Origin of the sequence: Pseudomonas delhiensis (assembly GCF_900187975.1) — a bacterium.
GTDB classification, from domain to species: domain Bacteria; phylum Pseudomonadota; class Gammaproteobacteria; order Pseudomonadales; family Pseudomonadaceae; genus Pseudomonas; species Pseudomonas delhiensis.
The window spans coordinates 230,483-280,131 of the sequence record NZ_FZPC01000002.1 but is presented as its reverse complement, the minus strand read 5'-3'; the positions used below and the strand labels follow the sequence as shown (position 1 = coordinate 280,131).

The following is a 49,649-nucleotide window of genomic DNA, read 5'->3' as shown; positions in this document are numbered from 1 at the left end:
TGGGTGCTGGCGGTCTTGCCGGTGGCGTTGTTGAGGATCAGGCCCTGCTGGCCCACCGAGTAGTCGCTGAATTTGTTGTGCGACAACCCCGCGCCATTGGGCGTGGCGATGTTGACGATGGGCACGCCGTTGCCTGCCGCGCCGAGCTGTGTGTTGCTGCCGGCGGCCGCATCCACCGCCAGCTGGGCCGCGGCCGCGACTATGGGGTTGAGGAACAGGAGGCCGGCCAGGGCGCTGGCGATGGCCTGGTGGAGGGGGCGGCGGATGTCCATATCTCGGTCTCCGTGGCGCGGGGCGCAATATCAGAAGAACAGGTCGACGCGGAAGTACACCGGGTGTTCGCGCTTGTCGATCACGCCGGGCCGCTCCAGGGAGCGGGCGAAGCTCAGGGTCGCGGCCAGGTACTGGCCGCGGGCGTTGAACTCCAGCGCGTGGCCGCTCAGGCGGCCGTGCAGTTCGGGGTTGTGGCGGCCGTGCTCGATGGCGCCGAAGTCGTAGCCGTAGCCCAGGCCGTACTCCTGCAGCCACGGCTGCAGCGCCGCCCAGGTCACCGGGCGGCGCCAGCGCAGCTGGTTGCGCCAGTAGTAGCCGCTGTCGCCGGACAGGCTCTGGTCCTTGAAGCCGCGCACCGAGTTGAGCCCACCCAGGCTGATGCGCTGCGGGCTGTAGAGCACGTCCTCGCTCTGCTGCGCGGTGGCCAGGGCGTCGAAGCTGAAGTGCTCGCCCCACAGCTGGAAGGGCTGCAGGTAGCTGAGGGTGAGGGTGTACTTGTCGTAGCGGGCGTGGGGCTGGCCCGGCCGCGGCTCGTGCTCGCCCTGGGCGCCGAGCGCGCCTATGCCCTGTTGCCAGCCGGCGTCGAGGTTGACGAAGGCGCTGCCGATGCGCCGGCCATGGTTGAAGCCCAGTTGGCTCTCGGTGATCTGGCTGCTGGAGACGCCGATCTTCTCGTCGTCGATGTAGTTGTTCGAGCGCACGTGGGCCAGGCCGAAGTTGACCGCGGTCTTGCTCAGGCTGTCGCGGTGCAGCACGCGCTCGGCGCCGAACTGGTGGGAGCGGCTGTCGCCGTCGAGCTTGAAGGCGAAGCCGCTGCCTTCGTTGCGGGTGCGGTAGTAGCTCTGGTTGTAGCTGTAGCGGAAGGTCCACCAGCCGTAGGGCAGGCTGTAGAACAGGCCCTGGTTGTCGGAGTGCTTCCAGTGGTCGCTGACCACGTCCTCGGCCACCCGCAGGCCGAGCTGGTCGGCCAGGCCCAGCGGGCTGTCCCAGTCCAGGCCCAGGCCGGCCTGCTGCTCGCCGCTGCTGCGGTCGCCGTTGTTGTCGCGGAAGGCCGAGACGCGCCAGGGTTTGCCGCGCTCGCCGGCCAGCTGCACGCGGCTGCCGCCGACCTGCTCGCCGGGCACCAGCTCCAGCTGCGCCTGGCGCGAGGGCAGGCGGTTGACCTGGTCCACCAGCTGTTCCAGCTCGCGCAGGTCGAGCAGTTCGCCGGCCTTGCCGGGGAAGCCCATGGCCAGTTCCCGCGGGCTGGCCACGGCGGAGTCGTCGAAGCCTTCCAGGCGGCCTTCGACCACGATGATCTTCAGCGTGCCGCCGGAGAGGTCCTGCTGCGGCAGGTAGGCGCGGGTGGTGACGAAGCCGCGGGCCAGGTAGTGATCGGTGATCGTCCGGAGCAGCTCGTTGAGCTGGGCCACGCCCAGGCACTGGCCGCGGTAGGGCGCCAGCAGGCGCTCGCGGGTGGCGGCGGCGAGGTGCCCGGCGCCTTCCAGGGTGATCTCGCGGATGTCGAAGCAGCGCGTGTCGGCCGGCTGCGCCGCGGGGGCCTGCGGCGCGGCCTTGCCGGGCAGCTGCTGCAGCTCTTCCAGGCGCTTCCGTTGTTCGCGCAGCAACTGCTCCTGGCGGTCGCGCTGCAGGTCGCGGTCGCCCGGGGTGGTGGGCAGGGGCGCGGCGGAAACATCAAGAACGACGGCCAGGGCGAGGCCTGGCATCCAGTAACGGGAAATGGACTGCATCCCTTCGATCCCTCGAGTACGACATCCGATTACAAAACCGGGGCAGATTAAAACATGGCCACTTGATGCCAAGGGAGTGTCATTCGGCGACTGACGTCACTTTTAGGACTATTCCTACAAACCGGATTTTGCCTCAGACCGCGGAGGGCAAGCGGTGGACCCAGATCCGCCGCAGTACCGTGGCGAATTGCCGCGACAGGCGCCCGCTGTTGTAGGTCTGCCCGTAGCGCGCGGCGATCCGGCGCACCTCGCGGGCCAGTTCGGCGTAGCGGCGCGCCGGCAGGTCGGGGAACAGGTGGTGCTCGATCTGGTGGCTGAGGTTGCCGGTGAGCAGGTGCAGCAGCGGCCCGCCCTCCAGGTTGCTGGAGCCGCGCAGCTGGCGCAGGTACCAGTGGCCGCGGCTCTCGCCCTGCAGCACGCTGGCCGGGAACACCACGGCCTTCTCGGTGAAGTGGCCGCAGAAGATCACCGTGAAGGTCCACAGGTTGCGCAGCAGGTTGGCCAGGGCGTTGCCGCAGAACACTGCCCAGAAGCCACCGCCGAGCAGCCCCAGCAGGGGAAAGGCCAGGTAGTCCCTGGCCCACTGGCGGCCGAGCTTGGCATTGAACTGGCGCAGCAGCGGGCGCAGTTCGTCCTTGCCCAGGCGGCCCTTGAAGTACTTGTCCAGGCGCAGGTGCTGGATGGCCACGGCGTACTGGAACAGCACGGCCTGCAGCGTCACCCACAGCGGCTGCCAGCGGTAGAAGGGCTTCCACTTCTGCTCGGGGAACAGGCGCACCACGCCGTAGCCGACGTCGTCATCCTTGCCTAGGACGTTGGTGTAGGTGTGGTGGATGTGGTTGTGGGTGTGCCGCCAGAAATCGGCCGGGCCGGCGATGTCCCATTCGTACTGGCGGCCGGCGAATTCCGGGTCGTTCATCCAGTCGTACTGGCCGTGCATGACGTTGTGGCCCAGCTCCATGTTCTCGAGGACCTTGCCCAGGCCCAGGAGCAGGCTGCCGAGCAGCCAGGTAGGCGCGGACCAGCCGAGCAGCAGCAAGGCGCGGCCGCCCCAGCAGCAGGCACGCACGGCGCTGCGCACGCGGCGGATGTAGCGGGCGTCGGCCGCGCCGAGGTCGTCCAGGGTGCGTTGGCGCAGGGCGTCCAGTTCGGCGCCGAAGGCGGCCAGCTCGGCCGGGGTGAGGTCGCGGTCTTCGCGCATGCTGGGGTTCCGAAAGAGGCTAGAGGTCGAGGCTGACGTCGCCCTGCGGGGCGCTGACGCAAAGGCGGATGGGCTGTTGCGGCTCGCTGTGCAGCGCGCCGCTGCGCAGGTCGCGCACGCTGCCGGCGAGCAGGGTGCAGGTGCAGCTGGCGCAGATGCCCTGGCGGCAGCCGTGGGCCGGGCGCAGGCCGGCGGCCTCGGCCTGCGCCAGCAGGCTGCGCTGGTTGTCGCCGGCAGCCTGGCGGCCGCTGCGGGCGAAGTGCAGGCGGACCTCGCGGCGGGCCTCGTCGGTAGACCACGCCGGCGCGCTGAAGGCTTCCCACTGCAGGCTGGCGGCGCGGGGTGCGAGGGTGCTGCGCACGGCGCCAACGAAGCCGGCCGGGCCGCAGGCCAGCACGTGCTCGCCGGCCAGGCCGTCGAGGTGCTCGGCGCGGAAGCGGCCCCGCAGTTCGCCGGCCGCCGCCGCGCCGCCGCTGATGGCCCAGCGCGGGCTGAAGTTGGGGTACTCGCGGGCCAGAGCCTGCAGGGCGTCGACGAAGGCGCGCTGGCTGCGTTCGCGCACGTAGTGCAGCAGCGTCACCGGGCCGCGGTAACCGTCGGCCAGGGCCTGGCGCAGCAGGCCGAGCAAGGGCGTCAGGCCGCTGCCGGCGGCCAGCAGCAGCACGCCGCGCTCGTCCTGCGGCCAGTGCAGCTCGCCGCCCGGCGCGCCCAGCTCCAGCACGTCGCCCACGCACAGCCGGCCCAGCAGCAGCGGCGAGACGCGCCCACCGGGCTGCAGCTTCACCGCGATCTCCAGGCAGCCGTCCACCTCGGCGATCAGGCTGTAGCAGCGCCCCAGGCGCACGCCGTCGTGCTCGACGAACAGCTGCAGGTGCTGGCCCGGCCGCGCGCCGCGCCAGTTGGCGTTGGGCCGCAGGCGCAGGGCGAGCATGTCGTCGGCCACCCACTGGCGGCCTTCGACGCGGGCGAACACCCGGTTCAGCGCCCAGGCCGGGTTGAACGCGGCCAGCACGGCATCGACGTCGGCCTCGCGCAGCCAATGCCGGCGCACCAGCGCGCGCAGGGGGCCGAGCAGCGGGCGCAAGGCGCGCAGCCAGGCCAGGGGAAGCAGGGACATGGACGGCATCCAGACAGTAAACACTTGTTCACTAAACTGGCATGCCGCCACTTTTCAGTCAACAGTCGTTCACTGAGGTCGCAGGCACAGTCGCCGATTTCCCCGGCCATTTGCTAGAGTGCCGGTGCCCCACGCCATGGAAGCCCCGATGTCCTCTCCCCGCGCCGAACAGAAGCAGCAGACCCGCCAGGCCCTGATGGATGCCGCGCGCGATCTGATGGACAGCGGCCGCGGCTTCGGCAGCCTGAGCCTGCGCGAGGTGGCGCGCGCCGCCGGCATCGTCCCGGCCGGCTTCTACCGGCACTTCGCCGACATGGACGCCCTCGGCCTGGCCCTGGTGGCCGACGTCGACGAGACCTTCCGCCAGACCCTGCGCGTGGTGCGGCGCAACGAGTTCGAGCTGGGCGGGGTGATCGAGGCCTCGGTGCGCATCTTCCTCGACGCGGTCAGCGCCAACCGCACCCAGTTCCTGTTCCTGGCCCGCGAGCAGTACGGCGGCTCGCTGCCCATCCGCCAGGCCATCGGCACCCTGCGCCAGCGCATCACCGACGACCTGGCGGCGGACCTGGCGCTGCTCAACAAGCTGCCGCACCTGCAGCCCCGGGACCTCGACGTGATCGCCGACCTGGTGGTGAAGACGGTGTTCGCCACCCTGCCCGAGCTGATCGACGCGCCGGCCGAGGCGCTGCCGGCGCACCTGACGCCCGAGGCCAAGGTCACCCAGCAGCTGCGCTTCATCATGATCGGCGCCAAGCACTGGCACGGCATCGAGCCGCGCGGCTGAGGCTGGGGCTTCCTTGTAGGAGCGAGCTTGCTCGCGAACCAGCCGGTGATGCCTGAGTTCTGGTTCAACTCCGCCCCTCTCCCCAACCCTCTCCCTGAAGGGAGAGGGGGCTAGTCCGTGCCGGCTGACAGCAAGGCTTCAGCCGGGTATCACAGCATCCGGCGAACTCCAGAGCATCCAGGCACACCGAACGGTCCCCTCTCCCTTCAGGGAGAGGGTTAGGGAGAGGGAATGGAGCCAACCCCGAACACCAACGTCACCGGCCAGCCCCCTTCGCGAGCAAGAGCTAGGCGCCCCCCTCGATCCTACGAAAAGCCCATTCCGCCCCGCATTGGTGCGCACCATTTGCGTGCGCACCAGCAACGCGCACGCGCACCATTCCTGATCACTCGGACAGCCCGCCCAGGCCCCGCCGTTGCTAGCCGCGCCCGCCCCTGGCAAGGCCCTTGCTGTAGCTCGGCCATTGCCTACTGCCGGACACCGCCATGCTGGTCATCCACCAACGCATCGAGCCCCGCGACCGCTGGGACGCCGAACTGCACCTGAACTACGAGGCGCGCAGCAAGAGCCGCCTGCGCTGCTACGCCCGCGACGGCGAGGACGTCGGCCTGTTCCTCGAACGCGGCCAGCCGCCGCTGGCCGATGGCGACTGCCTGCTGGCCAACGACGGCCGCGTGGTGCGCGTGTGCGCCGCGCCCGAGCAACTGCTGCACGTGACCTGCGCCAGCCCGCGCGAGCTGAACCGCGCCGCCTACCACCTGGGCAACCGCCACGTGGCGCTGCAGGTTGGGGAGGGCTGGCTACGCCTGCTGGACGACTACGTGCTCAAGGCCATGCTCGACCAGTTGGGCGCCACGGTGGAAAGCATCGAGGCGCCGTTCCAGCCCGAGCATGGCGCCTACGGCGGCGGGCACCACCATTCGCACCAGGGCGATGCGGAGTTCAACTACGCGCCGAAGCTGCACCAGTTCGGGGTACGCAAGTGACCGGCCCGGGCCTCTGGCCCCTGCTGCGCCTCGCCAGCCCGCAGCTGCCCATCGGCGGCTACAGCTATTCCCAGGGCCTGGAAGCGGCGCTGGAACACGGCCTGGTGACGGACGCCGAAAGCGCCTTCGCCTGGCTGGCCGACCAGTTGCAGCTGAACCTGGCGCGCTTCGAAGGCCCGCTGCTGGCCGAGCTGCTGCGCGCCGCGCTGGCCGCCGACTGGCTGGCCCTGGGCGACGCCGCCGAGCGCCACCGCGCCAGCCGCGAGACCCGCGAGCTGGCCCTGGAAAGCCGGCAGATGGGCTTCTCCCTCGCCCAGTTGCTGGCGGCCCTGCCCGAACTGGACGAAGCGGCCCGCGCCTGGCTCGCCGCGCAGCCGGAGCCCTCCCTGGCCGCCACCTGGGCCCTGGCCGCGCGGGCCTGGGGCCTGGATGCGGAGCAGGCCCTGGGCGCCTGGCTGTGGAGTTGGGCGGAGAACCAGCTCGCGGTGCTTATGAAGGCCCTGCCCCTGGGCCAGTTGGCCGCGCAGAAGCTCACCTCGCGCCTGCTCCCCGAACTCGAGCGGGCCTGCGCCGCCGCGCTGGCGGAGGACGCGCCCGGTGGCGCGCCCTTCGGCCTGGCCCTGGCGAGCATGGCCCATGAATCGCAATACAGCCGTCTGTTCCGTTCCTAGGAGAACCCTGCATGAACTCCCAACCCCTGCGCGTCGGCATCGGCGGCCCGGTGGGCTCCGGCAAGACCGCCCTGACCCTGGCCCTGTGCCGCGCCCTGCGCGAGCGCTACGACCTGGCCGTGGTGACCAACGACATCTACACCCAGGAGGACGCGCAGTTCCTGGTGCGCAACGAGGCGCTGGAGCCGCAGCGGATCATCGGCGTGGAAACCGGCGGCTGCCCGCACACGGCGATCCGCGAGGACGCCTCGATCAACCTGGAGGCGGTGGACCAGCTCAACCGCCGCTTCCCCGGGCTGCAGCTGATCCTGGTGGAGTCCGGCGGCGACAACCTCTCGGCCACCTTCAGCCCGGAGCTGTCGGACCTGACGCTATACGTGATCGACGTTTCCGCCGGCGACAAGATCCCGCGCAAGGGCGGCCCGGGCATCTGCAAGTCCGACCTGCTGGTGATCAACAAGATCGACCTGGCGCCGATGGTCGGCGCCTCGCTGGAGGTGATGGAGCGCGACGCGAAGAAGATGCGCGGCGAGCGGCCCTTCGTGTTCAGCAACCAGAAGACCGGCCAGGGGCTGGACGAGATCATCGCCTTCATCGAACGCCAGGGGCTGCTGAGCTCGGCCTGAAGCGGTTTCCCAGACAATCCCACCCAGGAGTTCCCATGTCCCTGCGCAAAAGCCTTTTCGCCCTGGCGCTGTGCCTCGCCCCAGCCCTCGCCTTCGCCCACCCCGGCCACGGCGACCACGGCCTGGCCGCCGGCGTGCTGCACCCGCTGACCGGCCTCGACCACCTGCTGGCGATGTTCGCCGTCGGCCTCTGGGCCGCCCAGCAGCAGGGCGCGGCGCGCCTGGCGCTGCCCTGCACCTTCGTCGGCGCCATGTTGCTCGGCGGCCTGCTCGGCTTCGACGGCGTGCAACTGCCCTTCGTCGAGACCGGCATCGCCGCCTCGGTGCTCGCCCTGGGCCTGTGCGTGGCCCTGGCGGTGCGCCCGCCGCTGCCGCTGGCCATGGCGGTGACCGCCCTGTTCGCCCTGGCCCACGGCATCGCCCACGGCCTGGAGCTGCCGGAACTGTCCAGCCCCTGGGCCTACGCCGCCGGCTTCGTCGGCGCCACCGCCGCGCTGCACGCCGCAGGCTACGCGCTGGTGCGCTTCCTGCCGCAGGCCGCGGCGCCGTTGGTGCGCGTGGCGGGCCTGGCTTCGGCCGGTGCCGGAGCGTGGTTGCTGGCGGGTTGATGGGTATCGCTTCGCTCCTCCGTAGGGCGCATAACGCCTACGGCGTTATCCGCCGATTGGCCCGGCCGTGGAGGTCGCCAGGGTCGGCCGCGGAACCGGGCCGAGCCGAGGTGTAGCGGCGGATAACCGCGAACGGTTATTCGCCCTACGCACCTGCACCGTAGGAGCAACTGTCTTCTGGACTCCCTCGTTCGCGGGGGTGACTGGATCAAAATTCGCGTCTCCCATGTCGCCCCATTGTAGGAGCGGGCCCTGCCCGCGAATCGCGCGCAGGGCGCGCTCCTACAGGGGAATGGCATGGCTCGGACGTAGGAGGACTCTGTCCGCGATGGGTCGCCCCACGCACCGACCCGCGAATGCCCCTCGTCGTCAGAGCGAAATCGGGTAGTTGAAGATCACCCGCGTCTGGTCGAAATCGCTGTTGAAGCTGCGCCGGTTGCTGGCGTGGTTGACGCGCACGTTGAGCTTCTTCAGCGGCCCGCTCTGCACCGTGTAGCCCAGCTCCACATCGCGCTCCCATTCCTTGCCGCCGCTGCCGGCCCTGGTGGTGGCGTTGTCGCCCTTGCCGTAGCGCACCATGCTCACCAGGCCGGGCATGCCCAGGGCGGCGAAGTCGTAGTCGTAGCGCAGCTGCCAGGAGCGTTCGTCCTCGTTGGTGAAGTTGCCGTTGAACATGTCGTTGCCCATGGTCCTGCCGCTGCTGCCGTAGACCGACTGCCACATGCCCGTGCCGCCGACCTTCTGCAGGCCGACGTAGAAGGTGTGCCCGCCATGGTTGGCCGAGAGCAGCGCGTAGGCGGTGTGGCTGTCGATGTCGCCGGCCAGGGCGCGGCCGTCGTCGCGGTCGAAGAACAGGCCGAGGTTGGCGCCAAGCAGCCAGTCGCCCACCGGCTGCTTGTGCAGCAGGTTGAAGTAGCGCTGGGTGTAGATGTCCTCCAGTTGCGCGTACCAGGCGCCGACCAGGGTGCGCTGGTCGTTGAAGCGGTACTCCGCGCCGGCGTAGTTGAAGGCATCGGACTTGGCCGTGGGCGCCGACCAGGACGACAGGTCCTGCATGTCCGCCGAGTTGCGCAGGCTGACCTGGTCGTAGCGCCCGCCGTACAGGCTCGCCCCGTCCCACTCGCGGGACACCAGCGCCGCGCCGCGGAAGGTCTGCGGCAACAGGCGGCCGTCGTCGTAGCGCAGCACCGGCACGTCCGGGAGCATCTCGCCCAGTTTCAGCTCGCTGGCCGACAGCCGCAGCTTGGCCGCCACCGCCACGCGCCCGTACTCGTCGGCGGCCTTGCCGTCGTCGTGCACCGGCAGCAGCTCGGAGCCACTCTGGTCGCGGCTGCTGTTCAGCTTCACGCCGTACAGGCCCAGGGCATCCACGCCGAAGCCCAGCGGGCCGCGGGTATAGCCGGAGGTGAATTTGAGGATGAAGCCCTGGGCCCATTCGTTGACCAGGCTCTTGCCGGCGCTGTGGTCGCGGAAGTCGCGGTTGAACGCGTAGTTGCGCAGTACCAGGTCGGTGCGCGCGTCCTCCAGGAAGCCACCCTCCTCGGCCTGCGCGGGCAGGCAGGCGAACAGCGGCAGCGCTGCGCAGGCGAGGGACGGCAATACGGCGGTGTGACGGCTTTGCATTGTTATTGTTCTCCGTTTTTCAGGGTGCAGCGGCCCACGGCGCGTCCGTGTGAGCGCACCGTGGGTGGGGTTGGTGGCAGAACCGGCTAGAGCATCAGAACGGGTAGTGGCGCGCCTCCCGTTGCACGCTCACCCAGTGGTCGCGGGTGAATTCGTCTATCGCCCAGTCGCCGTTGAAGCGGCCAAGGCCCGAGTTCTTCTCGCCGCCGAAGGGCGCGTTGGCCTCGTCGTTGACCGGGATGTCGTTCACGTGGGTCATGCCCGCGCGCACCTGGCGGGCGAAGGCCACGCCACGCTCCAGGTCGCGGCTGAACACGGCGCTGGAAAGGCCGTACTCGCTGGCGTTGGCCAGTTCCAGGGCATGGGCCTCGTCGCGGGCGCGCAGCAGGCCTATCAGCGGGCCGAAGATTTCGTCGCGGGCGATCTCCATCTCCGGGCCGACCTCGCCGTAGACGTGGGGCGCCAGCAACTGGCCCTGCACGCCGCCCTCGTACAGCGGCCTGGCGCCTTCGCGGCGGGCCAGGGCGATCTTCTCCAGCAGGCCTTCGAGCTGGCGGGCGTTGATGATCGGGCCGATGGCGGTCTCCATCGACTGCGGGTCGCCGACCTTCACCTGCTTCACGCGCTCGACGAAGCGCGCGGCGAAGGCGTCGTACAGCGCATCGACCACGATGATGCGGTTGATCGCCATGCAGATCTGCCCCTGGTGCAGGAACTTGCCGAACACAGCGGCGTTCACCGCCTGCTCCAGGTCGGCGTCCTCCAGCACCACGAAGGGGCTGTTGCCGCCCAGCTCCAGGGCCACGTGCTTGAGGTGCGCGCCGCCGCTGGCGATGCGCCCGATGTTGCGCCCCACCGGGGTGGAGCCGGTGAAGGTCACCAGGCCGGGCACCGGGTGCTCGACGAAGGCGTCGCCGATCTCGCTGCCGGCGCCGACCACCACGCCGAGCACCCCGGCCGGCAGCCCGGCCTCCTCGAAGATGCGCGCCAGCAGCAGGCCGCCGGTCACCGGGGTGTCGCTGGCCGGCTTGACCACCACCGCGTTGCCCAGCGCCAGGGCCGGGGCCAGCGAGCGCTGGGTCAGGTGCAGGGGGAAGTTCCACGGGCTGATGACGCCGACCACGCCGATGGCGCTGCGGTACACGCGGCTTTCCTTGCCGGGGATGTTGGAGTCGAGGATGCGCCCGTGCACGCGGCTGGGGAAGGACGCCGACTCCAGGGTGATGCCCCGCGCCGCGCCCCATTCCAGGGTGGCCTTCAGGCGGGTGCTGCCGGACTCGCGGATGATCCAGTCGATGATTTCCTCGCGGCGCCGGTCGAACACTTCCACCACCCGGTAGAGCAACGCGGCGCGTTCCGCCGGCGGCAGCGCGGCCCAGGCCGGCTGCACCTCGGCGGCCTTGCGGTAGGCGGCGTCCAGGTCCTCGCGGCTGGCCTGGGGGATTTCCACCAGCAGGCCGCCGTCGTAGGGGTTGCTGTCGCGCAGCGGCTTGCCGGTGCTGCCGGTGCGCCATTGGCCGGCGAGGGGTTGCAGGTGGAAGTCGGTGTATGGGGTATTGGCATCGCTCATGACAAGGCTCCTTCAAAAACGGGGTTCATACCGAGGGTTCCTCTTCGCGGGCGCGCGCCTCCATCAGGCGCAGCAGCCCGAGCAGCATTTCCGTGCGCGGCACGGCGATGCCCGCACGCCGTGCGCGGGCCGCCACCTCGCCGTTGATCGAACCGATTTCCGTGGGCCGCCCGGCCAGCACGTCCTGCAGCATCGATGGCTTGTGCGTGCGGTGATGGGCAATGGCGTCGGCCACGCTCGCCAGGCAATGCTGGTCGTCCACCGCGATGCCCTCGTCGCGGGCCACGGCCAGTACTTCCTGCACGACCGCACGGGCCAGCTCCGGGCCCTGGGGTACCGCCGCCAGTTGCCCCACCGCACAACCGGTGACGGCGCACAGGCTGTTCAGCGCGGCGTTGAACGCCACTTTCTCCCAGATCGCCGCCCACACGTCCGCGTCCACCGTGCAGCGCAGGCCCGCCGCATCCAGCAGTGCCGCCACCTCGGCGCAGGCCGGGCGCTCGACGCCATCCGCCGAATAGGCCCGCACCACGCCGCTGCCGTGGGATTCCACATGCCCGGGGCCGTGCAGGTCGGCGGGCCAGGTGGTCATGCCGATCAGCACCTGCTCCGGCGCTACATGGCGGCACACCGCCTCGGCGTTGCCCAGGCCGTTCTGCAGCGACAGCACCTGGGTGTGCCCGCCCAGATGCCGGGCGACACTCGCCAGCGCCTGTTCGGTGTGCAGGGTCTTGGTGAACACCAGCAGCAGGTCCGCCTGCCCGCTGGCCTGCTCCGGGCGGCAGGCCGTCAGCCCGTGGACGCGCCGGTCGCCGCTGTCGGTGACCAGGCGCAGGCCCCGCTCGCGGATGGCCGCCAGGTGCGCGTCGTTAACGTCCAACAGCGTCACCCGCTGGCCGCTTTCGGCCAGCAGGCCGCCGAACAGCGAGCCCATGGCGCCGGCACCGAGGATGCTGATGTTGGTGATGCTCCGTTCGCTCATTGGATCGACCTCCCGTTCGCAGACATTTCAAGACAGCCCCGGCGCGCGCCGGGGAATGTGCCGGCGCACCAGCATCAGGGCGATCATCGCCGCCACCATCACCACCCCCAGCAGGGTCAGGTAGCCCTGCGCGCCGCCCAGGGTGATGACGCTGGCGCCGGCGAAGGCGCTGAGGATCGCGCCCAGGCGGCCGAAGGCCAGCGCCGAGGCGGTGCCGGTCGCGCGCACGCCGGTGGGGTAGATGAAGGCGCACAGGGCGTAGAGCGTGGACTGCACGGCGTTGACGAACAGCCCGTGCACGCCGAAGCCGAAGATCAGCAGGCCGGCGTGCTGGTTCACGTCCAGCACCTGCATGGCGAAGGCGCTGGCGGCGCCACCCAGGCAGCACAGCAGCAACGGCCAGTAGGAGCCCCAGCGGGTCATGGCCACGGCACAGACCAGTGCGCCTATCACGCCGCCCAGGTTGTAGGCGGTCAGGCCGGAACCGGCCACGGCCAGCGACAGGCCTTCGGCCTGCAGCATGGTAGGCAGCCAACTGAAGGCGCTGTAGACGGCGGTCAGGCACATGAAGAAGGCCACCCAGACGGCGACGGTGTCGCGCCCGTAGCCAAGGTCGAACAGGGCGCCGAAGCCGGCGCGTTTCTCCCGCGCCTGCTCCAGCGAATCGGTGTAGCGCACGCCCTCGGCCATGGGCCGTCCCAGGCGCCCGAGCAGGCGGCCCAGCTCGTCCCAGCGCTGCGGCCGGCGCGCCAGGAAGCGCGGCGACTCCGGCAGCGTCGCCAGCAACAGGAAGCCCAGCACCAGCGGCAGCGCGCCGCCGGCGAAGAACAGCGTGCGCCAGCCGTACAACGGCAGGATGTGCGAGGCGAAGAAGCCCGCCAGCATGCCGCCCAGGGGCACGCAGACAATGGTCGCGGTCACCGCCAGGGTGCGCCGCCGCGCCGGGGTGAACTCGGCGGTCATGGTGGTGGCGCTGGGCAGCGCGCCACCGATGCCCAGCCCGGCGACGAAGCGCAGCAGCGCCACGGTCAGAGCATCCGGCGCCAGGCCGATGGCACAGGTCGCCGAGCCGAACACGAAGACGCTGGCGATGACCGCCATGCGCCGCCCGAAGCGATCGGCGAAGAGGCCGGCGCAGGCGCTGCCGATGCCCATGCCGATCAGCCCGGCGGCCACCGCCGGGGCGAAGGCCTCGCGGCTGATGCCCCACTCGGCGATCATCATCGGGATGGCGAAGCCGATGAGCTGGCCATCGAAGCCGTCCAGCACGATGGAGAGCGCGGCCAGCAGCACCACGACTTTCTGCATCCGGGTGAAGGGTCCTTCGTCCAGCAGGGTACCGATATCGGCGCTGGCCGAAGAGCGGTTCGAGTGCTGGCCGGTAGACTCCAGCGTCTCACTGACAGTAATCGTACTCATATCCACCTCGTTCTTATTGTTGTGGCGTGGCCGCATGCCGCGGTCGGTAAGCCGGGCCCTCAGGGCTCGATGGTCAGCGTGGGCACCTCGATCAGCACCGGCTCGTCGCCGGCCAGGGCGCGGGACAGTTCTTCGCGCAGGCTCGCAGCGTCGGCCGCCTGCACCGAGCGCACGCCGTAGCCGCGGCCGAGCTGGCAGAAGTCCAGGCCGGGCACGTCCAGGCCCGGCGCGTCGGGCACGTCGAGCACCCCGGCGAACCAACGCAGGGCGCCGTAGGTGCCGTTCTTGAGGATGATGAACACCGCCGGGATGCGGTATTGCGCGGCGCTCCAGAGCGCGGTGATGCCGTAGTTGGCCGAGCCGTCGCCGATGATGCCGATCACCCGCCGCTGCGGTTGCGCCAGTTGCACGCCGACCGCCGCCGGCAGGCCAAAGCCCAGGCCGCCGGCGGCCGGGAAGAAGTAGCTGCCCGGCTGGCGCATCTGCACGCGCTGCCAGAAGGCGGTCACGGTGGAGGTGGACTCCTTGACGAAGATGGCGTCGTCCGGGGCCAGTTCGTCGATCACGTCGAACACCGTCTCCGGGTGCAGCGGTCCGGCTTCGGCGGCGCGCGGCGCCGGGCGCGGCAGGGCCTCGGGCAGCGGTCGGGCGCTGGGGCGGACGGCTTCGACCAGGGCCTCGAGGGTGAGGAAGATGTCTCCGACCAGGGCATCGCCCATGGGCGCGCGGGCGGCCTCGGCGGGGTCGCAGGTGATGTGTGCCAGCTCGGCGCCGGCGGGCAGGTAGTCGCCCGGGGCGAACTGGTGGTAGCGGAACACCGGGGCGCCCACCACCAGGATCAGGTCGTGCCCGGCGAGCCGTTGCGAGATGCCGGCGATGGCCGCCGGCAGCACGCCGCGGAAGCACGGGTGGCGGGTGGGGAACGGGCAGCGCGAGGCCGAGGGCGCGACCCACGCCGGCATCCGCAGCTTCTCCGCCAGTTGCACGGCCAGCGGGTTGGCGCGGGCGCCGTCGACGTCCGGCCCCAGCACCAGCACCGGGTTGCTCGCCCGCGACAGGCGCCCGGCCAGTTCCCCCAGTTGCGCCGGCGAAGGCAGCCCGGCGCTGGCCACGCTGCGCGCGGCCAGGTGCTCGACGCCCGCCGGCGCCGGCTGCGCCCAGTCGTCGTAGGGGATGGACAGGTACACCGGGGCCCTGGGCGCCAGGTTGGCCATGTGGATGGCCTGGCTCAGCGCGCGCGGCACGTCCTGGGCGCAGGCCGGCTCGGCGCTCCACTTCACCAGCGGCTTGGGCAGTTGCGGCGCCTCGACGTTGGCCAGCATGGCCTCCACGCCGATCATCGAGCGCACCTGCTGGCCGGCGCTGATCACCAGCGGGCTGTGGCTGTACCAGGCGTTGGTCAGCGCGCCCATGCCGTTGCCGGTGCCGGCGGCGGCATGCAGGTTGACGAAGGCCGGCTGGCCGCTGGCCAGGGCGAAGCCGTCGGCCATGCCGACCACCGCGCCCTCGTGCAGGCCGAGGACGTAGCGGAAGTCCTCGGGGAAGTCCTTGAGGAACGGCAGCTCGTTGGAGCCGGGGTTGCCGAAGACGGTGGTCAGGCCGTGGCGCCGGAGGATGTCGTAGGAGGCGGAGTGGACGGTTTTCATACTGGCCCTTCAGGCTCGTTCTTGGGTTTGCGCTACTGTCGCAGCGGGCTGATAATCGATCAAATCGATAGTCTTTCTATCGAAAATAAAAACCATCTATGCGAATCCCATGGCCCAGATCGACCTCAACCTGATCCGCACCTTCGTCACCCTCTACGAGGCCGGCAGCGTGACCGCCGCCGCCGAGCGCCTGTTCGTCACCCAGCCCTCGGTGAGCTATGCCCTGGCGCGGCTGCGCGAGCTGTTCGACGACCCGCTGTTCAGCCGCAGCCGCGACGGCATCCAGCCGACCTTCGTCGCCGAGCAGCTGTACGGCACCCTGCGCGAGGCGCTGACGCGCATCGAGGGCGCGGTGCAGAGCACCCGCCAGTTCGACCCGGCGAGCACCGGGCGGCGCTTCCGCATCGCCCTGTCCGACCTGGGCGAGCTGGGCTTTTTGCCGCTGATCCTGGCGCGGCTGAACCGCGAGGCGCCGCTGGCCGAGGTGGAGGTGCTGCCGCTGCAGGTGGACGAGGTGGGCGACTGGCTGGCCAGCGGCAAGGTGGACACCGCCATCTGCCGCCAGGCGGTGCCCGGCAGCCGCAGCCGGGTGCTGATCCAGGAGCGCTACGTGTGCCTGCTCAGCGCCGACCACCCGCGCATCGGCGAGCGCCTGGAGCTGGCCGGCTACCTGGCCGAGCGCCACGTGGTGGTGACGCGCACCTCCGGCCACGGCATCGCCGAGGACGTGCTCCAGGCGATGAAGCTGGAACGCCGCATCGCCCTGCGTGTACCGCACTTCTCGGTGCTGCCGAAGATCATCCCCGGCACCGACCTGCTGACCATCCTGCCGGCGCAGATCGCCCGCATGTTCGTCGCCGAGGGCGGGCTGAAGATGCTCGAACTGCCCTTCGCCGTGCCGGCGTTCGAGGTGTCCCTGCACTGGCGCGCCAGCAGCGAGCACTCGGCGGCGCTGGAGTGGTTCCGCAACAGCATCGCCGAGGCGATCATCGACGGGCAGCATTGAGGCGCCCTCAGTGCGCGGCCAGCGGCTCGCCGGCCGGCGCCTGCGGACGCAGGCCCAGCAGCACCAGGGCGGCGGCGACGAAGACCACGGCGAACACCCCGTACAGGTGCAGCGGCTGCCAGCCGCCGTCAAGCAACAGCCCGGCCACGGTGGGCGAGAGGATCGCCCCCAGGCGGCCGACGCCGATCGCCCAGCCCACGCCGGTGGCGCGCACGTCGGCCGGGTAGACCTGCGGCGACAGCGCGTAGAGCCCGGCGATGCAGCCGTTGACGAACACCCCGATGAGCAGGCCCAGGCCGAGCGCTGCGGCCAGTGACGACGCCGAGCCGAGGAACAGCACCAGCAGCACGGCGGTGATCAGCATGAAGCCCTGCAACACCCGCGGCAGCGGCACGCGCGCCGAGAGCGCGCCGACCAGGGCGGCGCCGAAGATGCCGCCGAAGCTCAGCAGCACGCCGCCGGTGATGCCCTGCTGCGCGGTGAGGCCGGCGGCGGTCAGCAGCTTGGGCGTCCAGCTCATGATGAAGTAGAAGCCGAACATGGCGAGGAAGAACAGCAGCCAGATCAGCAGGGTCGAGCGGCGCAGCGCGGGGGCCAGCAGCTGCAGCGCGGCCACGCCCCCTGCCCCGCGCACCCGCGCCGCCGGCAGTTCGTCCAGCTGCCCCAGGCCCAGGCGCGCGGCCAGGGCATTGACCCGCGCCAGCGCGTTGGCCGGGCGCCGGGCGAGCAGGAAGTCGAGGGACTCGGGCAGGCCCGCCAGCACCAGCGGGATGGCCGCCAGGGAGACGATGCCGCCGGCGAGGAACACCGAGCGCCAGCCCCAGTGGCCGATCAGCCACACCGCCAGCAGCCCGCCGAAGGTGGCGCCCAGGGCATAGCCGGTGGACTGCAGGCTGACCGCCAGCGGACGCCAGCGACGGTTGGCGTACTCGGCGGCGATCACGTTGCTGCTGGCGAGGATGCCGCCGATGCCCAGGCCGGTGAAGCCGCGCAGCAGGGCCAGCTGCGTCGGGCTCTGGGCGAAGGCCGAGAGCAGCATGCCGGTGCCGCACAGCAGCAGGCAGAAGAGGATCAGCGGGCGGCGTCCGAAGCGGTCGGCGCGCGGGGCGATGAACAGCGAGCCGGCGGCCATGCCGAACAGCCCGGCGCTGAGCAGCAGGCCGACCTGGGCGCCGTTCAGGCCCCATTCGGCGGACACCGAGGCGGCGGTGAAGGCCATCACCAGCACGTCGAAGCCGTCGATCATGTTGAGCAGGATGCAGATGCCGATGGCCGTCCACTGGAAGCGGTTCATCGGGCCCTGGTCGAGGGCGGCGCGCAGGTCGCGGTTCATGGGCGCACCCCCTGGGTCGACGGGGCGTGGGGCTGGACGCAGCACGGGCAAGGCAAGGCCGGCATGGCAGGTTCCTCTTGTTGTTCTTGTGGAGGCTCGGTGGCGCACACCCTGGCAGCAGTGGATCCCGAAAACAAGCCTCATTGGATCCCGATGTCGACAAGGCATCGCTGGCCGGCCCCCTTTCCGGCACCGCAGCCCCAGGAGAAACCAAGCAAATATCGGAGTTTTCGCCTACCCCGGAAAATCGTTCGATTAACGAACTGATTATTTTTCGACCATGCGGGTTGACAGTCTTCACCCTCGAAGCAAAACATTGGATCCAATAACAACCACAAGATGAGGATCGCCCCATGTTCCCGAAGAACGCCTGGTACGTCGCCTGCACCCCCGACGAGATCGCCGACAAGCCCCTGGGCCGGCAGGTCTGCGGCGAGAAGATGGTCTTCTACCGAGGCCCCGAAGGCCGCGTGGCCGCGCTGGAGGACTTCTGCCCGCATCGTGGCGCGCCGCTGTCGCTGGGCTTCGTCGAGGACGGCAAGCTGGTCTGCGGCTACCACGGCCTGGCCATGGGCTGCGACGGCCACACCGAGTCCATGCCTGGCCAGCGCGTGCGCGGCTTCCCGGCCATCCGCAGGTTCGCCGTGGAAGAGCGCTACGGCTTCATCTGGGTGTGGCCGGGCGACGCCGCCGAGGCCGACCCGGCGCTGATCCACCACCTGGAATGGGCGGACAACCCGGACTGGGCCTACGGTGGCGGCCTGTACCACATCCAGTGCGACTACCGGCTGATGATCGACAACCTCATGGACCTCACCCACGAGACCTACGTGCACGCCAGCAGCATCGGCCAGAAGGAGATCGACGAAGCCGCGCCGAAGACCCGCGTGGAGGGCGACGAGGTGATCACCGAGCGGCACATGGAAAACGTCATGGCCCCGCCCTTCTGGCGCATGGCCCTGCGCGGCAACGGCCTGGCCGACGACGTGCCTGTGGACCGCTGGCAGATCTGCCGCTTCACCCCGCCCAGCCACGTGCTGATCGAGGTGGGCGTGGCCCACGCCGGCCACGGTGGCTACCACGCGCCGGCGCAGCACAAGGCGTCGAGCATAGTGGTGGACTTCATCACCCCGGAGACCGAGACCTCCATCTGGTACTTCTGGGGCATAGCGCGCAACTTCCAGCCGCAGGACGAAGCGCTCACCGCGACCATCCGCGAGGGCCAGGGGAAGATCTTCGGCGAGGACCTGGAGATGCTCGAACAGCAGCAGCAGAACCTGCTGCGCTACCCGCAACGGCAGTTGCTGAAGCTGAACATCGACGCCGGCGGCGTGCAGTCGCGGCGCATCCTCGAACGCCTCTGCGAGGCCGAGCGCCAGCCTGCCGCCGCGCTGATCGCCAGCGCCTGACCGCCCTTCCAGCGCCGGCCCGCGTGGCCGGCCAAGCGTGAGACCACCACCGTGCTAGACGTCGTCATCACCCGCGTGCAGCGGGAAACCCCGGACATCCTCAGCCTCGACCTGGCCCGCGCCGACGCCGGCCCCCTGCCGGCCTTCAGCGCCGGTTCGCACATCGACCTGCACCTGCCCGGCGGGCTGGTGCGCCAGTACTCGCTGTTCAATGCGCCGGGCGAAACCCACCGCTACCGCATCGCCGTGCTGCGCTGCGCCGATTCGCGCGGCGGCTCGCGCACGGTGCACGGGTTGCAGGCCGGGCAGCCGTTGCGCATCGGCGAACCGCGCAACCTCTTCCCCCTCGCCGAAGGCCCGGGGCGGCGCCTGCTGCTGGCCGGCGGCATCGGCATCACGCCGCTGCTGAGCATGGCCGAGCACCTGGCCCGCAGCGGCGCCGACTTCGAACTGCACTACTGCGCCCGCTCGGCGCAGCAGGCGGCCTTCGTCGAGTACCTGGCGCAATCCGCCTTCGCCACCCGCGTGCACTGCCATTTCGACGGCGGCGAAGCGGCGCGGCGCCTGGACGTGGCCACGCTGCTGGCCGCCCAGGCGGGCGATGCGCAGCTGTACACCTGCGGCCCGGCGGGCTTCATGGCGCACGTGCTGGACAGCGCCCGGGCCCAGGGCTGGGACGAGGCGCGCCTGCACCGCGAGTATTTCGGCGCCGAGCCGGACGTCGGCGGCGACGCCTTCGAGGTGCAGTTGGCGAGCAGCGGCCAGGTGGTACGCGTGGAGGATGGACAGAGCGTGGTGGAAGCGCTGCGCGGCGTCGGCGTGGAGGTGCAGGTGGCGTGCGAGCAGGGCATCTGCGGCACCTGCCTGACGCGGGTGCTGGAAGGCGTGCCGGAGCACCGCGACCAGTACCTGACCGAGGACGAGCAGGCCGCCAACGACCAGTTCACTCCCTGCTGCTCCCGCTCGCGGAGTGCGCGGTTGGTGTTGGACCTGTAGGGCGCATGAGGCGGCGCCGGTGCTGCGGCCGGCGGCGGATAACCGCGAACGGTTATTCGCCCTACGCTCGGGGTGGGCTTGGCGTAGGGCGAATAACGCTCCGCGTTATCCGCCGTCTGACCTTGGCCCAAGGCCGCTCGGGGCCGAGCCTGTGGGGCGCATAACGCCTATATCCTCGGGCGCCGGTGCTGCGGCCGGCGGCGGATAACCGCGAACGGTTATTCGCCCTACGCTCGGGGTGGGCTTGGCGTAGGGCGAATAACGCTCCGCGTTATCCGCCGTTTGACCTTGGCCCAAGGCCGCTCGGGGTCGCGGATAACCGCGAATCGCGGACGGAGTCCGCTCCTACGACCGGTCCTTTTCCGGCGCGGCGGGTTTCTTCAGCACCGCCACCCCCTCGCGCGGCGGATGGAAGTACGCGGCGTAGCGCAGGGTGGCGTTGGCGTGCTCGCGCATGATCGCCTCGGCCCGCGCGCCCTGGCCGTTGACCAGGGCATCGTAGGCGGCGTGGTGCTGCATGTGGGCGAAGTTGAAGCGCTGGTATTCGCGCGGGAGATTGTCGCGGTCCACCGCCAGCGAGCTGACCGAGGCGAACGGCAGGTGGTCGTTGCGCGCCAGGGCCTCGGCGATGGCGCGGTTGCCACTGGCCTCGATGATCGCCTGGTGGAAGCGCATGTTGAGGCTGTGGTAGGCCTCCAGGTCCTCGGGCAGCACGTGGCCCTTGGCGAAGATGCGGTCGCCTTCGTCCAGGCAGGTCTGCAGGACTGCCCGGGTGTCCTCGGAGATGCCGCGCTCGGCGGCCTGGCGCGCTGCCAGCCCTTCCAGCACGCCACGCACTTCGACGGCGCCGGCGATGTCCTCCTCGGTGACTTCGCGCACCGTGTAGCCGCGGTTGCCGGCCTTGACCAGCAGCCCCTCCTGCTCCAGCACGCGCAACGCCATGCGCACCGGCATGCGCGACACCTGCAGGCGCTCGGCGGTGGGAATCTCGACGATGCGCTCGCCGGCGGCCAGCTCGCCGGAGGCGATCATCTTGCGCAGTTCAGCCAGCACGCGTTGGCCTGGTTTGCTCATCGGGAGGCTCTTGTGGCGGGGAGGAGTTGGCGGATGATAACGCGCGGGCGACGACCGTAGGGCGCATAACGCCTACGGCGTTATCCGCCGATTGACCTGCCCCAGGAGGTCGCCCAGGGTTGGCCACGGGATCGGCTCGAGCCAAGGTGTAGCGGCGGATAACCGCGAACGGTTATTCGCCCTACGTCCTGGCCCAACCCGTCGCCTCAGCCCTTGCGATGCACCGAGAAGCCGGCCCAGGCCTGGCTCACCGGCATGATCTCCAGGCTGTTGATGTTGATGTGCGGCGGCTGGTTGACGATCCAGTGGATGGTCTCGGCGATGTCCTCGGGCTGCAGCGCCTCGGTGCCGGCGTAGGTCTTGTCGTAGCGGGCCTGGTCGCCGCCGAAGCGCACCAGGGAGAACTCGCTTTCGCACAGGCCCGGCTCCAGGTTGCTGACGCGCACGCCGGTGCCCTGCAGGTCGCAGCGCAGGCTCAGGGAGAACTGTTCGACGAAGGCCTTGGTGGCGCCGTAGACGTGGCTGCCCGGGTACGGCCACTGGCCGGCCACCGAGCCGAGGTTGAGGATGCTGGCGCCGCGGCCGTGGGCGATCAGCCGGGGCAGCAGCAGGCGGGTGCAGTACATCAGGCCCTTGATGTTGGTGTCGACCATGGTGTCCCAGTCGTCCAGGTCGCATTCCTGCGCGGGGTCGGCGCCCAGGGCCAGGCCGGCGTTGTTGATCAGCGCGCGCAGCTTGTCGAAGCCGGCCGGCAGGTTGTCCACGGCATGGGCCACGGCGGCGCGGTCGCGCACGTCGAGGGTGATCGGCAGCACTTCGGCCTGGCTGGACAGTTCCTTGGCCAGGGCCTGCAGGCGGTCCTCGCGGCGGCCGGTGATCACCAGCGACCAGCCGTCGCGGGCGAAACGACGGGCGCAGGCTTCGCCGAAGCCGGATGTGGCGCCGGTGATGAACAGGGTGGGAGTCATGGGCCAATTCCTCTGCTGGCGGGATGTTCTGTCGGACCTGGCAGGATAGCAGCCCTCCCCGCCCGACCTGCGCTACAGCCGCCGCCAACAACGGCCAAACAGTTCGGCAAGCGCCCGGGGCTGGACCGCAGGGAAGTCTGCGCCCAGGTTTTCCACAGGCTTTTCAACAGCAGCCGGGGGCAAGCGCAGCGGTGGCCTGGCCGGCACTCCCCAGCCGGGGGCCAGGCGAAAAACCGGCCAATGCCGCACACCCCGCGCAGGGCATGGGCCAGCGCCGGCTTTCCCAAGCTTATCCACAGATTGCCCAACAGATTCCGTGGACAACCCGCACGGCCCGCCGACGCCCACGCAAGCCGCCCAACTGTCTGTATATACAGGGCTTCACGCCACCTGGCGAAAAAACCGGCGACGCCCCGCAGGCGGGCCGGGGCGGTGCTTTGCGGCAGCTGCCCCAACCTTATCCACAGCGTCCTCCACAGTTTCGCTGGATAACCCGCTAGCCGCCCTGCTCCACCAGCAGGCGCGCGGCGATCAGGTCTTCCAGGGCGTAGCCGACCGACTTGAACAGGGTGATCTCCTGGTCGTCGCGACGCAGCCCGCGGCCCTGCAGCAGGTCGCTGAGCTGGGTGTGGATGGCCGATTCGGCGATGGCGCCCTCGGCCAGGGGAATCAACAGGTCGCCGGCTTCCTCCAGCGCGCCTTCGCGGGTGTCGACGACGATGCGTGCGCGGCGCACGGCCTCGCTGTCGGTCTCGCGCATGCTCGGCAGGAAGGCGCCCACCAGGTCGAGGTGGGTGCCGGGGCTCAGCCACTCGCCGTGCACCAGCGGCTCGCGGGAGGTGGTCACGCAACTGACGGTGTCGGCCGCGGCCACGCCTGGTGCGAGGTCTGCGCAGGCCCGCACCGGGTAGCCCTCGGCGGCCAGGCGCTCGACCAGCGCGGCGACCTTCGACGGGTGCCGCCCCCAGATGGCGACCTCGCGGTACCCGCGTACCGCGCAGTGGGCCCGCACCATGTGCGGCGCCAGGGTGCCGCTGCCGACGATGAGCAGGCGCTCGGCATTGCGCCGCGCCAGGTGGTCCGCCGCCAGCGCGGAGGTGCAGGCGGTGCGCCGGGCGGTCAGTTCGGAGGCTTCGAGCAGCGCCAGGGGGCGGCCGTCGACACCGTCGAACAGGCAGAACAGCGCGGCCACCGCCGGCAACCCGCGCGCGCCGTTGCCGGGGAACACGGTGACCAGCTTGACGCCGATGTCCTGCCCTGGCCGCCACACCGGCATGGTCAGCAGCGTGGCGTCGCCGGGCAGCGCGTGGCAGCCACGCACCGGCGCCTCGCAGCTGCCGGCCAGGCCCTGGCGCAGGGCCTCGATCAGTTGTGGATAAGCCAGGCGCTCGGCGACGTCGGCGTTACTCAGAAAACGAACAGTTGCCATGAGATCCTCCGGATCAGCTCCAAGCCGCAAGCCACAAGCTGCAAACAGCGCTCTCGCTTGCCGCTTGCCGCTTGCCGCTTTCCGCTTGCCGCCTGCAGCTTGCAGCTTGCAGCTGGCACATCAGTGCCCCCCCAGATAGGCGTCCCGCACCTCCTGGTTGCCCAGCAGCTCCGCCCCCGTGCCGCTCATGCGGATCTCGCCGTTGACCATCACGTAGCCGCGGTCGGAGAGCTTGAGCGCGTGGTTGGCGTTCTGCTCGACGAGGAACAGCGTCATGCCGGTCTGCGCCAGTTCGCGCAGGGTCTGGAAGATCTGCTTGACCACGATGGGCGCCAGGCCCAGGGAGGGTTCGTCGAGCAGCAGCAGCCGGGGCCGGCTCATCAGCGCGCGGGCGATGGCGAGCATCTGCTGCTCGCCGCCGGACATGGTCATGGCGCGCTGGTTGCGCCGCTCCTTCAGGCGCGGGAAGAGGTCGAACATGCGCTGCATGTCTTCCTGGGCGTGGTCCATGCCGACGGGGATGGTGCCCATCAGCAGGTTCTCCTCCACGCTCATGTCGGGGAACACCCGGCGCCCCTCCGGCGACTGCGCGATGCCGTTGGAGGCCACGTAGTGCGCCGAGCGCCGGGCGATGTCCTGGCCGCGGTAGAGGATCTGCCCGGCGGCCGCGCGCGGCTGGCCGAAGATGGACATCAGCAGGGTGGACTTGCCGGCGCCGTTGGCGCCGATCAGCGCCACCGTCTCGCCTTCGCCCACGGTCAGGGAAACCTTCTTCAGCGCCTGGATCGGCCCGTAGAACACATCCACATCACGGAATTCCAGAATCGGCGCCGTCATGCGACCTCCTCTTCGTCTGCGCCCAGGTAGGCGGCGATCACCTTGTCGTTGCTGCGGATCTCCGCCGGCAGGCCGCGGGCGATCACGTCGCCATGGTCGAGCACGATGATGTGGTCGGAGATGTTCATCACCATGCCCATGTCGTGCTCGATGAGCAGCACGGTGATCCCGTGGTGGTCGCGCAGGAAGCGCACGATGCGGCTCAGCGCCTGGGTCTCCTGCGGGTTGAGGCCGGCGGCCGGTTCGTCCAGGCAGACGATCTCCGGGCGCGTGCACATGGCCCGGGCGATCTCCAGGCGGCGCTGCTGGCCGTAGGACATCTCGCCGGCCAGGCGGTTGGCGCAGTCCACCAGGTCGACCACTTCCAGCCAGTAGAAGGCGTGGTCCAGGGCGTCGCTTTCGGCGCGGCGGTAGCCGGGGGTGTTGAGGATGCCGGAGACCAGGTTGCGGTTGACGTACATGTGCTGCGCCACCAGCAGGTTCTCCACCACCGACATTTCGCGGAACAGGCGGATGTTCTGGAAGGTGCGCGCCAGCCCCGCGCGGTTCACCAGGTGGGTGCCGCCGAACATCTTGTAGTACAGGCGGCTGCCGAACTGCGCCGGGTTGACGAAGTCGCCGCCCTGGAACGGCTGGCCGAGGATCTTGATGACGTCGGTGGTGCTGCCCTGGGTGTTGAGCAGGATCTTCCCGCCGGTGGCCTTGTAGAAGCCGGTCAGGCAGTTGAACACCGTGGTCTTGCCGGCGCCGTTGGGGCCGATCAGCGCGGTGATGGAGCCGCGTTCCACGTCCAGGTTGACGTCGTTGAGCGCCTTGATGCCGCCGAAGTGCATCATCAGGTGCTCGACGCTGAGAATCTTGTCGCTCATGGCGCCACCCCCTTGCGCTTGGCGAAGCCCCTGCGGTTGATGCGGATCAGCCCGCGCGGGCGCCAGATCATCATCAGCACCATGAGCATGCCGAACAGCAGCACGCGGTAGTCGGCGAAGCTGCGCAGCAGCTCCGGCGTCACCGTCAGCACGAAGGCGGCGATCACCACCCCGACGGTCGAGCCCATGCCGCCGAGCACCACGATGGCGAGGATCAGCGCCGACTCGAAGAAGGTGAACGACGACGGGTTGACGAAGCCCTGGTAGCTGGCGAAGAACACCCCGGCCAGGCCCGCGGTGGAGGCCCCGAGCATGAAGGCCGAGAGCTTGACCAGCACGTGGTTCAGGCCCAGCGAGCGGCAGGCGATCTCGTCCTCGCGCAGCGCTTCCCAGGCGCGGCCCACCGGCATGCGCGTGAGCCGGTGCTTGACGTACAGCACCAGCAGCACCACCAGGAACAGCACGGCGTAGATGAAGATGAACTTGAGGTTCTGGTTGTAGTCGATGCCGAGGAACTCGTGGATGGGCGTGCCGCCCTCCTTGGCGCGGCGGCCGAACTCCAGGCCGAAGATGGTCGGCGCCGGCACCTGCATGCCGTTCGGGCCGCCGGTGAAGGACAGCCAGTTGTTCAGCACCAGGCGGATGATCTCGCCGAAGCCCAGGGTCACGATGGCCAGGTAGTCGCCGTGCATGCGCAACACCGGGAAGCCCAGTAGCGCCCCGGCCATCGCCGCGGTGATGGCGGCCAGCGGCAGCACCGTCCAGAAGCCCAGGCCGAGGTACTGGTAGCCCAGCGCCAGGCCGTAGGCGCCGATGGCGTAGAAGGCCACGTAGCCCAGGTCGAGCAGCCCGGCCAGGCCCACCACTATGTTCAGGCCCAGGCCCAGCAGCACGTAGATCAGGCCGAGGATGACCACCGTGAGCAGGTACTTGTTGGCGAAGAACGGCAGGGCCACTGCGGCCACCACCAGCAGCGGGACTATCCAGCGCAGGCGCGTCTTGTAGCCCGGCGGCAGCACCTGGATGCCGGAGTCGGAGCCCTCGAAGCGGTCGAGGACGCGGCTGCCGGCGGCGGTCTGCAGGAACAGGCTGAGCACCAGGCGCCCGGCCATGACCGCGCCGACCATCCAGGCCAGGCGCACCGGTTGCAGGTTGAAGCTGTAGCCGTCGAGCACGATGCCGACGATGGGGCCGAACACGATGAGGGCGACCAGGCCGGCCAGGACGGTGTCCACCAGGCTCTGCTTGAGGTCGATGCGCGGGGCGGAAGCGGTTGCGGTAGCCATGCTCACACCTTCGATACCTGGGGCCGGCCCAGGAGTCCCTGCGGTCGGAAGATGAGGATGGTCACCAGCAGCCCGAAGGCGAACACGTCCTTGTAGTCGGTGTTGACCATGCCGGAGAACTGCGCCTCGGCGACGCCGAGGATGAGGCCGCCGAGCATCGCCCCGGGCAACGAGCCGATGCCGCCGAGCACCGCGGCGGTGAACGCCTTGATGCCGATGATGAAGCCGGCGTAGAAGTCGAAGGTGCCGTAGTTCATGGTGATCAGCACGCCGGCCAGCGCGGCCATGGCGGCGCCGATGACGAACACGTAGGAGATCACCCGGTCGGTGTTGATGCCCAGGATCGAGGCCATCTTGCGGTCCTGCTGGGTGGCGCGGCACATGCGCCCGAGCTTGGTGTACTGGATCACGTAGGTGAGCACGGCCATGCCGGCGAAGGAGGCCAGCAGGATGAACAGCTTGGTGTAGGTCAGCTGCACCCAGCCGTCGCCGATGTGCAGTTTGAAGGCGCCTTCGAGCAGCGTCGGCACGCCCTGCTGGCGCGGGCCCTGGGACAGCTGCACGTAGTTCTGCAGGATCAGCGACATGCCGATGGCGCTGATCAGCGGCGCCAGGCGCGTGGAGTTGCGCAGCGGCTTGTAGGCGATGCGCTCGATCGCCCAGCCGTACACGCCGGTGACGAAGATGGTGAAGATCAGCGTGCCGAGGATCAGCAGCGGGAAGGAGTGCAGGCCGAAGAAGGCCAGCAGCGCCAGGCCGATGGCGGAAAGGTAGGCCGAGACCATGTAAACCTCGCCGTGGGCGAAGTTGATCATGCCGATGATGCCGTAGACCATCGTGTAACCGATGGCGATCAGGCCGTAGACCGACCCGAGGGTCAGCCCGTTGATCATTTGCTGGAGAAAGATGCCGTCCACGATTGGGTACTCACGCATGCGGGGCAGGAAAAGGCTGACGTGGCGCCCTGGTGCGGCTCGTGACCGCCAGCGGGCGACGTCGACCTGCGGGGGATGCCGGCGCCGCTCGTGGCGGCGCCGGCAGTCGGCGCTTCAGGCCGGGGTCACTTCTTGAAAGCGTCCAGCTGGTGGTACTTGCCCTTGTCGTCCCACTCGTAGACCACGTAGTCGGAGACCTTCAGGTCGCCCTTCTGGTCCCACTCCTTCTTGCCCATCACGGTCTGCACCGGGTGCGACTTCAGCCACTTGGCGGCGGCCGCCGGGTCGGTCTTGCCGGCGCCGTTGAAGCCGGCCGCCAGGGCCTGCACCGAGGCGTAGGCGTAGAGGGTGTAGCCCTCGGGCTCGAAGCCGCCGGCGCGGAATTTCTCGACCACCGCCTTGCCGTCGGGGATCAGCCGCGGGTCGGCGCCGAAGGTCATCAGCACGCCCTTGACGTATTGCGGGCCGCCGGCGGTGGTGACCAGTTCGTCGGTGACGATGCCGTCGTCGGACATGAACTTGGCGGTCAGGCCCTGTTCGCGCATCTGCCGCACCAGCGGGCCGGCCTCGGGGTGCAGGCCGCCGAAGTAGACGACCTCGGCGCCGGAGGCGCGGATCTTGGTGACCAGGGCGTTGAAGTCCTTCTCGCCGCGGGTCAGGCCCTCGTACAGCACCTCCTTCACGCCGCGCTTGTTCAGCTGCGCGCGGGTGGCGTCGGCCAGGCCCTGGCCGTAGGTGTCCTTGTCGTGGATGACCGCGACCTTCTTGGCCTTGAGCACGTCGACGATGTAGTCGCCGGCGACGATGCCCTGCTGGTCGTCGCGGCCGCACATGCGGAACATGCCGGAGAGGCCGCGCTCGGTGACCTGCGGGTTGGTCGAGCCGGGGGTGATGGCGATGATGCCGGCCTCGTCGTAGACCTCCGAGGCGGGGATGGTGGAGGAGGAGCAGAAGTGGCCGACCACCGCCACCGCCTTGTCTTCGTCCACCAGGCGGTTGGCCACGGCCACGGCCTGTTTCGGTTCGCAGGCGTCGTCCGCCTTCACCAGCTTGATCTTCTCGCCGTTGACGCCGCCGGCGGCGTTGATGTCCTCGGCGGCCTGGGTCGCTCCGCGCCAGTATTGCTCGCCAAAGGAGGCGTTGGCCCCGGTGTGCGGGCCGGCGACGCCGATCACGACGTCGGCCTGGGCGAGAGAAGTCATGCCCATCGCGGCGGTTACCGCCAGGGCCAGAAAGCCTTTTCTGAAAATCTTCTGCGACATGGAGTTTTGCTCCTGAGGTTTTTGTGATGACGCGCGAAACAACAGATGTTGGCGTCTAGCCAACAGCAAGCCGCGTGCCATCCGTTTTTGTTATTTGAAAAGTCGGACAGCAGAACCGGCCAGGGCCGGCAGAAAACAGCTTTTGGCGTGTGCAACCCCCTAAAACAAAAGGTGCAACCCAAACATCCCAAGGGTGCAACCATCCATCCCGCGAGCTGGCACAACCAGCAGCCACGGGGCGCAACCCGAGCGGTAACCTTCACTGTCACCTAACTGCACATTCTCGGTGCGCGCCCTTCGAGGTAACGCACCAAAAAGGCTAGACCAAAGTGCAGAACGGGCCAGAGGAGGCGGACGGGGCCGGGCGCCCCGCCCCGGGCGCGGCCGCTAGATCACCACGCGCAGGCACTGGCCGGCGTGGTAGAGCGAGAAGCCCGCCTCGTACAGGCAGCTGCGCAGGCCCGCCGCGGAGATTTCCTCCAGCGGCCGCAGGGGCATGGGCAGGGCGCTGGCCTCGCCGCGCAGCAGGAAGTCGGCGAAGGCCTTGCCGACCACCGTGCCGGTGGTCACCCCGCGGCCGTTGTAGCCGCTCATGGCGAGCAGCCCCGGCGCCGGCTCGAACAGGCGCATCAGGTGGTCGGGGGTGAAGTCGATGCAGCCGGTCCAGGTGAATTCCCAGTCCACCTTGCCCAGCCGCGGGAAGTAGTGTTGCTGGACGCGGTCGGCCCAGCCGCGGATGAACCACTCCGGCTTGCCGGTGCCCTTGCCCAGGCTGCCGAGCAGCAGGCGGCCGTCGGCGTCGCGGCGGATGCTGCTGAGCACCTGGCGGGTATCCCAGGAGCCCTGGCCGCCGGGCAGGATGCGCGCGGCCTCCGCGCCCTCCAGCGGGCGCGAGGCGACCTGGTAGTAGTAGCCGGGGAAGAAGGTACGGCGCAGCTGCGTCCACTCGCCCTCGGTGTAGGCGCTGGAGGCGATCACCACCTTCTGCGCCAGCACGCTGCCGTCGCCGGTGGAAACGCGCCAGGCATCGCCCTCGCGCTCCAGCGAGGTCACTGGCGAGTGGTGGTACAGCTCGCCGCCCAGGCCCACCACGGCGCGTGCCAGGCCGCTGACGTAGGCCATGGGGTTGAGGGTGCCGGCGCGGCGGTCGAGCAGCGCGCCGGCGATCCGCTCGGTGCCGCAGGCCTGGGCACAGGCCGCGCCGGTCAGCAGCTCGACCGGTGCGCCGCGGCGCTGCCACTGCTCGCAGCGGCTGCGCAGGTCGTCCAGGCCGCGCGGGTTGTGGGCCATGTGCAGGGTGCCTTCACGGCGCGCCTGGCAATCGATGGCGTACCTGTCGATCAGGGAGAAGACCAGCGAGGGCGCCGCGCCCAGCATGCGGTTGAGCCGCGCGCCGACCTCCGCGCCCATGCCCGCCTCGATCTCGTCCGGCGCAATCCACAGGCCGGCGTTGACCAGCCCGACGTTGCGCCCGGCGCCGCCATGGCCGGTGCGATGAGCCTCCAGCACGCAGACGCTGCGCCCCGCCTCCAGCAGGTGCAGGGCCGCGGAAAGCCCGGTGAAGCCGGCGCCGACGACGCACACGTCGGCCTTGTGCTCCCCCAGCAACGACGGCGCCTGCGGCCGCTCGGGGGTCAGGTGTTCCCACAGACACTCTTGGCGAAGCGACATCCGCTGATCCTTGTACAAGGAGCCGCGAGCGGCAAGCGGCAAGCTCCAAGAAAGAGCCCGCCGCCTCACCCACGGCTAGAAGTCACACCCTGGTCTTGCGCTTGCAGCTTGCAGCTTGCAGCTTGCAGCTTGCAGCTTGCAGCTTGCAGCTTGCAGTCAATCGAACACTATCCCCTGCGCCAGCGGCAACTCCCGCGACCAGTTCACGGTGTTGGTCTGCCGGCGCATGTAGGCCTTCCAGGCGTCGGAGCCGGATTCGCGGCCGCCGCCGGTTTCCTTCTCGCCGCCGAAGGCGCCGCCGATCTCCGCGCCGCTGGGGCCGATGTTGACGTTGGCGATGCCGCAGTCGCTGCCGATGGCCGACATGAAGGCTTCCGCCTCGCGCACGTCGGTGGTGAACACGCAGGACGACAGGCCCTGGGGCACGGCGTTGTTCAGCGCCAGCGCCTCGTCGAAGTCCTCGTAGGGGATCACGTAGAGGATCGGGGCGAAGGTCTCGCTGCGCACCACGTCGCTCTGCTCGGGCATCTCGACGATGGCCGGGGAGACGTAGAAGGCGTCGGGGAACTGCTGTTGCAACTGACGCTCGCCGCCGAACACCACGCCACCCTCGCCGCGCGCCTGTTCCAGCGCGCCCTGCATGGCCAGGAAGCTGCGCTCGTCGATCAGCGGGCCGACCAGGTTGCCCTGCAGCGGGTGGCCGATGCGCACCTTCGAGTACGCGGCCTTCAGGCGCGCGACTATCTCGTCCTTCACCGATTCGTGGGCGATCAGCCGGCGCAGGGTGGTGCAGCGCTGGCCGGCGGTGCCCACGGCGCTGAACAGGATGGCCCGCACGGCCATGTCCAGGTCGGCGCTGGGGGCCAGGATCATGGCGTTGTTGCCGCCCAGTTCGAGGATGCTGCGGCCGAAGCGGGCGGCGACGCGCGGGCCCACTTCGCGGCCCATGCGGGTGCTGCCGGTGGCGCTGACCAGGGCCACGCGCGGGTCGTCCACCAGGGCCTCGCCGGCGGCGCGGTCGCCGATCACCACCTGGCCGAGGCAGGCCGGGGCGTCGCCGAAGCGCGCCAGGGCTTTGTCGAACAGGGCCTGGCAGGCCAGCGCGGTGAGCGGCGTCTTCTCCGACGGCTTCCACACCACCGGGTTGCCGCACACCAGGGCCAGCGCGGTGTTCCACGACCACACGGCGACCGGGAAGTTGAAGGCGCTGATGACGCCGACCACGCCCAGCGGCTGCCAGGTCTCGCGCATGTGGTGGCCGGGGCGCTCGGAGGCGATGGTCAGGCCGTAGAGCTGGCGCGACAGGCCGACGGCGAAGTCGCAGATGTCGATCATCTCCTGCACCTCGCCCTGGCCTTCCTGGGTGATCTTGCCGGCCTCCCAGGACACCAGCTCGCCCAGCTCGGCCTTGTGCGCGCGCAGCTCTTCGCCGAACAGGCGCACCAGCTCGCCGCGGCGCGGCGCCGGCACCGCGCGCCAGGCGCCGAAGGCCTGGGCCGCGCGGCCGATCTTCTGCTCCACCTCGGCGGCGCTTTCCAGGCGCACGGCGCCCAGGCGGCTGCCGTCGATGGGGCTGTGGATGACATGGTCGCCGTTGGAGTAGAGGGAGGAATCCACCCCCAGTTTCTCGAGCAGTGCGGAAATCATCGCGTCTCCTGAGCCGGTCGGTTAAGCCATTGGAATGCAAGCAGTAATAACCGGCTTGCGGGCGGCCAACAAACGACGTTTCCTATGCACATCATTCCGTAAATTCATGCCAGGGGCGCCAGGCGCCCCGGCCGGACACCGAGCGATGCTGAACAAACGCCACCTGCCCTCCATGACCGCCCTGCAGTGCTTCGAAGCCGTGGCCCGGCACCTGAGCTTCACCCGCGCCTCGGAGGAGCTGGCGCTGACCCAGAGCGCGGTGAGCAAGCAGGTGGCGCAGCTCGAGGAGATGCTCCAGCACCTGCTGTTCCGCCGCGTGCGCCGGCGCCTGCAGCTGACGCCGGCGGGCGAGCTGTACCTGCAGGAGGTGCGCAAGATCCTCAGCCAGGTGGAGCTGTCCACCCGCTACCTGCTGTCCTACGGCGGCGAGACCGAGGTGCTGCGCGTGTCCACCCCGCCCACTTTCGGTGCGCGCTGGCTGATCCCGCTGCTCAACGGCTGGCGCCACCGCCATCCGAACATCCACCTGGACCTGCGCCAGGAGCTGGAGCCGGACGACCTGCTGCACTCGCGCTGCGACGTGGCCTTCTTCTTCGGCCCCGGCACCCTGCCCGGCGCCGAATGCCTGCACCTGTTCGGCGAGGAGATGCTGCCGGTGTGCTCGCCGGCGATCCTCCCGGCGCAGCCACTGGACGACCCGCTGCAGCTGGACGAGCTGGTGCTGCTGCAGAACGCCACCCGCCCGGAGGCCTGGCACGAGTGGTTCGCCAGCCTCGACCGGCGCAGCGAGCACAGCTTCCACGGGCCGCGCTTCGACACCTTCTACATGTGCATCCGCGCCGCCCAGGCCGGCTGCGGCGTGGCCCTGCTGCCGCGCTTCCTGGTGGAAGAGGAATTGCATGAAGGCAAGCTGGTGGTCGCCTGGCCCCACGCCCTGCACAGCCGCAGTGCCTACTACCTGGCCTACCCCGAGCACGCCGCGGCGGTGCCCAAGGTGCGCGCCTTCGTCGAGTGGATCGGCGAGCACCTGGCCAGAACCTGATCCCAGCGTCCCGCGACCATCCGGGCATCGCCCGGCGCGCCGCGGGCTGGTATTTTTTCCGCATCCGACAGGCGCGTCCTGTCCACAGCCGGATCGAGGAGCCCCATGAAGACCATCCAAGACGCCATCGCCAAAGACCTCAACGTGCAGCCGCCCTTCCAGTCCGATGCCCAGGTGCAGGCCGAAATCCAGCGGCGCGTCCGCTTCATCCAGGATTGCCTGCGCGAGTCGGGCACCAGGACCCTGGTGCTGGGCATCAGCGGCGGCGTCGACTCCCTCACCGCCGGCATGCTCTGCCAGCGCGCGGTGGAAGAGCTGCGCGAGCAGACCGGCAACCCGGACTACCGCTTCATCGCCGTGCGCCTGCCGTACAACGTGCAGGGCGACGAGTCCGACGCCCAGGCGGCGGTGGACTGCATCGCCCCGGACGAGCGCCACACGGTGAACATCGGCCCGGCGGTCCAGGCCCTGGCCGAGCAGACCCGCGCCCTCGACGGCCTGCCCGCCGGCACCCTGGACTTCGCCCTGGGCAACACCAAGGCGCGCATGCGCATGGTCGCCCAGTACACCATCGCCAACGCCCGCCAGGGCCTGGTGGTGGGCACCGACCACAGCGCCGAGGCGGTGATGGGCTTCTTCACCAAGTTCGGCGACGGCGCCTGCGACATCGCCCCGCTGACCGGCCTGGTGAAGCACCAGGTGCGCGCCATCGCCCGCAGCCTGGGCGCCCCGGAGTTCCTGGTGGAAAAAGTGCCGACCGCCGACCTCGAGGACCTGGCGCCGGGCAAGCCCGACGAGCACGCCCACGGCGTGACCTACCAGGAGATCGACGCCTTCCTGCACGGCCAGCCGGTCAGCCCGGAAGCCTTCGAGATCATCAAGCGCACCTACGAGAAGACCCACCACAAGCGCCAGTTGCCGAAGGCGCCGTGAGCAACGGCGGCGGATAATGACCGGGGAGCCCCCGCACGAATCGCGGACGGAGTCCGCGCCTACAGCCCCACGATTCGCCGTTGGCCGGGGCGCCGGTGGCCAATGACGGTGGCGGATAACGCCGTAGGCGTTATGCGCCCTACGGGCCACCCGCTACACCGCGATTCGCGTAGGGCGAATAACCGTTCGCGGTTATCCGCCGTTTCACCTTCCTTGCCGGCAACTTCGTGGTTGGGCTTGGCGCGGCCTGGGGGGCGGCTTCGTGCTCGGCACCGAGCGGCATGGGGCCATGGTCAAGCGGCGGATAACGCGGGGCGTTATTCGCCCTACGCCAAGCCCGCCGTTGGCCGGGGTGCCGGTGGCCGATGACGGTGGCGGATAACGCCGCAGGCGTTATGCGCCCTACGGGCCCCGCGACCGCCTCGAATGTAGGACTCCATCCGCGATAGCCGGCTCAGGCCCCCCGCGCCGGCAGCACGTAGAGCCACACCGCGATGAAGTGCAGCAGGCTGCCGGCGATCACGAACAGGTGCCAGATGCCGTGCCAGTGGCGGAAGCGCTCGTCGTAGGCGAAGAACAGGATGCCGATGGTGTAGCTGGCCCCGCCGGCCACCAGCCAGGCCACGCCGTCCGGGCCGAGGGCGCGGTACAGCGGGCCCAGGGCGATCAGCACTATCCAGCCCATCACCGCGTAGATGACAATGGACAGCACCCGCGCCTCGGAGCGCGGCTTGAGTTCCTGCAGCATGCCCAGCACGGCCAGGCCCCAGACGATGCCGAACAGCGTCCAGCCCCAGGCGCCCTTGAGGCTGACCAGGCAGAAGGGCGTGTAGCTGCCGGCGATCAGCAGGTAGATCGACAGGTGGTCGAGCTTGCGCAGGACCGCCTTGGCCCGCCCGCGCACGCTGTGGTAGGTGGTGGAGACGCTGTAGAGCAGCAGCAGGCTGCCGCTGTAGACCGAGACGCCGACTATCTTCAGGGCGTCGCCGAGCAGGCTGCTGGCGACCACCAGCCAGGTGCCGCCCACCAGCGCCGCCACGGCGCCGAGCAGGTGGGTCCAGGCATTGAAACGTTCACCGTGATACATGCTTCCCCCCGGCGGCGGCCGCAACACGAGGCGCCGCATACAGGGATAAGGTAAAACGAAAAAGCCCGGCTGCAAGCCGGGCTTTCGTGCGGGCCGACGAACTCACTTGAGCGCGAGGGTGCCCTTCATCATCGCCGAGTGGCCCGGGAAGCTGCAGAAGAACATGTACTGCTCGCCTTCCTTGAGCTTGGAGACGTCGAAGCTCACCGAATCCTTCTCGCCGGAACCGATGATCTTGGTGTGGGCGATCACGCGGGCGTCGCCGTCCTTCAGGTAGTTCTTGTCCAGGCCCGCGGCCATGCCGTCGGCGACCACGCCCTGCATGTCGGCGGCGGTGGTCAGCACCCAGTTGTGGCCCATGACGTTCTTCGGCAGGGCGCCGGGGTGGGACAGGTTCACGGTGAAGGTCTTGCAGCTCTTGTCCACGCTGATGGCGTTGGTGTTGAACTGCATCTGGTCGTTGCCTTGAATGTCCACCGAGCATTCGGCAGCCAGCAGCGGGGCGCTGAACAGACCGAGCAGGGTGACAGCAGCGAGTTTGTGGAACATACGAGCCTCCTGGGCAGGTTGGGCGGAGAATCCGGAACGGCAGACTGCCCGATAGTCGGGCGGCGCCTGCTGATCCAGGTCAATTCGGTGCGGGCGGCGCCATGATCTTGCCAGCATGCAGTTCTATCAGGCTGATACGAACTTTCAACGAGGCAAATTAGCGCGCCCCGTCCAGCATAGACCGTCACGGATGCCTGACGGAGAGCGTCGCCATGCACGACAAATCGGATACAAACATGTATACAATTTTTCAGCAAGTCCTCGCTTGCTATGCCCAGGGCGCCTGCGGCGGCTAGAACAGACATGGCGGCTTGGAGCGCGGGCACGCAACCGTTACTCTGACGACCGTTTTGACGGTCACGGAGTTCCAGGCAATGACCTTGCGTTCCATCTGCGTATTCTGCGGCGCCAGCCCCGGTGCCAGCCCCATTTACCGCGAAGCGGCCGAGAGCCTCGGCCGGCACATCGCCGAGCGCGGCCTGCGCCTGGTCTATGGCGGCGGCGCCGTGGGCCTGATGGGCATGGTGGCCGATGCCGCCCTGGCCGCCGGTGGCGAGGTGGTGGGGATCATCCCGCAGAGCCTGAAAGAGGCGGAAATCGGCCACAAGGGCCTGAGCCGCCTGGAAGTGGTCGACGGCATGCACGCGCGCAAGGCACGCATGGCCGAGCTGAGCGACGCCTTCATCGCCCTGCCCGGCGGGCTCGGCACCCTGGAGGAGCTGTTCGAGGTCTGGACCTGGGGCCAGTTGGGCTACCACGCCAAGCCGCTGGGCGTGCTGGAGGTGAACGGTTTCTACGACCCGCTGCTGGCCTTCCTCGACCACCTGGTGCAGGAACGCTTCGTGCGCGCGGAACACCGCCAGATGCTGCAGCGCGGCGCCACCCCGGCCGAGCTGGTCGACGCCCTGCAGGCCTGGAAGCCCCTGGCCGCGCCCAAGTGGGTCGACCGCACGCCGACCTAGCGCCAGCACTCGGCGGTGGCCGGGCTGCGTTGGCCCAGGGCATTGAGCGTCAGGGGGCCGCAGCGGGGATCATCGCGCTGTGGCTCGACTCTCAGCAGGTAGCCACCATCGCCGTCTTCGCCGGCCGCCAGCGTCAGGATGTAGCGCCCGTTGCGCGAACTCGCCTGCAGGCCAAGGGAGGCGATGTCAGCATCGGCCACCACATAGCGGCGGTTCTGCGCGAAGAAACGCTCCTGGCGCGCCGCCGCCTCCATCAGCAGGGCCTGGCCTTCGGCGCGGTCGGAGCGCCGCGCGTATTCCACGTAACTGGGATAGGCGACGCTAGCCAGGATGCCGACGACGACCACGGCAATCATCAATTCCAGCAGGCTGAAGCCGTTCTGCCCGCTCATTCGGATGCCTCCATCTGGCGCCAGCTCTGCCGGCCCGGGCGGATGCCGTCGTAGAAGCGCACCGCCCCGTCGCTGCCATGGGCGACACCCAGGCCGCTGGACAGGTCGAAGCCGAGGGACGCCCCGCCCAGGCCGCCGGGCAGCAGCACGCCAGCGACCTTGTTGCCGTCGACACGGTCCTGCGCATCGACCACACCGTCGTTGTTGTAGTCCAGCGCGTCCGTCAGCGGCGCCCCGCCAGTCAGAGGGTTGAGCGCCAGCAACCAGGTGCTGACGCCATCCTGACAGGGGTCGGCGTTCGGCGTCAGTGTGGCGAACAATGCCAGCCGGCCGCTGCTGGCCGGGTCGGCGACGACCTGCTCGCCGGTCTTCGGCAGGTCCAGCAGCCAGCCATGCTTGCCGTTGCCGCCCGAGCCGGGCTTCTGCGCAGCGGGCGCCCAGGCCAGCGGATTGCTGCTGAGGCTTCGGTAGCTGTCGGTGGTCTCGCTGAACGTCTGGGCCTGCAGCCTGTTGCGCATCACCGTCGAGTCGTTGCCACCCTGCTCTCCCGCGACCAGCCTGTCCCAGATGCCGTAGAGGCTCATCGCTCGGCTGGTGTCGGCCTCGGCGTCGTGGACCTCGAAGTACTTGCCGGTTCCCAGCAGCGCCAGCACGCCCTGTCCCGAGGGATGGCGGACCAGCCAGGGTGCCGCGGTGATGGGCTGGACATTGCTGGAGGCGTCGCGGGCGCGGAACAGCGGCCGGCCAGCCAGCCCGACCCGGTAGTCCGCGGCGCTGGCGGAGTCGGGGCCGCCATATCCGTCCTGGCTGGTAGCCTTGTAGAGGTCGAAGCGCCAGAGGTTGCCGAGCAGGTCACCGGCGTAGGCGTGGTCGACGATGCCGTCGCCGTCCATGTCCGCAGCGCGGGGGCTGGACAGGCCGTTGGCGGCATCGCCGCCCTGGCTCACGTTGAGTTCGTGCAGCAACGCGCCGGTGGCGATGTCGATCAGGTAGAGCACTGCCATGTCCTGCAGGCCGTCGTAGCCGTTGGCCGCCAGCACCGCCCACTGGCCGCTGTGCAGGCGGGTGATGACCGGGCGCGCCAGGGTATGGCCGAGGCGCGCGAACGGGCCGGCGCCGCCTTCGATCTCCCAGAGCAACTTCGGCTGCTGCGGGTCGGTGACATCCAGAGCGAAGAGCGCGCGGCCGCCGGCGCCGAGGCCGCCGACCAGCACGCTGCGCCAGGCACCGCCGAAGAACACGTCTTCGGCGACCAGGGGACCGTCCACCAGGTAGCGATGCTCCGCACTGGTGTAGCGCGGGTCGGTCAACCGGTACATGCCGGCCAGGGCGGGACGGGGCACGAAGGCGAAGACCTCTTCGCCGGTCTCAGCGTCGAAGGCGTGCAGCATGCCGTCGTTGGCGCCGACGTAGATCATGCTGCGCCGCAAGGCCTGCGCCGCCTTGAATTCGCTGTAGGCGTTGTCCTTGCTGCTCAGGCCTCCATTGCCGGGGCTCTCCAGGCGGTCGCGCGGCAGCGCCGGGCGGGACGGCGCCGTCACCAGCAGCGGCGCCGAATTGACGATGTCGCCGAGCAGCCCGCCGCGCCTGCGGAACTCGCTCCCTTCGAGGTCGCGCTTGCCGGCCAGGTACTGCACGCGCGCTTCGCCGCGGGAGTCCTGGTCGCCGGAGAGCGTCTGGTTGAAGGCGCGCCGCTGCCCGCTGTCGAGGTTGCTCCAGGCGAAGTCCACCAGGGTCTTGCCCTTGCCCATGAGTATCCGCCGCGGGCTCTTGCGCGCGTCGAGCAGCGCCTTGGCGCTCCACAGCTGCTGCCGGCCGGCGTTCGCCGGCTGCAGGTACTTGACCAGATCGCCGCTCCAGTCCTCGCTGGAGAAGGAGGCGACGTAGACATGCGCCTGGTCCTTCACCTCGCCGGCCGCCACCGCCGGCCGCGCCGCCGAGGCGGTGCGATTGGCGATGCGCGAGAGGATGCTGGCGAAGGCGTCGACCATCTGTTGCGGGTCCTCGGCGCTGAAGAACTCGCCGCGGGAGTTGATCGCAGCGTGCCAGAGGTCGTAGACGTTGTTTTTGTCGTTGGACTTCGCCGGCGGCCAGGCGATGCTGCCGTTGGCCAGGCCCTGGTAGCCGGCCCCCTCGAAGGTGCCGCCCGCCCATTTCGGGCTGACCAGCGACTGCCCCAGGCCCAGGCTCATGGTGAAGGTCACCAGGTGCTGCCAGGTCGCCGGGTTGTTGCGCGGGTCCCAGTATTGCCTGGTGGCGTCCGTTTGGGAGAAGGCGACGTAGGGCTTCAGCTCGTTGGCAAGGTCCGTGCGCGCATCGGTGGCCCAGTAGTGGAAGGCCAGGTCGGCCAGGGTGTCCTTCGCTCCATCCTTGAAGGGCGAACGGGCCGCGTAGCGAGTGCCATCCGGCAACGTCCTGCCATTACCATCGACGTTGCCGCCCACCGAGCCTCCCCTGCCGTTCCACAGCCCATCGGTCATCATCAGGTGGTAGCTGGGGCGACAGGTGAATTTAGGCTCCTGCTTGCCGCCGGGCTCGAAGTCGTAGGCTGGGCCGTCCTCGTCGGCGATGAATTTGCCGGCCCGGTCCAGCGCCTGGCGCAGGGGCGTACCGCCGCTGAAATTGACGCTCGACAGCCAGTGGAAGAAGTCCGCGCGGTGCTTCTTGGCGAATGGACGCAGCAGATTGCCGCCGCTGTAGCTGATGCCGTTGCACCCCCACTGCCCATTGAGCTGGCTGCAACGGCCCAAATCCTGCCAGGTCAGCCGGATGGACTCGGGCAGGGTGTTGAAGGCCAGGTTGGCGGCGCTCTGGGTCGCCAGGGCGCGGTTACGGTAGAAGGCATACCAGATAGCGAAGTTCTGTCGCTCGTCCTCGCCGTTCGGGCCGGAGTTCGCGCTGACCTTGACCAGCTTGTAGCAGTTGTCGTTATCAGTCGCGGACGCCGAGCAGCCAGACTGCGTCTGGTCGAACCTGTAGTAGTAGGCCGGTACGCCCTTGTTGGTCAGGTCTACCGTGTATTTCGACTTGTGTTCGGAACAGGTGACCTTCCTGCCATCGAGATGGGCCTCGCATGAGTCCCGCCCCGTACGCTTGATCTTCAGCGTCAGACCGGGAGCAAGGTCATCACTCCAGGTCTGCCCGTCGTAGGACAGCGAGACGCTGCGTTTGAAATCCCTTTCGGGATGCAGCGCCGTCCTGGAATCGCTCGACGAATCCGGGGAATAACTCCAGGTCACCCGGTACTCGCTGGCCAGGTCGACCGTCTGGCGTCGTTCATCGAAACCGTTGCGCCTGACCTGGGTGAAATCGAAGCCGCCGCCCTGGCTGACAGGGTATTCACCCACTGTCAGTTGGCCGTTGCTGAACCCGACCTGCTTCGGCACCCGGTAGGTCAGCCGGGGGTTGTAGTACATCGCGTTGTAGCTGGCCGACTTGGCCCGGCGGCTATAGGCGTCCCTCTCGATGTCATCGGGGACATAGGCATCCCACATGCTGCCGGAACTGTCCATCGTCAGGATCAGGTTCGGCGCCACCGTCTGGCTGAGGAACAGCGGCTGCTGACTGATGTGCAGCTTATCGGCGCTCGCCGGTGTGATTATCCAGGGCGCGGCCAGGCCAAGGAGGAGACGGGGGTAGTGGAGGCGAAGGCTCATCGGCTTTCCTCAGTTCACGTAGCGCCGGGCAAAGACCGATTGCAGGAGCACCGGCGTGCGCCCGTCATCGCTCCCGGCATAGGCGTCGGCGTAGTAGTAGTCGGTGCGCAGTTGCGGTTCGTCGAGGTTGCCCAGGTTCAGGCCGTCGCCATCGCTGGCGAAGTAGGCGGCGTGCTGGCGCAGCGTCCGCTCGAAGCCGTCCTGGCCGTCGTAGTCGATGGCGTTCTGCGCCTTCTCCCACCATGCCCCCGGATCGCTGCGCCAGCCCCACTGCCAGGCGCCCTGAGCGTTGACGCTCCGCACGCTGCCCACCTGCAACACGCATAGGCCCTGGCGCCCGGCGCAACTGGTGCCGCGCAGGTCGTCGCTGCCGGCGATATCCGCCAGGCGTCGCTCGACGCTGCGCAAAGCCGACTCGGCCGCATTGAAGGCGCGCACCTGTTCCGCGCGGTTGCCGGCCAGGCGGAACTCCAGCTGGCTGGCGGAAATGCCGGACAGGGCCAACAGGGTCATCAGCAGCAGCATGACCAGCGCCACGATGAGCACGGCGCCGCCCTGGACCGTTGCGCTTGCACGGACATTCATGGCTTCAGGCTCCTCTGGGCGATGGCGGCAATGGCGATCTGCAATGGACGGGTATCGCTGGCGGCGACGGCGGGGGCTCGGCCACTCAGTGCCTGCCAGTCGCCGCGCACCCCGCTGGCGATGCCATCGCCCTGGCCGCCCTTGCCGGCGAACAGCAAGTACAGACCGAGCTGCTGTACTTGCTCGGCGCTATCGGAAAGCGGCTGGAAGCTGAAATCCACCAGGTCCTCGACCAGCACGCTGGCAGAGCCGGGGCCGCTTCCGCCTTCGACGAAGGCGGCGCAAGTCAGCTCTCCGGCATTGCTGTCCAGCGCCAGGCGGGCGACCACGTTGAGCGGTTGCGTGGAGAAGGGCAGCGACGTTCCGCCGCAGTCTGCCTCTTGCGCCTCCAGGCCACGCTGGTAGCGCACGCACAAGGCCGCGCTCTTGCCGCCCTGGGCCAGGGCCAGCGTCTGCCCGGAGGTGAAAGCCGGGCAGCCATGGACGGCTACCCGTGCCGGGAAGGCTTCCTCGGGTATTTGCGCCTGGGGTTTGGCCCGGTAGCCGGCGCGGGCCACCAGGCGCTCGATGGCGTGGGTGGCGAAACGGGCATTGCCCTGGTTGGCCAGTTGGCCGAACTGGAACTGGGCGTGGCGCTTCTGGTCGAGGAACAGCTGGGTGACGCCGATGATCAGCACGCTGCCGAGCAGCAGCGCCACCATCAGCTCGACCAGCGACAGGCCCTGCTGGACATGCTGCAGATGAGAGTTCCTCATTTCACAACTCCGCGCGCAGCACGTAGCTGCACACGCCCCCGTCGCACATTTTCGAGCGTTCGTCGGCCCAGGCGACGCGGATCATCACCAGGGAGCCGGCGTCGGAACAGGTTTCGTCCGAAGCGCTGCGGCAGACCGCGAAATCATTCGTCAGGATGCCTGGCGTCACCGGCAGCAAGCGCTCGATCCGGCCACGCCAGCAGCCGAGGTCAGCGGCCGCGACCTCGTCGCCACCGCTGCCCCGCTCCCGCGTCCCGCAGTTTGTGGGTATGGCTGGAAAGGCCGCCCTCTCGGCCTTGAAATACGACGACACGCCGTCCAGTTGCCCCGTCGCGTCGAGCACAGCGTCGCGGTTGCTGCGCATCATCTCCAGCAGGTCGTGGGCGAGCATCACGGCGTTGCCCTGCAGCGTGGCCTCCTGGGTGTTCTGCACCGCCCGCGACTGCAGGGCGAGCATGCCCAGGCCGCCCACCGTCAGCACCAGCAGCGCCACCAGCACCTCGATCAGGCCGGCGCCTGCGCACGCGGCCCTCATGAGCAGCCCCCGCTGGCCGGCAAGGCTATCTGCCCGCTGGCGAGGATGCGGATGCGCTGGCAGGCCGCGCCGTCCACGGCCGGGCAGATGCTGATGCAGGTCGCGTTGCCGCCCAAGCGCCCATCGGCGCGGAAGACGATGCTGTTGGCAGCGCTGGCCAGGACGACAGCGTCACGCAGCGCCACCTGCCGCAGGCTGGTGCTGCCAGCCGTCACCGCCAGGGCACCGGTCCAGGCGCTGCCCTGGGCCGGCCTCAGTGTGACGGAGCGCCCGCGGCTGGCCGCCTCACTGCGGGTATAAAGCAACAGCGAGTACAGCTCCTGGGCGGCGCCCTGCACCTGCTGGTTGCGTATCAGTTGGGTGAGGCCGGGCACCGCGATGGCAGCGGTGATGGCCAGCACGGCCAGGGTGACGAGCAACTCGATCAGGCTGAAAGCGGCGAAGCGTGAATGGCGTGGCATCGGGCCCCCGGGCGATGAAGACGGCGACCGGTGCGGGAGGCGCCGGTCGAGGTCCACCCCAGGGTGCGCTTGTCGGCGGGGGGGAATATGCAGGATGAATCGCCAGCTTCAGCGGGGCCTCCCCACTCGGGGGAAGGTGAAATTTCCTATGCCGGCAGGAAAGCTCCTGCGCGCTCACCGGCTGTCGAGGATTGGCGACCGCCCATCCCCAACGGCGTAGGAAAACGCATTCGGAAGCACAAAGGGCACCCTTGCGGTGCCCTTGTGTAAGGCGCGGCGCTTAGCCGCCGGCCTGCTGCACGATCACCGTCTGCGCCGGCATCGGCGCCGGGAAGCCGGTGCCCAGGGCCTCCTTGATGGTGCGGTTGGTGTCGAAGTAGACCTGCCAGTAGTTGTCGTTGTGGCAGTACGGGCGCACCGCCAGCACCGGGCCGACCAGGTTGAACTCGAGGATCTCCACGTCCACCGGCGGCTCGGCGAGCACGTTGGGGACCTGCGCGATGCGCTCCTTGAGCAGGGCCGCGGCGGCGGCGTAGTCGGCCGCGCCGGACAACTGCGCCTTGAGCTCGACGCGGCGGAAGTCGTTGTGGCTGTAGTTCTGGATGGTGTCGCCGAAGATCTTGTTGTTGCCCACCAGGGTCAGCACGTTGTCCGGGGTGTTGATGGCGGTGACGAACAGGCCGATCTCCTTGACCGTGCCGGTGACCCCGGCGGCGGTGATGAAGTCGCCGACCTTGAACGGCCGCAGGACGATGATGAAGCCGCCGGCGGCGAGGTTGGCCAAGAGCCCCGACCAGGCCATGCCGATGGCCACGCCGGCCGCGGCGATCAGCGCCGCCAGGCTGGTGGTCTGCACGCCGAAGTAGCCGAGGATGCCGATCACCAGGACGATGTTGAGGGTCACGGTGATGAAGGAGCCGACGTAGCGCAGCAGGGTCGGGTCGACGCTCTGCCGGCCCAGGGCGCGCTGGACCATGCCCACCGCCATGCCGATCAGCCAGCGGCCGATCACCCAGAAGGCGATGGCGGCGAGGATCTTGATGCCGAAGGCCAGGGCGTACTGCTGCACCAGCGACCAGATTTCGTTGAACTTCTCCGTACCCACATTGACGATGTTCGTGTCGCCCATTGCCTGGCCCATCCGTTGATTGGGAAATGACCAGGGAAAAGCTAGCACGCCGTTCGCGGCTTGCCCGGACAGGTGCTCAAGCACACTGGAAGCGCTATAGTGTATTTACAACTGTAAATACAGGACATCCCATGCAGTTCGAATGGGACGAGGCCAAGAACCAGGCCAACATCCGCAAGCACGGTATCGATTTCCGCGACGTGCCGGAAATCTTCCAGCACCCGCTGCTGGCCTTGCGCGATGACCGACTCGACTACGACGAAGAGCGCTGGATAGCCATCGGCTGGCTCCGGCGGCTCGTCGGCGTGGTGGTCTATACCGAACGACGGGGCGAGGTGATCCGCATCATCTCGGCGCGCAAGGCCACACGCCAGGAGGTGAGGCGCTATGTCGAAAGCATCGAAGACTGATTGGAAGCGGCTGGTGGAACAGGGCGACGATGCCATCGACACCAGTGACATTCCCGAACTGGGCGAGGACTTCTTCCGCCACGCCGAACTGCGCGTCCCGGCCAAGCAGACCGTCACCATCCGCCTGGACGCGGACGTGCTGGAGTGGTTCAAGGCCCAGGGCAGCGGTTACCAGACGCGCATCAACCAGTTGCTGCGCCGCTACATGGAGGCCCATCGGAAGGCCTGATGGCGGGGGGCGATGGGTATCGCTTCGCTCCACCCATCCTACGATGGCGTTTTTCCTGCGGTAGGGCGCATAACGCCTACGGCGTTATCCGCCGTTGTCCTCGGGCACCGGTGTTCCGCCCTACGCCCATGGCGGGCTTGGCGTAGGGCGAATAACGCCCCGCGTTATCCGCCGCTTGACCTTGGCCCCATGCCGCTCGGTGCCGAGCACGAAGCCGCCCCCAAGCCGCGCCAAGCCCAACCACGAAGTTGCCGGCAAGGAAGGCGAAACGGCGGATAACCGCGAACGGTTATCCGCCCTACGGTCGGGCTCAGCCATCGCGGATCAATCCGCGCCTACACCGCCAGCTCCCAATGCGGCATCACCGTCACCCGCACCTCGGGGTCGTGGCTGCCGCCGCCGAGGATCACCCCGCGCAGCGGCGAGACGTCGGCGAAGTCGCGGCCCCAGGCCAGGGTGATGTGTTCCAGGGCCGGGAGGATGTTGTTGGTGGGGTCGAAGTCCACCCAGCCGTTGGCCGGGCAGTACAGCGACACCCAGGCGTGGGAGGCGTCGGCGCCGATCAGGCGCGGCTGGCCGGGCGGCGGGCGGGTCAGCAGGTAGCCGCTGACGTAGCGGGCGGCCAGGCCGCGCGAGCGCAGGCAGGCGAGCATCAGGTGGGCGAAGTCCTGGCATACGCCGCGGCGGCGTTCCAGCACCTCGATCAGCGGCGTCGCCACCTGGGTGGCTTCGGCGTCGAAGGCGAATTCGTCGAAGATCTTCTGCATCAGCGCCGCCGCGCCTTCGAGCAGCGGCCGCCCGAGCGGGAAGCAGTCGGCGGCGAACTCGGCGAACTGGCGCTTGATGCGCACGTAGGGCGATTCCATGCGGAAGCGGCAGGCTTCCAGTTCTTCCGCCGACAGGGCGCGGCCGCTGAAGGCCAGGCCGGCGACTACCCGTTCCCAGGCCGGCGAGGCCTGCAATTGCAGCGGCGGGCGCTGCAGCACCTCGACCTGCAGGCGGGCGTTCACCTGCAACTCGTCGTGGGGGCGTTCGAAGGCCAGGCGCGTCAGCGGGTTGCCGAACACGTCGAAACCGTCGCTGCGCTGGGTGGGCTGCGGCTCGATCTGCAGTTCGCGGCCCAGGCAGCGCTGCCAGGGGCACTCGCGCGGCCACAGGTGCAGCAGCTGCTGCGACAGCGACACCGGCGCGGCATAGCGGTAGCGGGTGTCGTGGAACACCTGGTAGCGCGCCACTTGCGCGGGGGCGGGGCGGAGCTGGGCTTCGGCCATCAGGTGGATACCGTGCGCTGGCTGATGTCGTCGACGTGGGCGAAGTAGCGCAGGCCCAGGCGGTCGGAGACCTGGCCGGCGCCTTGCGCCAGTTCGCGCAGCAGGCGCGCCAGGCCGGCGAGCACCTCGTCCTGCCCGGCGCTGCCGAACAGCGCGTTCTCCAGGGTGGCGAAGTCGAAGGCCAGCAGGCGCGCGGTGAGCAGCGTCAGTTCCTGCTCGCGGGGCATGCCGAACTCCTGGTGCAGGCGCTCCAGGGAGCGCTCCAGGGCCTGCAGCTGGAAGTACAGGGCGTGGGGGTTCTGCTCGTGCAGCAACAGCAGGTCGAGCACCGGGATCGCCTGGGGCCCGGCGAGGTAGCGCGAGCGGTAGGTGATGGTGCTGTTGCCCAGTTCCAGCAGCCACTCCAGGGCGCCCGGGTCCCAGGCGGCGCCGCCGTCGAGGAAGCCGGCGATGGCGTCGGCGAAGAACTGGATGCGCTCGATGCGCCGGCCGATCATCAGGAAGCGCCAGCCATCGTCGCGGGTCATGTCGTCGAGGGCGAAGCCGGACAGCGCCGCCAGCGACATCAGCAGGCGGTTGAGGAAGTCCAGGGCGTCGCCCAGTTCGGTGTCGCGCGCGTCCAGCGCCTGCAGGTCGCGCTGCAGTTCCATCAGCGCCAGCCAGTTCTCCCGCGACAGCCGCCCGCGCACCTGGGCGGCGGCCCAGTGCAGGCGGCGCAGGTTGGCGCTGAGGCTGTTGCCCCAGTGCTCGTCCAGCAGGGCCGCCAGCAGGCGCTGCTCCAGCGGCGCCTCGCCCTGGGGGATCAGGCCCATGGCGCCGGCCAGGTCCAGCGCGCTGCGCAGGGCCTGCTCGTCGCCGTCGGCGTCGACGTAGCGCGACAGCACCACGCGCAGCAGCCGGGCGTTGTCGTCGCAGCGCTCGGCGTAGCGGCCGAACCAGTAGAGGTTCTCCACCACCCGCGAGGGCAGGTACGGGTCCTGCCGGATCAGGTCGCGCGCGCCTATGTTGCGCGGCCGCAGGGGCTCGCCGTGGACCGGGCGGTCGGCCAGCACCCAGGTGTCCTTGCTGGCCCCGCCGCGCTGCATGGAGACCACCTCGGCGTCCGCCGCCGAGGCCACCCGCGTCAGGCCGCCGGGCATCACCCAGTAGCGCCCGTCGCTGCCGGCCACGGCGAACACGCGCATGCCGATGGCGCGCGATTGCAGCTCGCCGCGCGCGCCGCGTTGCTGCCAGACCGGCGCCTGGGACAGCTGCGCCTGGCGCTGCGCCACGTAGGCATGGGGCTGCGCGCGCAGGCGCTGGCTCAGCTCGGCGCGGGCCGCCGGGCCCAGGGTGTGGCCGAACAGGGGTTCGAAGCTCTGCGAGGGGAAGGCCGGCTTGATGACCAGGCGGTCCAGTTCGGCCAGCGCCATGTCCAGGGCGCCCGGCTCGCCGCACCAGCGCGTCTGCACCGCCGGCAGCAGCAGGTCCTCGCCGAACAGCGCGCGGCTGGCCGCGGGCAGGAAGCCCAGCAGCCCCGGCGATTCCAGCACGCCGCTGCCCAGGGCATTGGCCACCAGCACGCGGCCGCGGCGCACGGCATCCAGCAGGCCGGGCACGCCGAGGGCGGAGTCGGTGCGCAGCTCCAGGGGGTCGCAGAAGTCGTCGTCCAGGCGCCGCAGCACCGCGTGGACGCGCTTCAGGCCGCCGAGTGTCTTCAGGTACAGGGTGGCGTCGCGCACCGTCAGGTCGTGGCCTTCCACCAGCGGGAAACCCAGCTGGCGCGCCAGGTACAGGTGCTCGAAGTAGGTTTCGTTGAAGCGCCCCGGGGTCAGCAGCACCACCAGCGGCGTCTCGCCGTCGGCCGGGGCGCAGTGCGCGAGGGTTTCCTGCAGGGTGCGGAAGTAGCCGGCCAGGTACTGCACGCGCAGTTCACGGTACAGCTCCGGCAGGGCGCGGGAGATGATCTGCCGGTTCTCCAGGGCGTAGCCGGCGCCGGAGGGCGCCTGGGTGCGGTCGGCGAGCACGTGCCAGCGGCCGTCGGCATCGCGCGCCAGGTCGACGGCATAGCTGTGCAGGTAGATGCCGCCGGGCACCGGCAGGCCGCTGCAGGGCCAGAGGAAGTTGGGGTGGCCGTAGACCAGTTCGCTGGGCAGCACGCCCTGGGCGAGCAGGCGCTGCTCGCCGTAGAGGTCGGCCAGCAGCGCATTGAGCACCCGCCCACGCTGCGCCACGCCGGCGGCGATGCCCGCCCACTCCCCGGCGGACAGCAGGTTGGGCAGCAGGTCCAGTTCCCAGGGGCGGTCGGCGCCCTTGGGGTCGGCGTAGACGTTGTAGGTCACGCCGTTTTCCTGGATCTGCCGCGCCAGCAGGGCCTGGCGCTGCTCCAGCTGCGCGGCGCTGGCGCGCTCCAGGCGCTGGACCAGGCGTTGCCAGTGCGGGCGCACGCCGCCCGCGGCGTCCAGCAGTTCGTGGTACGCCGTGGCGGACAGCGGGTAGTGGGCGAGCAACTCGGACATCAGGGACTCGGCGTGCAAGGCGGCCTGTTCACTTTAGCGGGCGGCGGCGCTCATGTCCGCCGCAGGTCGAGGGTCATCGGCGATTCGGCGTCGGCGCGCGGCGCCTCCACGCTCATCTTGCCGGGCGTGTGGCCATGCCGGAAAAAGCGCGCCAGGCGCCGGCTCTCGGCCTCGTAGGCGTTCACCGGGAAGCTGTCGTAGCTGCGCCCGCCGGGGTGGCTGACGTGGTACTGGCAGCCGCCGAGGGAGCGTTGCATCCAGGTGTCGACGATGTCGAAGACCAGCGGTGCCTGCACGCCGATGGTCGGCTGCAGGCAGGAGGCCGGCTGCCAGGCACGGTAGCGCACCGCGGCGACGTATTCGCCGACCTGGCCGGTGGGCCGCAGCGGCACCGGGCGGCCGTTGCAGGTGACCACGTAGCGCTCCGCGGCCATGCCGCTCACCTTCAGTTGCACGCGCTCCAGGGACGAGTCCACGTAGCGCACGGTGCCGCCGCTGGCGCCCTCCTCGCCCAGCACGTGCCAGGGTTCCAGGGCCTGGCGCAGTTCCAGGTCGATGCCCTTCACCGCGTAGTCGCCGTATTTCGGGAAGCGGAACTCGAAGTGCGGCGCGAACCAGTCGCTGCGCAGCGGGTAGCCGAAGGCGTTGAGCTCGTGGATGACGTCGGCGAAGTCCTGCTCGACGAAGTGCGGCAGCAGGAAGCGGTCGTGCAGCTCGGTGCCCCAGCGCACCAGCTTCGGCGGCGCGTAGGGCTCGGCCCAGAAGCGCGCCACCAGGGCCCGCAGCAGCAGTTGCTGGGCCAGGCTCATGCGCGCGTGGGGCGGCATTTCGAAGGCGCGCAGCTCCAGCAGGCCGAGGCGTCCGGAGGCGCTGTCCGGCGAGTACAGCTTGTCGATGCAGAATTCGGCGCGGTGGGTGTTGCCGGTGACGTCCACCAGCAGGTTGCGCAGCAGGCGGTCGACCAGCCAGGGCGGGCAGTCGGCGCCCGGCTCGGGCATCTGCGCGAAGGCGACCTCCAGTTCGTAGAGGGCGTCGTTGCGCGCCTCGTCCACCCGCGGTGCCTGGGAGGTCGGGCCGATGAACAGGCCGGAGAACAGGTAGGACAGCGAGGGGTGGTTGTGCCAGTAGCTGACCAGGCTGCGCAGCAGGTCCGGGCGGCGCAGGAAGGGCGAATCCGCCGGGGTGGCGCCGCCGAGG

At 69.5% G+C, this 49,649-nt stretch carries 44 protein-coding genes and 1 pseudogene (1 of these 45 cut by a window edge); 13 read left to right on the top strand and 32 right to left on the bottom strand.

The genetic code is table 11. From position 1 onward, the window contains the following. The 4 genes from CHC02_RS03095 to CHC02_RS03080 form a co-directional block, all read right to left on the bottom strand. The coding region (locus CHC02_RS03095; RefSeq protein WP_141137686.1) for a filamentous hemagglutinin N-terminal domain-containing protein at positions 1–272 on the bottom strand (272 nt) is incomplete at its 3' end. Positions 273–302: 30 nt separating this feature from the next. Next, entirely contained in the window at positions 303–2,003 is a 1,701-nt protein-coding gene (locus tag CHC02_RS03090; protein ID WP_089390047.1) for a ShlB/FhaC/HecB family hemolysin secretion/activation protein, read from the bottom strand. Positions 2,004–2,136: 133 nt separating this feature from the next. Further along, the gene (locus tag CHC02_RS03085) at positions 2,137–3,204 is read right to left on the bottom strand and encodes a fatty acid desaturase family protein (RefSeq protein ID WP_089390046.1); all 1,068 of its coding nucleotides are present in this window, start codon (positions 3,202–3,204) and stop codon (positions 2,137–2,139) included. A 19-nt stretch (positions 3,205–3,223) separates the two neighbouring features. Further along, on the bottom strand, positions 3,224–4,321 hold the full coding sequence (locus tag CHC02_RS03080) for a flavin reductase family protein (protein WP_089390045.1): 1,098 nt from the start codon (positions 4,319–4,321) through the stop codon (positions 3,224–3,226). Positions 4,322–4,469: 148 nt separating this feature from the next. Between CHC02_RS03080 and CHC02_RS03075 the strand changes: the two genes are divergently transcribed. The 5 genes from CHC02_RS03075 to CHC02_RS03055 all read left to right on the top strand — a co-directional run bounded on the left by CHC02_RS03075 (position 4,470) and on the right by CHC02_RS03055 (position 7,996). Beyond that, complete coding sequence (locus CHC02_RS03075) at positions 4,470–5,105, top strand: TetR family transcriptional regulator (protein WP_089390044.1); 636 nt, start codon at positions 4,470–4,472, stop codon at positions 5,103–5,105. A gap of 485 nt (positions 5,106–5,590) precedes the next feature. Then, complete coding sequence (ureE, locus tag CHC02_RS03070) at positions 5,591–6,091, top strand: urease accessory protein UreE (protein ID WP_089390043.1); 501 nt, start codon at positions 5,591–5,593, stop codon at positions 6,089–6,091. Continuing rightward, positions 6,088–6,762 (top strand): urease accessory protein UreF, encoded by a 675-nt coding sequence (locus tag CHC02_RS03065; protein WP_089390042.1) that lies wholly within the window; start codon positions 6,088–6,090, stop codon positions 6,760–6,762. The genes ureE and CHC02_RS03065 overlap by 4 nt, the downstream gene beginning before the upstream one ends. Before the next feature lie 11 nt (positions 6,763–6,773). Further along, a complete protein-coding gene (gene ureG / locus CHC02_RS03060; RefSeq protein ID WP_089390041.1) occupies positions 6,774–7,388 on the top strand; it encodes an urease accessory protein UreG in 615 nt (204 codons plus the stop codon). 35 nt (positions 7,389–7,423) lie between these two features. Next, positions 7,424–7,996 carry a HupE/UreJ family protein gene (locus CHC02_RS03055; protein WP_089390040.1) on the top strand — a complete coding sequence of 191 codons (573 nt, stop codon included), beginning with the start codon at positions 7,424–7,426 and terminating at the stop codon, positions 7,994–7,996. Positions 7,997–8,365: 369 nt separating this feature from the next. Here CHC02_RS03055 and CHC02_RS03050 read toward each other — a convergent pair whose 3' ends face one another. The 5 genes from CHC02_RS03050 to mdlC all read right to left on the bottom strand — a co-directional run bounded on the left by CHC02_RS03050 (position 8,366) and on the right by mdlC (position 15,236). Continuing rightward, a complete protein-coding gene (locus CHC02_RS03050; protein WP_089390039.1) occupies positions 8,366–9,619 on the bottom strand; it encodes an OprD family porin in 1,254 nt (417 codons plus the stop codon). Positions 9,620–9,713: 94 nt separating this feature from the next. Continuing rightward, positions 9,714–11,189 carry an aldehyde dehydrogenase family protein gene (locus CHC02_RS03045; RefSeq protein WP_089390038.1) on the bottom strand — a complete coding sequence of 492 codons (1,476 nt, stop codon included), beginning with the start codon at positions 11,187–11,189 and terminating at the stop codon, positions 9,714–9,716. 25 nt (positions 11,190–11,214) lie between these two features. Then, positions 11,215–12,171 (bottom strand): ketopantoate reductase family protein, encoded by a 957-nt coding sequence (locus CHC02_RS03040; protein WP_089390037.1) that lies wholly within the window; start codon positions 12,169–12,171, stop codon positions 11,215–11,217. Between the two features lie 27 nt (positions 12,172–12,198). Beyond that, on the bottom strand, positions 12,199–13,590 hold the full coding sequence (locus CHC02_RS03035) for an MFS transporter (protein ID WP_089390036.1): 1,392 nt from the start codon (positions 13,588–13,590) through the stop codon (positions 12,199–12,201). A 59-nt stretch (positions 13,591–13,649) separates the two neighbouring features. After that, entirely contained in the window at positions 13,650–15,236 is a 1,587-nt protein-coding gene (mdlC, locus tag CHC02_RS03030; protein ID WP_089390035.1) for a benzoylformate decarboxylase, read from the bottom strand. Between the two features lie 109 nt (positions 15,237–15,345). Between mdlC and CHC02_RS03025 the strand changes: the two genes are divergently transcribed. Beyond that, positions 15,346–16,242 carry a LysR family transcriptional regulator gene (locus CHC02_RS03025; protein WP_089390034.1) on the top strand — a complete coding sequence of 299 codons (897 nt, stop codon included), beginning with the start codon at positions 15,346–15,348 and terminating at the stop codon, positions 16,240–16,242. A 7-nt stretch (positions 16,243–16,249) separates the two neighbouring features. Here the strand turns inward: CHC02_RS03025 and CHC02_RS03020 are convergent, their stop codons facing one another. Then, entirely contained in the window at positions 16,250–17,575 is a 1,326-nt protein-coding gene (locus CHC02_RS03020; RefSeq protein ID WP_089390033.1) for an MFS transporter, read from the bottom strand. Positions 17,576–17,928: 353 nt separating this feature from the next. Here CHC02_RS03020 and CHC02_RS03015 point away from each other — a divergent pair, with 353 nt between their 5' ends. Further along, a complete protein-coding gene (locus tag CHC02_RS03015) occupies positions 17,929–18,984 on the top strand; it encodes an aromatic ring-hydroxylating oxygenase subunit alpha (protein WP_089390032.1) in 1,056 nt (351 codons plus the stop codon). A gap of 51 nt (positions 18,985–19,035) precedes the next feature. Beyond that, positions 19,036–19,980 (top strand): PDR/VanB family oxidoreductase, encoded by a 945-nt coding sequence (locus tag CHC02_RS03010; RefSeq protein ID WP_089390031.1) that lies wholly within the window; start codon positions 19,036–19,038, stop codon positions 19,978–19,980. A 345-nt stretch (positions 19,981–20,325) separates the two neighbouring features. Here the strand turns inward: CHC02_RS03010 and CHC02_RS03005 are convergent, their stop codons facing one another. The 10 genes from CHC02_RS03005 to amaB all read right to left on the bottom strand — a co-directional run bounded on the left by CHC02_RS03005 (position 20,326) and on the right by amaB (position 31,958). Continuing rightward, positions 20,326–21,054 carry a GntR family transcriptional regulator gene (locus CHC02_RS03005; protein WP_089390030.1) on the bottom strand — a complete coding sequence of 243 codons (729 nt, stop codon included), beginning with the start codon at positions 21,052–21,054 and terminating at the stop codon, positions 20,326–20,328. Positions 21,055–21,260: 206 nt separating this feature from the next. Beyond that, complete coding sequence (locus CHC02_RS03000) at positions 21,261–22,022, bottom strand: SDR family oxidoreductase (RefSeq protein WP_089390029.1); 762 nt, start codon at positions 22,020–22,022, stop codon at positions 21,261–21,263. Positions 22,023–22,518: 496 nt separating this feature from the next. Continuing rightward, positions 22,519–23,451, bottom strand: a complete 933-nt coding sequence (gene lhpI / locus CHC02_RS02995) for a bifunctional Delta(1)-pyrroline-2-carboxylate/Delta(1)-piperideine-2-carboxylate reductase (protein ID WP_089390028.1) — start codon at positions 23,449–23,451, stop codon at positions 22,519–22,521. A 120-nt stretch (positions 23,452–23,571) separates the two neighbouring features. Further along, entirely contained in the window at positions 23,572–24,288 is a 717-nt protein-coding gene (locus CHC02_RS02990) for an ABC transporter ATP-binding protein (protein WP_089390027.1), read from the bottom strand. Next, positions 24,285–25,157 carry an ATP-binding cassette domain-containing protein gene (locus CHC02_RS02985; protein WP_089390026.1) on the bottom strand — a complete coding sequence of 291 codons (873 nt, stop codon included), beginning with the start codon at positions 25,155–25,157 and terminating at the stop codon, positions 24,285–24,287. Before CHC02_RS02985 ends, CHC02_RS02990 begins: the two co-directional genes overlap by 4 nt. Continuing rightward, positions 25,154–26,443, bottom strand: a complete 1,290-nt coding sequence (gene livM, locus CHC02_RS02980; protein WP_089390025.1) for a high-affinity branched-chain amino acid ABC transporter permease LivM — start codon at positions 26,441–26,443, stop codon at positions 25,154–25,156. Before livM ends, CHC02_RS02985 begins: the two co-directional genes overlap by 4 nt. A 2-nt stretch (positions 26,444–26,445) precedes the next feature. Next, positions 26,446–27,360 (bottom strand): ABC transporter permease subunit, encoded by a 915-nt coding sequence (locus CHC02_RS02975; RefSeq protein ID WP_089390024.1) that lies wholly within the window; start codon positions 27,358–27,360, stop codon positions 26,446–26,448. A gap of 143 nt (positions 27,361–27,503) precedes the next feature. Next, complete coding sequence (locus CHC02_RS02970; protein WP_009613410.1) at positions 27,504–28,640, bottom strand: branched-chain amino acid ABC transporter substrate-binding protein; 1,137 nt, start codon at positions 28,638–28,640, stop codon at positions 27,504–27,506. A 387-nt stretch (positions 28,641–29,027) separates the two neighbouring features. Beyond that, entirely contained in the window at positions 29,028–30,311 is a 1,284-nt protein-coding gene (gene amaA, locus CHC02_RS02965; protein WP_089390023.1) for an L-pipecolate oxidase, read from the bottom strand. A 156-nt stretch (positions 30,312–30,467) separates the two neighbouring features. Beyond that, positions 30,468–31,958 (bottom strand): L-piperidine-6-carboxylate dehydrogenase, encoded by a 1,491-nt coding sequence (gene amaB, locus CHC02_RS02960; protein ID WP_089390022.1) that lies wholly within the window; start codon positions 31,956–31,958, stop codon positions 30,468–30,470. A 145-nt stretch (positions 31,959–32,103) separates the two neighbouring features. On the opposite strand from amaB, the pseudogene CHC02_RS02955 reads away from it, so the two are divergent. Beyond that, positions 32,104–33,037 (top strand): annotated as a pseudogene (locus tag CHC02_RS02955) (LysR family transcriptional regulator); the annotation flags it as partial. A gap of 68 nt (positions 33,038–33,105) precedes the next feature. Beyond that, a complete protein-coding gene (gene nadE / locus CHC02_RS02950) occupies positions 33,106–33,933 on the top strand; it encodes an ammonia-dependent NAD(+) synthetase (protein WP_089390020.1) in 828 nt (275 codons plus the stop codon). Positions 33,934–34,387: 454 nt separating this feature from the next. On the opposite strand, the gene trhA is transcribed toward nadE, so the two are convergent. Then, positions 34,388–35,020, bottom strand: a complete 633-nt coding sequence (gene trhA / locus CHC02_RS02945; protein ID WP_089390019.1) for a PAQR family membrane homeostasis protein TrhA — start codon at positions 35,018–35,020, stop codon at positions 34,388–34,390. A 102-nt stretch (positions 35,021–35,122) separates the two neighbouring features. Then, the gene (gene azu, locus CHC02_RS02940; protein ID WP_089390018.1) at positions 35,123–35,569 is read right to left on the bottom strand and encodes an azurin; all 447 of its coding nucleotides are present in this window, start codon (positions 35,567–35,569) and stop codon (positions 35,123–35,125) included. Between the two features lie 374 nt (positions 35,570–35,943). On the opposite strand from azu, the gene CHC02_RS02935 reads away from it, so the two are divergent. After that, positions 35,944–36,531, top strand: a complete 588-nt coding sequence (locus CHC02_RS02935; RefSeq protein ID WP_089390017.1) for a cytokinin riboside 5'-monophosphate phosphoribohydrolase — start codon at positions 35,944–35,946, stop codon at positions 36,529–36,531. Here the strand turns inward: CHC02_RS02935 and CHC02_RS02930 are convergent. The 7 genes from CHC02_RS02930 to CHC02_RS02900 form a co-directional block, all read right to left on the bottom strand. Next, positions 36,528–36,923, bottom strand: coding sequence for a type IV pilin protein (locus CHC02_RS02930; protein ID WP_089390016.1), 396 nt, complete (start codon positions 36,921–36,923; stop codon positions 36,528–36,530). The genes CHC02_RS02935 and CHC02_RS02930 overlap by 4 nt on opposite strands. Continuing rightward, complete coding sequence (locus tag CHC02_RS02925) at positions 36,920–40,579, bottom strand: pilus assembly protein (RefSeq protein WP_089390015.1); 3,660 nt, start codon at positions 40,577–40,579, stop codon at positions 36,920–36,922. Before CHC02_RS02925 ends, CHC02_RS02930 begins: the two co-directional genes overlap by 4 nt. A 9-nt stretch (positions 40,580–40,588) precedes the next feature. Continuing rightward, positions 40,589–41,164 (bottom strand): pilus assembly PilX family protein, encoded by a 576-nt coding sequence (locus tag CHC02_RS02920; protein WP_089390014.1) that lies wholly within the window; start codon positions 41,162–41,164, stop codon positions 40,589–40,591. Then, positions 41,161–41,919, bottom strand: coding sequence for a PilW family protein (locus tag CHC02_RS02915; protein ID WP_089390013.1), 759 nt, complete (start codon positions 41,917–41,919; stop codon positions 41,161–41,163). The genes CHC02_RS02920 and CHC02_RS02915 overlap by 4 nt, the downstream gene beginning before the upstream one ends. 1 nt (position 41,920) lies before the next feature. Beyond that, entirely contained in the window at positions 41,921–42,454 is a 534-nt protein-coding gene (gene pilV, locus CHC02_RS02910) for a type IV pilus modification protein PilV (RefSeq protein ID WP_089390012.1), read from the bottom strand. Beyond that, the gene (locus CHC02_RS02905; protein WP_089390055.1) at positions 42,451–42,915 is read right to left on the bottom strand and encodes a GspH/FimT family pseudopilin; all 465 of its coding nucleotides are present in this window, start codon (positions 42,913–42,915) and stop codon (positions 42,451–42,453) included. The genes pilV and CHC02_RS02905 overlap by 4 nt, the downstream gene beginning before the upstream one ends. A 280-nt stretch (positions 42,916–43,195) precedes the next feature. Continuing rightward, positions 43,196–44,044 carry a mechanosensitive ion channel family protein gene (locus CHC02_RS02900; RefSeq protein WP_089390011.1) on the bottom strand — a complete coding sequence of 283 codons (849 nt, stop codon included), beginning with the start codon at positions 44,042–44,044 and terminating at the stop codon, positions 43,196–43,198. 131 nt (positions 44,045–44,175) lie between these two features. Here CHC02_RS02900 and CHC02_RS02895 point away from each other — a divergent pair, with 131 nt between their 5' ends. Both CHC02_RS02895 and CHC02_RS02890 read left to right on the top strand, forming a co-directional pair. Then, entirely contained in the window at positions 44,176–44,454 is a 279-nt protein-coding gene (locus CHC02_RS02895; RefSeq protein WP_089390010.1) for a BrnT family toxin, read from the top strand. After that, the gene (locus CHC02_RS02890) at positions 44,432–44,683 is read left to right on the top strand and encodes a BrnA antitoxin family protein (RefSeq protein WP_089390009.1); all 252 of its coding nucleotides are present in this window, start codon (positions 44,432–44,434) and stop codon (positions 44,681–44,683) included. The genes CHC02_RS02895 and CHC02_RS02890 overlap by 23 nt, the downstream gene beginning before the upstream one ends. A 335-nt stretch (positions 44,684–45,018) precedes the next feature. Here CHC02_RS02890 and CHC02_RS02885 read toward each other — a convergent pair whose 3' ends face one another. The 3 genes in view from CHC02_RS02885 to CHC02_RS02875 are tightly spaced (at most 50 nt apart) and all read right to left on the bottom strand, a layout consistent with a single transcriptional unit that may run on beyond the window. Then, positions 45,019–45,954, bottom strand: a complete 936-nt coding sequence (locus CHC02_RS02885; protein ID WP_089390008.1) for a transglutaminase family protein — start codon at positions 45,952–45,954, stop codon at positions 45,019–45,021. Then, positions 45,954–48,452 carry a circularly permuted type 2 ATP-grasp protein gene (locus CHC02_RS02880; protein WP_089390054.1) on the bottom strand — a complete coding sequence of 833 codons (2,499 nt, stop codon included), beginning with the start codon at positions 48,450–48,452 and terminating at the stop codon, positions 45,954–45,956. Before CHC02_RS02880 ends, CHC02_RS02885 begins: the two co-directional genes overlap by 1 nt. 50 nt (positions 48,453–48,502) lie before the next feature. Then, positions 48,503–49,649, bottom strand: the final stretch of a protein-coding gene (locus CHC02_RS02875; protein ID WP_089390007.1) for a transglutaminase family protein. 2,141 nt of this gene lie beyond the right edge of the window; the window shows 1,147 of its 3,288 coding nt (coding positions 2,142–3,288); its start codon lies off the right edge, out of view; its stop codon occupies positions 48,503–48,505.

What these genes read in the sequence shown, in the direction of transcription:
- CHC02_RS03085 (WP_089390046.1), bottom strand. Translation starts at nt 3,204, where the DNA reads ATGCGCGAAGACCGCGACCTCACCCCGGCCGAGCTGGCCGCCTTCGGC.
- CHC02_RS03040 (WP_089390037.1), bottom strand. Translation starts at nt 12,171, where the DNA reads ATGAGCGAACGGAGCATCACCAACATCAGCATCCTCGGTGCCGGCGCC.
- CHC02_RS02920 (WP_089390014.1), bottom strand. Translation starts at nt 41,164, where the DNA reads ATGAATGTCCGTGCAAGCGCAACGGTCCAGGGCGGCGCCGTGCTCATC.
- livM (WP_089390025.1), bottom strand. Translation starts at nt 26,443, where the DNA reads ATGGCTACCGCAACCGCTTCCGCCCCGCGCATCGACCTCAAGCAGAGC.
- CHC02_RS02900 (WP_089390011.1), bottom strand. Translation starts at nt 44,044, where the DNA reads ATGGGCGACACGAACATCGTCAATGTGGGTACGGAGAAGTTCAACGAA.
- ureE (WP_089390043.1), top strand. Translation starts at nt 5,591, where the DNA reads ATGCTGGTCATCCACCAACGCATCGAGCCCCGCGACCGCTGGGACGCC.
- CHC02_RS03025 (WP_089390034.1), top strand. Translation starts at nt 15,346, where the DNA reads ATGGCCCAGATCGACCTCAACCTGATCCGCACCTTCGTCACCCTCTAC.
- mdlC (WP_089390035.1), bottom strand. Translation starts at nt 15,236, where the DNA reads ATGAAAACCGTCCACTCCGCCTCCTACGACATCCTCCGGCGCCACGGC.
- CHC02_RS03005 (WP_089390030.1), bottom strand. Translation starts at nt 21,054, where the DNA reads ATGAGCAAACCAGGCCAACGCGTGCTGGCTGAACTGCGCAAGATGATC.
- azu (WP_089390018.1), bottom strand. Translation starts at nt 35,569, where the DNA reads ATGTTCCACAAACTCGCTGCTGTCACCCTGCTCGGTCTGTTCAGCGCC.
- CHC02_RS02885 (WP_089390008.1), bottom strand. Translation starts at nt 45,954, where the DNA reads ATGGCCGAAGCCCAGCTCCGCCCCGCCCCCGCGCAAGTGGCGCGCTAC.
- CHC02_RS02915 (WP_089390013.1), bottom strand. Translation starts at nt 41,919, where the DNA reads ATGAGGAACTCTCATCTGCAGCATGTCCAGCAGGGCCTGTCGCTGGTC.
- CHC02_RS02880 (WP_089390054.1), bottom strand. Translation starts at nt 48,452, where the DNA reads ATGTCCGAGTTGCTCGCCCACTACCCGCTGTCCGCCACGGCGTACCAC.
- CHC02_RS03075 (WP_089390044.1), top strand. Translation starts at nt 4,470, where the DNA reads ATGTCCTCTCCCCGCGCCGAACAGAAGCAGCAGACCCGCCAGGCCCTG.
- CHC02_RS03035 (WP_089390036.1), bottom strand. Translation starts at nt 13,590, where the DNA reads ATGAGTACGATTACTGTCAGTGAGACGCTGGAGTCTACCGGCCAGCAC.
- CHC02_RS02905 (WP_089390055.1), bottom strand. Translation starts at nt 42,915, where the DNA reads ATGCCACGCCATTCACGCTTCGCCGCTTTCAGCCTGATCGAGTTGCTC.
- CHC02_RS03090 (WP_089390047.1), bottom strand. Translation starts at nt 2,003, where the DNA reads ATGCAGTCCATTTCCCGTTACTGGATGCCAGGCCTCGCCCTGGCCGTC.
- CHC02_RS02935 (WP_089390017.1), top strand. Translation starts at nt 35,944, where the DNA reads ATGACCTTGCGTTCCATCTGCGTATTCTGCGGCGCCAGCCCCGGTGCC.
- amaA (WP_089390023.1), bottom strand. Translation starts at nt 30,311, where the DNA reads ATGTCGCTTCGCCAAGAGTGTCTGTGGGAACACCTGACCCCCGAGCGG.
- amaB (WP_089390022.1), bottom strand. Translation starts at nt 31,958, where the DNA reads ATGATTTCCGCACTGCTCGAGAAACTGGGGGTGGATTCCTCCCTCTAC.
- CHC02_RS03045 (WP_089390038.1), bottom strand. Translation starts at nt 11,189, where the DNA reads ATGAGCGATGCCAATACCCCATACACCGACTTCCACCTGCAACCCCTC.
- CHC02_RS02895 (WP_089390010.1), top strand. Translation starts at nt 44,176, where the DNA reads ATGCAGTTCGAATGGGACGAGGCCAAGAACCAGGCCAACATCCGCAAG.
- ureG (WP_089390041.1), top strand. Translation starts at nt 6,774, where the DNA reads ATGAACTCCCAACCCCTGCGCGTCGGCATCGGCGGCCCGGTGGGCTCC.
- trhA (WP_089390019.1), bottom strand. Translation starts at nt 35,020, where the DNA reads ATGTATCACGGTGAACGTTTCAATGCCTGGACCCACCTGCTCGGCGCC.
- CHC02_RS02970 (WP_009613410.1), bottom strand. Translation starts at nt 28,640, where the DNA reads ATGTCGCAGAAGATTTTCAGAAAAGGCTTTCTGGCCCTGGCGGTAACC.
- CHC02_RS02930 (WP_089390016.1), bottom strand. Translation starts at nt 36,923, where the DNA reads ATGAGCGGGCAGAACGGCTTCAGCCTGCTGGAATTGATGATTGCCGTG.
- CHC02_RS02925 (WP_089390015.1), bottom strand. Translation starts at nt 40,579, where the DNA reads ATGAGCCTTCGCCTCCACTACCCCCGTCTCCTCCTTGGCCTGGCCGCG.
- lhpI (WP_089390028.1), bottom strand. Translation starts at nt 23,451, where the DNA reads ATGGCAACTGTTCGTTTTCTGAGTAACGCCGACGTCGCCGAGCGCCTG.
- CHC02_RS03020 (WP_089390033.1), bottom strand. Translation starts at nt 17,575, where the DNA reads ATGAACCGCGACCTGCGCGCCGCCCTCGACCAGGGCCCGATGAACCGC.
- pilV (WP_089390012.1), bottom strand. Translation starts at nt 42,454, where the DNA reads ATGAGGGCCGCGTGCGCAGGCGCCGGCCTGATCGAGGTGCTGGTGGCG.
- nadE (WP_089390020.1), top strand. Translation starts at nt 33,106, where the DNA reads ATGAAGACCATCCAAGACGCCATCGCCAAAGACCTCAACGTGCAGCCG.
- CHC02_RS03050 (WP_089390039.1), bottom strand. Translation starts at nt 9,619, where the DNA reads ATGCAAAGCCGTCACACCGCCGTATTGCCGTCCCTCGCCTGCGCAGCG.
- CHC02_RS03015 (WP_089390032.1), top strand. Translation starts at nt 17,929, where the DNA reads ATGTTCCCGAAGAACGCCTGGTACGTCGCCTGCACCCCCGACGAGATC.
- CHC02_RS03080 (WP_089390045.1), bottom strand. Translation starts at nt 4,321, where the DNA reads ATGTCCCTGCTTCCCCTGGCCTGGCTGCGCGCCTTGCGCCCGCTGCTC.
- CHC02_RS02985 (WP_089390026.1), bottom strand. Translation starts at nt 25,157, where the DNA reads ATGAGCGACAAGATTCTCAGCGTCGAGCACCTGATGATGCACTTCGGC.
- CHC02_RS03055 (WP_089390040.1), top strand. Translation starts at nt 7,424, where the DNA reads ATGTCCCTGCGCAAAAGCCTTTTCGCCCTGGCGCTGTGCCTCGCCCCA.
- CHC02_RS03000 (WP_089390029.1), bottom strand. Translation starts at nt 22,022, where the DNA reads ATGACTCCCACCCTGTTCATCACCGGCGCCACATCCGGCTTCGGCGAA.
- CHC02_RS02890 (WP_089390009.1), top strand. Translation starts at nt 44,432, where the DNA reads ATGTCGAAAGCATCGAAGACTGATTGGAAGCGGCTGGTGGAACAGGGC.
- CHC02_RS02990 (WP_089390027.1), bottom strand. Translation starts at nt 24,288, where the DNA reads ATGACGGCGCCGATTCTGGAATTCCGTGATGTGGATGTGTTCTACGGG.